We start from the raw sequence: 41,615 nt of genomic DNA, 5'->3' as shown, positions 1-41,615 counted from the left end.
AACCCTGGGTCAACATGGCAAGAATTTACAAGAACTACTTGTTTACAACTATTTTCCGGGTTATTGTTTGGGCCAGGGTTTGGATTTTTACAAAATAGACTCCATTGCTCAGCGTTGAAACATCCAGGCTTATGCGACCGCCATCGAAAGAAGGTGACCTTACTTCTTTAACGGCTCTGCCTGATTGATCGAGGATGGTGATGGTTGTAAAACCATTGGTATTACAACCATCGATAAATAACTTGCCGCTGGTTGGCACAGGATATACGTTCAATATTGCAGGGTTAATGGCTTCATTGGTAGTTTTTGTTGAGTTAGTTACTGTTCTCAATCCTGAAATAGCATTATTATAACAGTTGCCTGTATATTGGTAGGCTTCGATTATAGGACTACCACATGCAATATTATACCCATATGTATTTATAGAGGCTTCAAACTCGCTACCAGGCTGGGCATCAAATCCATTTTGAAGCTCTATTATAGACCCTGATCTGTATGCTACAGTTTGACCGGCAGGAACTATTACATCCACATCGTTTTCGGTGGTGATACTATTATCAGCTTTTTCTTCTGTTCCCTGGCTATATGTAACACCTGTTATTAATTTGTCTGAGATAAAGGTTGGGTTTTCAGTATAGTTTGAATACGGAAGCGGGTATTGCCATGAATATCTTGTATAATGCCGCTCCCTTAAATAAGGATCCATTGTTCCCTGCGACACATCTATTTCATAATCATGAATATAAACAATGGGCTTATTTTCAGGATCGTTTTTCCTTTTTAATACAGCTTTTAATCTAAACCAAACTTTAGTTTCCTTACGAGCATTAAAAGCAAGACCATTTATGCATTCAATATTAACATAGGGGGTCTGAAACGTGTGCAACTTTTTTTCCGTATCAAATGTGGTAACCTGTAGCCTTCCCGACTCCAGATCGGGGCGCATTAAATTATAATCTACATAAAGAGAGTAACCGTCGTAGTTCTCAAGTCTTACATTTTTCTTAAATAGATCATAAGAAGCAATATTATTTGCATCAGGAAGAACTTGCCCCACTATAGCACCTTGAACAGAAACCAAATCCAAGTCGGCGCTATTATATGACACTTGTAAATCGTTTTTCACTTTATAGGATAAATAATCAGACCTGTCAGTGGCGATACAACATTGCGAATAGCGGGCAGCGTGGCCCCTTGTATATAAAACCGAATCAGCCCTTGGCGTGTTTTTTAAATTCACCAATCCAAGCGGGCATTTGTAATAAGTAGCATTATCATTGTTTATTTGAATAGTACCGGGAACCCGCAAAATAAATGACTGCTGTACAGTCTTGGCAGTGAGCGTACCATTCAATTCCATATCATACGAAGTATAAGTAGGCATGGAGGCTGGTTTATTTGCAGAACCACCTGAAAACAATCCGATCATTTCTCCAACGAATTTTAAAATGGTCCCTGCGGTTCCTGTACCGGTAGCAAGACCTGTGGTTGCATCACCCAACATTGTAAGGAAGTCGACGTCGTTGTTCGAGTTATTGCTAACTTTAGTAGCCTCCTGTTTTATTTTACCTTCCACACTGTTTTCAGAAGGATTTGACTCTGACGTTTTATCTTTAACCCTTTCAGCAAAAGTTTTGGCCACATTTCGTATTTCAGTAAGCGACTTGCTGAACTTACTGAATTTTTCCCCTAAGGCTGAAAAATTATATGTTTGTCCGTTGCTTGAAGTAGGCGCATTTTTTGGCACGTATGAAAAACTATACAATGAAGGATTACTACCAGATACGCTTCTTCCTTTAATGATTGCTTTCATTTCATTGGTAAGTACTCCATAAATTGTAAATTTTAAGCCTGCCCCGGTATACGCCCCGTCCTGAATGTTTGGGTCGAAACCTGGATTGAATTCAGCTACATTCCATCTGGTAGATCCCCCTTGTTCAGTTACTGAAACCACCTTCTTTCCGTATTTTTCTGATAAATTAGCGCTACGAAAAGCTTCTGGTGTACCTGCCAATTCATCACCAAGCGATGTTGTGGCAGGGTATGGGGAAGGCATAGTAGGTTCCATGGTCACAAGCATGGAGGTGAATCCATCCGGAGTTTCCGTTTTATAAATAAACACTCTTATTAGACCAGTATACTTATTATACAAAACAAAATAAGGGTAGGCTGTAACATGGGTACATCCAAAATCTCTTTGTAACAGCTCCCAGCCTTTTGCCTTTGTATAATCTTCATTTTGTGAAATTATGTCCAATGCACTTGTAGGTGAGTTTACAAAAGGAGAGCCCATTGCAGTTAGTTTCGTACTTATACTGCTGGTGCGGGCGTACCAATGTTTACAAAAATTAGCATCCGTTGGTTTTATTTCCCAGTTCCAGTTAGAGTTACCGCTTGCATCACCATAATTTCCACATACAAACTGGTTGGCAGTGATATCTGAATAATCATCTGCGCAAGCCTGTGAATATCCTTTAAATGGAAGGATACTCAGACATATAAATATTAGCTTTAAAAAAGTTTTCATATCCTTCTGTACAAGTTTTAATGTCAATGTAATTCCTTGTCCATACAATTTGAAACCCTGATCATTTCTTTCTGATTTCCTTTATCTCCTTTTTCATTTGCTCATTCTCTTTTTTAAGCTCGATCACATATAAAGTAAGCTCTTCGATTTTCTCCAGCAGCTTTACATTCATTGTAGCCAGCTCAAAACCTCCTTCCTTTTTAACTTCTTTTGCTGAAGGAATTCCAGGCAGGTGTTTGTTCTGATTGATGTAATTTTCCAAATTTGACAGTGGTCTTAAAACGTATGTAGAATCAAAAACATAATCTGCAAAAGAAGTATTGGTAACTTTTACACCGCGGGCAGCTATTTTACCTTCTACAGCGAGCTTAAATTCGCCAGGATTGGCAGTACCAATGCCAACATTACCATCATAGGTTATACGCAAACCTTTGCTTCCATTACACCATGGGCCAATTACAAGTGCTCCTGCATTTGGATTATCTATAGTTGACGTTTTCCACATAAGCATGTGGTCACCTGCCTGTGTAAGGCCATTCCATGCCCCTTGTGAAGAATTGGTTTGAAGTGTGATGTCTTTTTGAGCAGTATTACTCAACCAAAGGCCATCGTTCTGACTGTTAATTGATACAGTTAATTTTCGTATAACATTTGGACCGGTTCCAATACCAACACTTCCACTCGCGCTGATTGTAAATCTTTCCGTTTGTGACTGACCAAATACTCCACTGTTCCAAATAGCGAGCCGGCTGTCTGCCTCTTTTGTAATAGCAACACCGCCGGCTGAATTATCACCCAATAAAATGCTTCCATAGTTTTGTGTGTTAATATGTAATTGTGTTGCTGGTGTAGTTGTACCAATGCCGACATTCCCATCTCTGTATGTATCACCGGTAGTGGTAGCGCTTCCACCCCATTGTGCAAATGAACCGGTTCCAATGAATAATAAAGCAACTGAAGTTTTTAAGGTCTTTTTCAACATAAAATATAATTTGATGGTTAAGAAAAACAAGAGGATATCCTGTTCAGCACCCAAGCCGAAGAATTAAACAAGTTGATGATATAAGAGAAATTTGTTTACGGTCAACTGCAATTGTTACAATGCAGTTCATTTGCTCTATTGGTATGCTTATATAAAAAGACGTTATGCAGGAGACTGCAGAAGTGTAAAGTTTCTACTTGCATAAATAAGGTTTAGATGTTGTTCAAATCTAGTGAAATAGCAATCACAAAATTCTTCTTTTTAATATCCGTGCAGTTTTGCCAATAAGCGTGTAAAAACGACCGATAAGTGTGTAAGATTTTTTATTGCCGGCCACTTTACTGTCCGTATATCCAATACCGGGTTACCCCGAGCTATTTATCGAGGCAAAACTATGATGCTATAGAATAGAATCCTAATATCGGGAAGTTCTTCTTTGCTCACTTATTCACCGGAGCATGAAAGTCATCACTCCATCACAATCACATACCCGCGTTGGTCCTTCGAATGGCTGCCAACAATAGTGTAGGTGCCACTGGCATGTATAAATGGTTTTAACCAGGAAGGGCATGTTTTCAACTGGTCGATTATCTGCGCAAATGAGTAAGCCGGCCCTTCACAAAAGATCCACTCTTTGGCATCTTCGGGAACGGCGGTAATTGAATAATTGGGGAAAGAACTTAACACCGAACGCACTTCATTGCCGCTTTTTTCATCGCCGGCCAGGTAAAAGCTGGGCGTGCCTTCATATTTTATAGATCGCTCGCCATGTTCCCTGCTTACAACGGTTATGGCAGCCCGCAGCCATATCACGGCTTCGAGCAGGCCCGTATAAAACCACGCCAGTTCACCATGGAAATGTTTCTGTACAAACTGTACCATTGCCTTATAAAACTGACGTACGTATTTACTGTCCTTCCGGGTGCTTTCACCTTTGAAATGTATTATAGTACAGGGAGCAAAATAGTAATTATGGTACCCTGCCTGCTGAATGCGGTAACTCAGGTCTATGTCTTCACCATACATAAAGAACTGCTCGTCGAACCCGCCGGTTTTGTCGAGCGCCGCTTTTTTTACCATCATGAACGCACCTGATAAAATATCTACCTTATTTGTTTCCTGGTTGCTAAGGTGGCCCATATAGTAACGGGCAAAGATCTTTGAATGGGGGAGCCAGCGGGTTAAACCGCTCATTTTACAGAACGATACCCACAACGAGGGGAACCCTCTTTTCGATTCTTTCAAATACTGGCCCGTACCATCTATCATTTGCACCCCAAGCGCACCGGCGTCGGCGGTAGACTCCATAAATGCAATGCATTTCGTAAAGGCATCTTCAGGTAAAATGGTATCGGGGTTCAGGAAAAGGATATATTTTCCGGCAGCCTTTTGAATTGCCTGGTTATTGGCTTTTGAAAAGCCCTGGTTCACCGGATTCTTTATGTATTGAACAAAGGGGAAACGGCCCTGCAGGTATTCTATGCTTTTGTCGGTTGAATTGTTGTCTACCACCCATACTTCCACATCAGGCCCGCCGGTTTCAGCAGTCACCGCCCCAATAGCCTTCCGTACGGAACATAAACATTGTTCCAGAAAGTATTTAACATTATAGTTCACAATAATAACAGACAGCAGCATAGTGCTGCAAAATAGGACAGAAGTTTCAGGTTACAAGGTCCAGATTACAGGGTAATTTCATTCCGGAACCCCAATTATCAGCCAATAACCCTTTTGCCTCCCCTGCCCACTGTAACCTGCAACTTGTAACCCGGGTAACCCCTTATCTTTGCGCCATGTTAAAAGAAACTTTAATAAACGCCACCGAAGCCGGCGCCAAAGTGATGCAGCATTATTTTAATTCTAAAAATCTGCTGATCAGCAATAAAGAAGGTATCAATAACCTGGTTACGGAAGCCGATCACGCTTCTGAAAAAGCCATTTTCGATACCATCAAAGAACAGTTTCCCAACCACTACATCATGAGCGAGGAAGCGGGGGAGATCATCATGGACAGCGAGTATAAATGGATCATCGACCCCATCGACGGAACGGTGAACTATGCTCACGGTATTCCCATTTGTTGCGTTTCCATTGGTTTGGAGCACAATGGCACCATGCTCATGGGCGCTGTGCTTAACCCGTTCATTAAGGAGTATTATTTCGCCGAAAAAGGCAATGGCGCTACGCTCAACGGCGAGCCCATTCACGTAAGTATCGAAAGCGACATTAAGAAATCGTGCCTGGTAACCGGTTTCCCATATACTTATATCAACCTCCCCAATGGACCGCTGGAAGCATTCTCCCGGTTCATCAGGGCCGGTATCCCGGTTCGCCGCCTCGGTTCAGCCGCTATGGACCTGTGCTGGGTTGCCGCCGGCCGGTTCGACGGTTTTTATGAGCATAAATTACAGGCCTGGGACAGCGCCGCCGGATTTTTAATTGTAGAAGAAGCGGGTGGTAAAGTAACTGATTTCGAAGGCAATCCATATTCACCCTATCAACCCCATATCGCCGCTACCAATGGAAAGATACACGACGATATGTTAAAATGGGTGAACGACAAGGCATAATTCCGCGCCTTCGGCGCGTTAAATTGGCAATAAGCAATTGGCAGGGGTTGCTGATTTTCGCACCAAGCCATAATTCGCAAATTTCCTGTTGTTCATTGCTTCCTGTCAACTGACACCCTGTTAGCTGCCGAATAATTCTATAACTTTAATATTCTTTTTCAACTCCGCCCTCGCTTCGCGAAGCGAGGGCGGAGTATTGCTATTGATTGTAAAAGATTTCATATTAGCACCATGAGTGAAAGCAGAACAGAAATTAGTTCCCTCGGCGAATTTGGTTTGATAGACCATTTAACGAAAAACATAGAGTTGCAGAACGCGTCTTCCATACTGGGCGTTGGCGACGATGCGGCGGTGATCGATCATTTTGGAAAACAAACCGTTATAACCACCGATCTGCTGATCGAAGGCATCCACTTCGACCTGATGTATACACCCCTGAAACACCTTGGGTACAAAAGCGTGATCGTGAACCTGAGCGACATCTACGCCATGAACGCCACGCCCACACAAATAACGGTAAGCATTGGCATCAGCAACCGCTTTAGCGTGGAAGCCATCAGCGAATTCTATGAAGGAATTTATGCAGCCTGCGAAAAATATGGGGTCGACCTCATTGGCGGCGATACCAGTACTTCGCAAAAAGGGTTCGTTATATCGGTTACCGCCATTGGTGAGGTAACGCCCGGCAATTTTGTAAAAAGGAATACTGCCCAAAAAGGCGACCTGCTTTGCTGCAGCGGCGACCTCGGCGCAGCTTATGTTGGACTGCTGTTCCTCGAGCGAGAAAAGCAGATCTATATGGAACACCCACAGGTTCAACCCGATCTGGAGGGAGAAAGTTATGTAATCGGCCGCCTGTTGAAACCCGAGGCCCGCAAGGATATAATAGAGTTCCTGGAGGCCCAGAACATTGTTCCCACATCTATGATGGATGTGAGCGATGGCCTGAGCTCAGAAATACTCCACATTTGCGAACAAAGTCAGCTTGGTTGTGTATTGTATGAGGAAAAATTGCCCATAGCCGATGAAATGCGCAAGGCAGCCTTTAAATTTGAAATAGACCCAACGGCCTGTGCGCTCAGCGGTGGCGAAGATTACGAATTACTGTTCACTATGAAACAATCTGATTACGAAAAGATCGTTTTAAATGAACAAATTAGCGCCATAGGTTATATGACCGATGCCGCTGAAGGAATAAAAATAAATACTAAAGGCGGGCAGGTTCACAATATTACCGCCCAGGGCTGGAACGCCTTTAAAAAATAAACGGTGATTGCATGATGCAGAAGATATCCTACGTAGCCATTATTGTTTTTGTCACTGGCCTCATTGGCTGCTCTGCATCGCGACAATCATTTGATCCTCAACATAAATACACCAAAAAGCAACTACAGCAGGATTATCGTGTGTTCCGCGGTGTTCTGGAAGAATCGCACCCCAGCCTGTATTGGTTCACCCCAAAAGACAGTATGGACCTTTTCTTCAATGAGGGCTTCAACCGTATTTCCGATTCCATGACCGAAATGCAGTTCCGCAATGTACTTTCCTACGTTATCAGCAAGGTGCATTGCGGGCATACCGCAGTAAAATATTCCAAACAATACGGCCGGTACATCGATACCGCCAAATTGAAAATGTTTCCCTTGAGCTTTAAGGTTTGGGGCGACTCTATGGCCATAACAGCCAATATCAACAGAAAAGACTCGATCTTAAAATACGGCACCCTGGTAACCGCCATCGATGGCTATAGCACCCGCCAGCTTACCGATTCTTTCATGAACTACATTTCGGGCGACGGCAACAGCATAACCGGCCGGTACCAGTCGCTCAGCAACAGCGGTTCGTTTGGAAGCCTTTACCGGAACATAATCGGGTTGAAAGATCAGATAGCGGTAACCTACATCGATAGCACCGGTGCAGAACAAACGGTAAAAGTACCTGTGTTCGACCCGGCCTGGAAGGACACTACCAAAAAAGCGCCCGAAACACCCACTATTGCCGCACCAAAGCCACCCAAAGAAAGAATGCGGAACCTGCTTCCTTTAAGCGCCCGTTACGTTCAAATAGATACCACGCTTTCTTCTGCCTACATGACGGTTCATACATTTGCAAGGGGTAACAGATTACGGTCGTTTTACCGCAAAGCTTTTCGCGAACTGAAACGCCGCAACATACAACACCTGGTTGTTGATGTAAGGACCAATGGCGGGGGCGATGCCGGTTTGTCGACCCTGCTGACCCGTTACCTGGCCGATAAGAAATTCAAACTCGCAGATTCGTTATACGCAGTTCGCAGAAGCAGTAAATACCACAAATACATTTCGTGGCAGCCCTTCTACTGGTCGCTGATGCAGTTTGTAACGCATAAGAAAAACGACGGGCTGTACCATTTCGGTTATTTTGAACGCCATTATTTCCATCCCAAAAAACGCCATCATTTCAACGGCGATATTTACCTGGTTACCGGCGGCAATTCTTTTTCTGCCACCACCCTTTTTGTAAAAGCATTACAGGGACAACAAAACGTAAAAGTAATTGGGGAAGAAACCGGCGGCGGCGCCTATGGCAATTCTGCCTGGATGATCCCCGACGTTACGTTACCCAACACCAGGGTGCGCTTCCGCCTTCCCAAGTTCAGGCTGGTTATGGATAAGGACCTCGTAAAAGAAGGCCGGGGTATTATGCCTGATATTATAGTGGCGCCTACCCGCGAAACCATTCTTCGTGGAATTGATCCCAAGGCGGCAGTTATTCGCCGTATCATTATGCAAAAAAAGAAGATCGGTATTGCTCAGCAATAAACCCGTTCCAGTTCCAGTAAATTATCAAAGACAACAAAGTCGGCGCGGTAGCCTTCTTCAATTTTACCCAGCTTTTTATCTTTAACAAGCTGTGCGGGATAAGCAGCCGCCATGCGTAATGCCTCTTCGAGCGATATACCTGCATGAGCAACCGCATTTTTTACGCATTGCAGCATGGTCAATGCAGAACCTGATAAAGTACCATCGGGCAATGCGTAGCGGTCGCCGCTGAACAGGTGTTGATATTCGCCTGAAGTGGTTTCGGCCACTGCATCGGTTATAAAGAAAAGCCGGTGTTGCAATATTTTTTTTGCGATATGTACAGCCGCATAATCCACATGCACCCCATCACAGACAATACTGCTCATTACAAAAGAATGGTTCATGATAGCGCCTACCATACCGGGTTCGCGGTGTTGCAATGGCGACATGGCATTGAATAAATGCGTGGCGGCAGGAATGCCTTTATTAAAGCCTTCCATGGCCTGCTGGTAGGTTGCATTGGTATGGCCGGCGGAAAGAATTACATTATGCGCTTGCAGTAATTTTATAACCTCATCATCGCATTGTTCCGGCGCCAGCGTCATCATTTTAAAAACACCTTCGCCTTTTTTCAACAGCATTTCCACTTCGGCCACCGTTGGCTTTTTCACACAGTTCGCCAAATGAGCGCCGCGTTTCGAAGCATTGATGTATGGCCCTTCGAGGTGCAGGCCCAGCAACCCTTTTCCACCCTGTTGCCAGTATGCGCGCACCACTTCAAAGCCCTGCACGAATTTTTCGATCGTATTGGTGGCCATTGTGATCATAAAATGGGCACATCCGCCATGCAGGCAATATTCATACGTAGCTTTTAACGATTCTACGCTGAGTTCCTGTGAGAACAATTTTCCGTTGCCGCCATAGATCTGCAAATCTACAAACGCCGGGGCCAGGGAAAAGCCTTTCAGGTCTTCGTTTCTGTATTGCGATGGAATGCTGTCTGCATTTACCAACCCTACTATTACCTCGTTATCTGTCAATACCGCCTTGTTGCTTTCAAAACTTTCGCCTGTGAATATTTTTCCGTTGGTATATGCTGTGTACATGAATGATTTATTGGTTGGCCTCCCCCGACCCCCTCCGGGGAGGGGGAGAAAATATGATTTTATTTACGCTATTATAAACCTGTCTGCATCTTTCAAAAAGGGCAATTTGTTTCTCACCTCTTCCAGTGAATCTTTTTGCAGGGTAGTGGTAAACACATCTTCATCATTGGCCTTGGTATATATAACTGTTCCCATTGCATCGACGATCATACTATCACCGCTGTGATAAATGTCATTGCCATCATTCCCTACGCGGTTCACGCCTACCACATAACACTGGTTTTCGATGGCCCTTGCCTGCAACAGCGTTTTCCAGGCATGGTTGCGCCGTTCGGGCCAGTTGGCAACATATATCAACACATCGTATTCGGGCCCCTGTTCAATTACTGAAGATCCTGTTTCCTGTGGCGGCGGTACCGGCTGGTCGTGCGCCTCCATTTCTGAAGCTACCAGGTCGGCCAGGGACGATACCGTTGGTTTTTGCCTGCTCCATACCGGAAAACGCAGGTCGTAACAAACCAGCAGGTTGATCTTCCAGCCCTTTACAGAAGCGATCAGTCGTTTATGGCCGGGTGTATAGTGCCGGTCTTCCCGGCCGTAGCCAAACAAATGCCGTTTATCGTAATAGCCGTATTGCCCGTTAGGCAACATCCATACCAGGCGATTATAGTAATTGCCTTCCTCTTCAATGATCAAACTGCCGGTAAGGATGATCCTTCTTTCGGCCGACAATTTTTTCATCCAGCTTATGGCAGGACCATCCATTTTTTCGGCCAGTTTTTCTGCCTGCATACTGAAACCGGTAGTGAACATCTCGGGAAGTATTACCACTTCCGTTCGCTGTTGCAGGCCCCTGATCTTTTCTTCGAACATTTGCAGGTTGGCGGTTTTGTCTTCCCAATGCAAATTGCTTTGTATGGTGGTAATGGTAAGTGTCGACATGTGAATAATTAGTGTACCAAAGGTAATAATTGTGCATTTCGCCTGCGTTATGCTATTTTGTAATTTTAATATTTTTAAAACTATGAGAAGCGCAAGCGTTCACGAACTAAAACAGGAATTATTACAGATGCCGGCCGCCGAATTAACCGAATTGTGCCTGCGGCTGGCAAAATATAAAAAGGAAAATAAGGAACTGCTGACCTACCTCATGTTTGAAGCGCACGATGAACAGGGTTTTATTCAAAGTATAAAGAAAGAAGTGGATGAACAATTTGAGCAGATCAACCAAAGCAATTTGTACTATGTTAAAAAAACATTGCGCAAAATACTCAGGAACGTAAACAAACACATCAGGTACAGCGGTTCTTCACAGGTAACCGTTGAGCTGCTGATCTATTTCTGCAAATCGATACGGCAAATGGGTATCCCCATTGAAAAGAATACGATCATTGCCAACCTGTACAAGGGCCAGTTGGAGAAAATAAACAAAACGGTGCTCAGCCTGCATGAAGACCTTCAACACGATTATTCAAGGGAAGTGGCATCGCTTGCTTTGTAATGCCTTGCATTAGAAAGGTATAAGTACATTCACCAGTCATTAACAAATTCTTCTGTTTTTGCATACAACTAATAATTCCCATACGTTATCTTATAGATAGAATTGTTTTTTGGCATGTAGCATCCAAAAACGGGTGTGGTGCGTAATTTGTATAATAACTCATGTAATGTTACTACAATGAACATTTCAATCAGGCCGGAAGAACCGGACGACATAGATGAGATCTATGAATTAAACAGATTGGTTTTTGGGCAAGACACTGAAGCCAGGCTGGTTGATCACATTCGCCAGGGCCCCAATTTTATTCCTCAGCTTTCACTGGTGGCTTACTCAGATGAGAAATTAATCGGATATATTTTATTTTCGAAGATCGCAATTACAAATGGCGATTTCAAATACGAAAGTTTGGGAGTGACCTCTATGGTTGTGCATCCTGAATTTCGAAAAAGAGGAGTAGGCGCTAAACTGCTTACCGTTGGTTTACAAAAAGCTACCGGGCTCGATTATGCCGATGTTTTTGTTTTAGGGCATGAATTCTACTTTCCAAAATTTGGTTTTTTACCTGCTGCCCGCTGGAATATAAGACCACCGTTCGAGGTGCCTGCCGAAGTGTTTATGGCATTGGAACTAATCCCCAACGCATTAAAAAATGTGTCGGGGATCGTTGAATTTCCTATCGAGTTCTCAGTTATATAAAAGCTTCTTCGTTTCACTCCTACAATTTATACCGAACCGCCAGGCCGTGTGATAAACCGGTGAAAGGCGTTATAGAAAGATTCGGGTTTTTGATAATTCTTGTTTTGTGCAATTTAGGTACCAGTATGCCGGTTAATGTTCCCTGTGCCAGACCTAAAACTACGTCTGAAGGGAAATGCAATCCGCCGCGGTACCGCCAGTATGCGGTTGCGCCGGTAGCTGCGCCTGCCAAACCATACCATACCCATTTCGCTTTCGAATGTGGGTGATAATCGGCCCATACCTGGGCAAAGAAGAAAGTTGAGGTGGCAACCAGTGCTACGTGCCCGGCAAAAAATGAATTCTTTCCGCCGCCCCGGGTACGATAATCCAAAGGTGTTTCTTCATGCCATACATATGGCCGGTAGCGGTTGGTGAAGTAAGTTGAACCCGTATACAACAAGCCGGTTACCGACATAGCTTCGAGGTATAAGAACGACAGCTTGGCAATGTCCTTTCTCATTTTCTTATCGAACAGGAAAAATATCGGCACTGGCATGGAACCATAGAATGGCAAATAACTGATATTATCTACCTTCTCATTATAAGGCCGTATGGCCCAGCGGTCAAAGCCGGGTATATTATTCCTGTCTAATGCAAGAATAGTTTCAGCATCTGATGGGTCCTTACTGTAAATTTTCGTAAAGGCGTATAACGACCATAATGTTCCCGTAGCGGTCACCGGTATATCGGCGCCCCAGTTCAATTTATACACCTCTTTGTCTTCGGGTTGCTCTATTTTTTCCGGCTGTTGAAAGGACAATGTATCGCGAGTCAGAATTGCAGTATCGGTTTGTGCATGTACTGATGCGAATACAAGAAGGACAGCCGGAACAACTACATATAACTTCTTCATTGCTATCCTTTTGTATGAATAATATGCTTGTATACATACAGTTTTGCAATCCCTATGCCATGGGCATAGTGGGGAATTACAGGTAAAGCAACGAGCGGGGAATAATGCAGGTGAAGACAACCAGTCAATGATCCCGGATAGTCTGTTTGGATGTGATCGCAATAGTGCAGACCATCCGGGAATCAGTGTATATAACGCCGGTTATTTTTTTTCTTCCGGCGGCGGTTCGTCAGTGAAGTATTGCTTTTCGGTTAGCGAGTATACCAGTTCAGCTACCAGTGCCGTCCAACCGGTTTGGTGGCTGGCGCCAAGCCCTGCGCCGGTTTCGCCATGAAAATATTCATAGAACAAAATGAGATCGGCATTTTCAGAGCGCTGATAGAACCAGCTATAGGCGCCATGTGCAGGCCGCTTGCCATGCTGGTTTGGCTGAAACAAAGTGATCAGTCGCCGTGTCAATTCTTCGGCTACCTGTACCAGGTTCATCTTATTTCCTGAACCTATTGGGCATTCAACTTCCAGCTCATTACCATAGAACTCACCAAAGTGGCGGATCGATTGAATGATGATATAGTTGATAGGCATCCACAACGGGCCGCGCCAGTTCGAATTGCCTCCAAACATATCTGAAGTGGAATCGCCGGGTTCATATTGGATCTTATATTCGATACCGCGAATGTTCACCGAGAAGGGGTTTTGCTCATGGTACTTCGATAAAGCGCGTATACCCCAGGTTGATAGGAACTGCGTTTCATCGAGCAGGCGCTGCAGCAGGAACACTACCCTTTCTTTTGGCACCAGCGATAACAGGATCGTTTTGCCATCGCTTCTTTCTTCGTTGGGCCAGAACTTATTATTTTTCTTCCGGTAGTTCTCGAACCAGGTAATGCGTTTTCTGAAATCATCGAGTTTATCCAACATGCGCTTTTCGATGGTCGATACCGCAAAAAGCGAGGTTAGCCCTACTATTGAGAAAATGCGTAAATGCAATGGTTCAGAACCGGCGATCGACAACGTATCATAGAAGAATTTATCTTCGTGGTTCCACATACCCTGTTCGTTCAACGCTTCCGCTATCATTACAAAGTGCTCGAAGAATTTGGTAGCCGTATCTTCGAATGAATTGTCGTGCATGGCGATTTCAAGCGCCATATCCATCATATTCAAAGCATACATCCCCATCCAGCTGGTGCCGTCGGCCTGCTCAAGTTCCATATCATTATGCACAAGATGGCTGCGGTTGAAAACCCCGATATTATCGAGACCGAGGAAGCCGCCCTGGAACATGTTGTTGCCATTGGAGTCTTTCCGGTTTATCCACCAGGTAAAATTGATGATGAGCTTCTGGAAAATGCGTTTCAGGAACGGGATATCACCCTTGCCCGTTTGTTTCTTTTCAATCCGGTACACTTCCATAGCGGCCCAGGCCTGCACGGGCGGGTTAACATCACTGAAGTTCCATTCATACGCCGGCAGCTGCCCATCGGGTTTCATATACCATTCGCGCATGATGAGTGTGAGCTGGTGCTTGGCAAATACCGGGTCTACCATTGCCATGGGAATACACTGGAATGCGAGGTCCCATGCTGCATACCAGGGATATTCCCATTTGTCGGGCATGCAAATGATGTCCTGGTTCTTCAGGTGCTTCCAGTCGTGGTTGCGTCCCGTTTGCCGGGCAGCACTAACCGGTGAGATCTGGTCGCTGGTAGTGAGCCAGCGTTCTATATCGAAATGATAATACTGTTTGCTCCATAACAGACCGGCAAGTGCTCTGCGCGAGATCTTCGCCAGCCCGGGTGTTTTTGTATTCTGCAGTACTTTTGCATAAAAGGCGTCGGCCTCTTCCCTGCGCAGTTTAAAGATATCTTCGAAGCCATGCTGAAATGGCGTTTCTATGATCTTGTTGCTTAAGCGCAGATATATATTTTCTGACCGGCCGCCCTGAATGCGGAACTTATAAACAGGCGCAAACTTTGTTCCCGATTTCTTCTGGCGCAGCGCCGCAATATTTTCTCCTTTAATAATGGCTTCGTGAAAAGCATCTTTGGTAAAAGGAGATAAATTGGGTTTACCGTTCACTTTCTCGAAATTGGTTTCGTTCTCGGTGAACAGGCAATCGCGCGGCGGTTGAAAATATAAATAATATGTGCCCAGGCGATGGTGGGTAGCTTTCACCGATGTTTTATCGCGCCAGGCAATGGCCGGCTTTTTCTTCGATGCATCATGGCTCCAGCGATTGTAAAACCATAGCGTAGGCAATACCGTTATCTCGGCCGATTTGGTATGATGGTTATGAATATTGATCCGAATGCAAATGTCGCGCGAGTTTTGTTTGGCGTAGGTAACGTTTACATCGAAATATTCATTGTTATTGAATATGCCTGTATCGAGGATTTCATATTCGGGCTCGGTTCTGGAGCGTTGTCTGTTGGCCGCCAACAGTTCGTCGTATGGAAATTTCTGTTGCGGGTATTTATACAAATACTCCATGTAGTAATGCGTAGGCAAATTGTCGAGGTAGTAATACAGTTCTTTTACATCCTCACCATGGTTGCCTTCATAATTGCCGAGGCCAAACAGTCTTTCTTTCAAAATAGCGTCCTTTCCATTCCATACAGTGACGGCGAAACACAGGTTCTGAAAAAAATCAGAAATACCTGCTATTCCATCTTCTCCCCAGCGATAGGCGCGATAGCGGGCCTGGTCGTGGGTAAAATAATTCCAGGCATCGCCGTTCGAGCTAAAGTCTTCCCTAACTGTTCCCCATTGGCGTTCGCTTAAATACGGTCCCCATTGTTCCAAAGGAATTTTCCTCGTGGAATTAACCGCAAGTCGTTGATGTTCTGCACTCATGTTCCGTTTTTCTTCTGCTTTTAAAATAATCAATGCGCTGGCAAGCGACCGGCGGTAAGCATCAATTAATAGTTATCGGATTTATCCCATGATGAAGTTACTGTATTAGATACATTTAATAAAAGATTAGCCCCCAGTTTATGGCCGGAATTAAATAAAATATAATGGCGGAAGCAGGGTTTACAGGTAAGCCACAATACAATAAATCCATTATTTGCCCTGGCCCTTATCCATATTCAAAAAGGGTTTCATCATATCTATGGGCACAGGGAATATAGTGGTTGAATTATTTTCCGTTGCAATCTCTCTTAATGTTTGCAGATATCTCAATGTTAGCGCACTGGGCTGATCGCTGAGAATACGGGCTGCATCGGCCAGGCGTTGCGATGCCTGGAATTCACCTTCTGCAGCAATTACCTTCGACCTGCGTTCGCGTTCTGCTTCAGCCTGTTTGGCCATTGCGCGCTGCATTTCCTGGGGCAGATCTATTTGTTTTACTTCTACATTCGAAACCTTTATACCCCATGGCTCTGTATGGGTATCGATGATCTGTTGCAATTTCTGATTTATCTTTTCGCGTTGCGACAACAGGTCATCCAGTTCAGACTGACCCAATACACTTCTCAATGTCGTTTGCGAAAACTGTGAAGTGGCCATTAAAAAATTCTCTACTTCAACAATGGCCCTTTGCGGTTGTATTACCCTGAAGTATACTACTGCATTCACCTTTATTGAAACGTTATCTTCTGTTATTATATCCTGCGGCGGTACATCCATTACCACAGTGCGCAAACTTACTTTTACCATTTTATCAATAACAGGTATAAGCAGGATGAGCCCGGGACCACGTACAGATACAAGTCGTCCTAACCTGAAAACAACGCCGCGTTCGTACTCCCGCAAAATGCGAATGGCGCTGCTTAGCACAAAAATGAGAAATAGCACTATGACAATAAGCGAAGCCGAAATTGGTAATGTTTCCATATAAAATGTTTAAGCTGATGGTTCGTTATACGGTTCTACCTGAAGGGTGAAATTCAGGAACCCGGTTACTACCACTTTTTTTCCTTCGGGAATTAGGCCCGACCGAGAAATGGCTTTCCATATTTCTCCATGCATTCGCACAGTGCCGCCGGGGTTCAACTCACTTAACGACAGGCCAATTTCACCGATCATTGCCTCGAGCCCAACGGCCGGTTTTGCCTTTTGTGCTTTCAAACCCATTCCTATTACATACAGGAAGAAAAGAGAACTTACTGCTACCGCTGTTATGATCACCGTCCAGGAAAGATTTGCCACTGCCCACGTGCCATCTGTTCTTATAAGCATCATGGAACCCAGCAATAATGAAATAACACCGCCAATGCCCAGCAATCCGTGACTCACAATTTTTATTTCGAGCAGGAACAGTATTACGCCAAATACTATGAGGGCCAAACCAGCATAGTTTACCGGCAATGTATGCATGGTGTACAACGCAAGTATCATACATATGCCGCCAATGATACCGGGGAAAATAGCGCCCGGACTGTACAACTCAAAAATGAGCCCGTACAAACCCAGCAGAAATAAGATGTATGCTACATTGGGATCACTGAGAATATTCAACATCTTTTCGCCCCAACCCATGTCAATCGATTTTATGGTTGCGCTCTTTGTATTCAATACAACGGTGCCGGTACTAACGGTAACCTGTTTGCCATGGATGTTCGTCAATAACTCATTTTCACTGGATGCTATCAGGTCGATGACATTATTTTCAAGCGCTTCCGATTCGGTAAGGGAAACGCTGTTGCGAACTGCCTGTGCACCCCATTCGGCATTGCGCCCGCGTTTGGCTGCAATTGATTTAATAAATGCAGTGGCATCATTGGTAGCTTTCGCGCTCATGATGGTATCCATTTGTCCCTGCGAACTAACCGGGTGCGCTGCGCCAATATTGGTGCCGGGCGCCATGGCGGCAATATGTGCGGCCATGGTGATGAATACACCTGCCGAACCGGCATGCGCTCCGCCGGGTGATACATATACAACTACCGGTACCGGCGATTCAAGTATATCACCTACAATAACACGGGTGCTTTTCAGCAAACCGCCGGGTGTATTCAAACGGATCAATAAACAGGTTGCGCGTTCGGCCTGCGCTGTTTCAATTGCACGATGAATAAAGTCGGCAGTAGCCGGATTTATGGTAGCATCTAATTTTATTGAAATTATTTTCTGCGCATGCAATGGCCGGGCAATAGCCAATAACAGAATGAAGTATAGTAGTATGCGCCTCATAACATTCAAATAGCTTTATCGCGGGTGAAGCAGCAGATGCCTGCTTAATCAGTTTTATACAAACGGGCGGGAAACAGATCAAGATCCGGTTTTCGCAGATACCTCTATCTGTAATTTACTAAAATTGGGTGGGAACAGCAAAAGAAAAGCTTAAGGCTTAACGCTGCTTTCCAAAATGGGTTCTTCCCAAATAGACCTGACGGCCTGAAAACAGGGTTTTGTATTCAGCGAATTAACGCTAACCGCCTGCCTTCTGCAATATCTTCATTTCGAAATGAACATAACAGCCCCGGCATTCGGTATTCAGCGTTCAGCGTTTTGCGTTAAGCCTTCAGGTTTATAATAACCAACCGAGCAGTAAACATAACAATACAATAAAAGGGGAGGGGATCTTCGAAAAACTAAGCAGCAGCCAGGTGCCGGCAATAACCGCTATATTGATTATACTAACGGTATGAAAACCGATAAACGAAATATCGCGCATCATATATATGGTACCGGCTACCATTATACCAACCACTACGGCATTGATGCCTTCGAGCGCCCGGTATACAATTACATAACGTTGCAGGTTATGCCAGATGGGAAAGAAGAAAAGTACAAGTAAAGCGCTTGGTAAGAAAATAGCAACTGATCCTATAAGGCAACCGAGTAATTGCCAGCCGGTTCCTTTATCTTTCATGGCCATGCCACCCATAAAAGAAGAAATAGAAAAAACGGGACCGGGTATGGCTCTTACAATACCGGCGCCGGTATAAAAATCATCGCGCTCGATATTGATAACATTTTCTTTTTTATTCAGGTTCTTGCGAATAACCACAGGCGATTTCGGGCGCTCAACATATTGCTCGTACATCATAGGAATGAGCACCTGCCCGCCGCCGAAGACCAGACTGCCAAAGCGATAGGTATTTTCGAAAAGGTTGAGCGGTCGACGGTTCGGCCAGTCATTTTTTCTGGCCAGTTCACTCACGATACCAGCGGTTAAAAATATAAAAGCGAATAACCAGATGTTTGCCCATTTTATTTTTTTAACGGGCTGCGCTTTTTCGGGAATGCGTTTATCGCTGAGGTTGGTAACAAAACCACCTACTACAAGCAAAATGGGAAAGACCCATGGCGACTTGAACAGGAAATAAGTAGTGATGGTGCTCACCATCATTATTATTCTGGTAATATTATTATGGATGGCCAGTTTGAACGACCTGGTTGCGGCAAATGCGAGAAAGCCCACGGCCATGGGTTGAATAAATTTAAATGCCCCTTCACTCATTGCCTTGCTGTCGAAGAATTCAAGCAGAAAAGAAAAGGCGCCCATTAATATACAGGCCGGGGCGATCCAGATGCCAAGGGTTAAAATGGCCAGCGGAATGCCGCCCCGTTTATAACCGATCAATGTTAATACCTGGGTAGAAGAAGCGCCGGGCAGCAGTTGGCAGAAAGCATTATACTCGAGCAATTCCTGTTCGGTAACATCGCGCCGCCGATGAACGAATGTTTTCATCACCATACCAAAATGGCCTTGCGGTCCGCCAAAGGCAGAAACGCTATGAATAAAGACCGCTTTCAAAAAAGGTATGTGGCGCAGAATTATCATTCCCAATTTTTCAAAACCCCGAAAGGCACAAGTTATACAAAGTTGCGATAGGTCAGACGACTTATAAGGATGGTTTCCAGCGCGAACGGGGTTCAAAATAATTCCAGCACAGGGCGGATAGCCGCCGGGTAAGTACCCAGGCCTCATTTGAGTTGTCCCAGCTTTGATCCTGCAGATTTTTTGTTTGAACTGAAAATATGTACGGACCACCCGGAGCCATTACCAACAGGATCTCACTACGCGATGCATTTACACAGCCATTTTTCGATGCCACAAATATGTACGGTGGAATTTCCGCGATGGCCTGTTCATCGTTAAAATTTCTTCCCAGCAGGCGGATCATTTTTTCGCCGGCCTTTTTGCTGATGATTTCGCCGCGGTATATTTTCTCCATCAGCGTTCCCATTTCGCGGGGCGTGGTTTGTCCCCACCCATACTGTTGGCGGTTCGCTTCGCGGCCCGGCGTTCTCGAATTAACCCGGGTAAATTTCATTCCCGCCGAATCGAGGAGCTCGTTTATGCGTGTTCCGGTTCCCGCCAAACTTTGCAGCCAAAGGCTGGCGGTATTGTCGCTGGTGGTAAGCATTAGCATCAGCACTTTATGCAGTCCTATTTTTTCGCCGCTTTTGAATGAACCCAGAATATCCTCACCCGCATATAATAAAGAATCTTTGTATTCGAGTTGCTGATGATATTCCAGTTGGCCACTTTCCATTTTATCCTGAATGCCTATCAATATGGGAACTTTTACCATACTGGCGGTTGGAAAAATTGAATCGGCATTCACCATGGCTACTTTTCCCGTGCGCAAATTTTTTATATATACGCCAATATCGCCATGAAGGTCTTTTACCAGCGCTTCGATTTGTTGCTGCAACCGGTGATCGGTTTTTTGGGCGGAAACAGAACAGGCAGTAAATATCAGGAATAAAATTAATGTATATATTTTCATAATATGATTAGGTTCTGACTATTTCTTCCTGTCTTCATTGGGGGCGGATATTTATTGACGCGATGGCAAAGATTGAAAACATTGGGCAACCGGTTGTTGATGTTGGTCAGCTGTAATAATGAACCACTTCGTTTCGTATGTTCGTTATAGATAGTAACGATTCTGCTGTATTTCTTCCAATACTTTGTCTGGCACCAGGTAGCGAATAGATTTTCCCTGCCTGATGCAATTACGAATATGCGTGGCAGAAATCTGCAGCAACGGCGCATCGAGTATGGTTATGGTTCCTTCCTTAAAATTATTGACGACATCATGGCCCGGGCGGCGGTAAACGAAAATAGGATAGTGGTGCAGAATGAATTCATAATTTTTCCATTTGGCCAGATTTTCAAAACTGTCGCTTCCCATAATGATTGCGAACTGGTGTGTGGGATATTTTTCCTGCAAATAGGCCAGGGTATTTACCGTATAGGAAGGCTGCGGCAGTTTGAATTCAATATCGCTGGCTTTCAATTTCGGCTCTGCTTCAACGGCAAGCTGCACCAGGTTAAAGCGATTGTAGGCACTTAGTAAACTCGCCGATTGTTTGAATGGATTTTGAGGTGATACAACCAGCCATATTTGATCCAGATCTGAGTTCTGTAACATATAATTGGCAATGATCAAATGGCCATGATGAATAGGATTGAATGACCCGAAATACAGTCCGACTTTCATTTGATAATTAATTTCCCGCTTTTAAAGTTCCTGAATAGATCACGCTGTTGGCGACATTTATTATTCTGCAAAGAAACAGAATTCAGGGGGAAGGATTCAGGTAGAAAATTGAGACTGATTTATACTGAAACCGGGTCAACAAAAATATCCCTGCCCAGTTTGCATTGTATTTCCTCAAGCTTGTAAAATGGCATGGGGTATTCAGCAGGTAAGCAGATTTACCAGGTGAGCGTAGATCCGTAATTCGCTGGAATGGCATATAGCTTTTACCTTTTGCGCCGGCTATTATTGCATCGGCTGCATTCAAAGAAGAATTGTTTCATTACTATCCTTCGCCGGTTCAAAACTCAATTGTATTTCCTGGTGAAATTGCTGCTTCTTAAAATAACTCTGCCGTACATGTTTAAAACTACACGGCAGCAGTTCGTAACCGTTCCATCAAACTTTGTGCGCTTTTTCTTTTACTTCGTGACTTGCAGTTTAAAGTTCGTGACTTTCTGTTTATTGTTCGTGATCTCCGAATATAAGTTACTTACAATGGTTCATTGCTCAGCGACAATGGTGCATTGCTCAGCAACTTTGAGTTATTGCTCCGTGACTTTGGTAAGTAAGTTGATGACTTTTGAGTAAAAGTCATGAAGTTATACCCTGTAGTTTCAGACCTATAGCAGGAAAGCACATACTTATGCCGTGAAGTCGCTTACCTGTTCAGGGAAGTCACCTACTTACGTACTGTAGTCACGAAACAACACGGTTGTGTAAGCAACTTTTTTGTTTCACAACTTATATAATTGAAAATGTAGCTTAACAGTTAATATTTCAACGATGACTTCAACCCACACTTCGAACGCATAAATAATGTATACAGGCAGGAACCCGGGATGTTGCTGTCAATTCGTATTTAACGAGAAGTTTTTCAGAAAAGGATGGCAAAAAAAGAACTGGGAGCTACTAAGCAGCTCCCAGTTCTTCTACAAATATGTTGTCGGCTTCATTCAAACGCAGGCTGAGATTATAACCAGCTACAGTTATTGAGATGGGATCGCCCAGGGGGGCAACCTGCTCTACCTTAACCAACTCTCCCGGTACGCAACCCATTTCCATTAGTTTAAGAAACAGGTCGTTGTTTTCAAAAGAAAGTATCCGGGCAACGGTTCCTGTTCCTATTTCTGATAATCGTTTCATAATTCAATAGTCAACAAATGTAGCTTTGTATTAATTAATACTTGTTACGAATTTCGAAAAATGCAAAAGAATAACACTACTGCCCCTATTTACTTCCATTTTATGTTACCCGTTTCATTTTCCCAGCGCACCCTGGTAAAAGAGGTGATCAGGGATCTTTTTAAAAAGGAGAAGACAAAACTGGAACAACTTCAATACATATTCTGTTCAGATGATTATCTGTTGGAGATAAATAAACAGCATCTGCAACATAACTATTACACCGACATCATAACCTTCGACCTTTCTGAAAAATCCAATGCTGTTATTGGAGAAATATACATAAGTGTTGACCGGGTAAAGGAAAATGCCCGCAATTATTCCGCGTCTTTTAAACAGGAACTCTTACGCGTCATCTTTCATGGAGCCTTACATCTCTGTGGGCATAAAGACAAGACCGAAAAAGATCAGGTTCTTATGAGAAAGGCTGAGGATAAATATCTACAGTACTTCTTATCAAAAGTCAAATAGGCTGGTTCCACGTGGAACAAAAAGAAGAGAAGGTGGTTTCAAGAACTGCCCAGGTTTGGACAATTATAAGGGAGTGCCTTCCTTCTTTAGGTTAATTCAAATTCGGCCGCTTATTGTGTCAACAGGAGGTAGGCCAGACTCATCATAGACAGCAGTATTATAATAGGTCCTTAGACCTATAACCATCCTGGAAAAAGCCTCTCACGAATATCCAACAATCATCTTCCAAAGTAAACTTTCAAACCCTTCCATAAGTCGCAATTAGATAAATCAACGAGTCGAACCTGTCTTAAATACTAGCGCCTCCCTGTTTAAGAACCCTTAATCACCTTCCAAGATAAACTTTCAAACCTTCCATAAGCCGCAATTAGATAAATCCACGAGTCGAACCTGTCTCAAATACTAGCGCTTCCCTGTTTAAGAACCCTCATATAGTCTCCTTTGCCTTGACCTAAACATAAGAATCTTCCTCTTTTATCAGGCTTCATGCCGCGGGATTGCACTTAAGGATACTATCCAGGTCGCGACACAGATTTCCACCGAACACCATTAAACAACAGTTACCTCCATCTACCTATACGTTTATCAATAGAATCGGAAAGTATCTACCATGCATGTGTTATGTTGCAGATAATGTTAATGAATTCCGGATAGCTGATGCCTACCCAACCAGATCATTACACCGCAACCTAACAAGAAAAGAGGGCAGGTCTGGTCAATATTATATACCCGATATACATTAATAGGTTCACTTTTCACCGTAATAATGCTTGAAAGAAAGGTACCAGGGACGCTACCTGGCAATACACCTCACACTAGAGCGAATGAAATGTAATTCCCGGCAAGCGTATTACTCTAAACAAATACAAATTGCACTCCGACTTATATACAGAAGAGAATATGGGAATACCGTAGCACCGGAAGGTCGGCTATAGCGTATGGAAACTCCATTATATACCAACCATCAAACAGAGCCTCTAGAGCATGAGCCACAACAAGTCAATAAACTGGAACCATTGGAATAAGATAGATCTTCAGGGAAAAGGATGGATAATATAGAAGGGATAAATCAATTAATAGACTCAAAGAAGAATGTATGATATACCCACCACGACTAAATAAACCAAACAGAGAAATTTAAACTATCCAATAGGCCAGCCCTCAACCCTGATTTAATTCATATGAAACTCCTAAGATTCTCTTATAAATTAAGATCGAAGAAGAAGTTCGCCTATAGTCAGCCTGAAACCATCAAAGTTCCACGTGGAACACAGAGGCAATAGTCAATAAACGAGCAAACAGGGTAAAGGGAAAATAATAAAAAGCACTAATAATTTACAAGATGAGACGCGCAGCGTATTGCGCTTCTTTCCCGCTTGAAAGAGGTTAGCCATAGGTATCGAAGCGCATTCTCAACCAGGAAGAGGCTTTAAGTTCAGGCATTTTTTGATAAACGTATATTAATGATCAATCCCAGCCACACTATTTAAGGCCTTAAGGGTGGGAACATAACAGATGCCTACCATCAGAATAAAGCCACCATAAGAACCCTTAATAATAAGCCGGATGGAAAAAATACCGGACCATAATCCACCGAAAAAGGAGAGGAGTTAGGCATAGTGAAGTATACAGGTTTACGGCATCGACCCAAACGGGCATGAAAAAGGATAACAAGCAGGTAGTCTGGAGTAAAGACATCGTTGAAAACAAGAGTTAATTGAAAGAAGAATCACTTCAGACTAAACAGATAAGAAGAACTCAACAAGCTATCTATCGGCATAGAAAAGCCTGTGGACCAGAAGCGCCTATTAATAAAAGAATGTTCCGGATCCTTACCTATCAGAAATACCTTCGAAATCACCACATTACTTCATAACACACACTAATACCATAAGTAATCCTCAAAAGGTGAGGGGAAGCCCTTAAATCCAGGAAAAAAACATCCCGAGTAACGTAAAGAACTAAAACGCCCTCAGCACCTAAATGAAGTTTAAAATAAAAGAGCGCTGTCAAAGGTGGAAGAAGCATTGTTTCAGCCCTTCATTCTATTCTCCAATTGAAACTTCAAGGAGAGAGTACCCCAGTAAATTCAACAATCAGCAGGATGAAGCATAGACAACACCGGCCTTATTATACTGAATAATGGCAAGCAGTGCAGGAAAGGGTAGAAAAAGGGGTGTTTCAGCCAGCCTACCTAATCTCAAACTGAAGCCTCGGGGAGGATCTATACCCTTTAAACATAACACTCAACAGGATAAAGCAAATACAACACCCGGAAAACATTGCCTTATACTACGGAATAAAGGAAAAGCATTCCAGGAAACGGTGGAAAAAGCGTTGTTTCAGCTATACTCTCCCTCCAAACTGAAACTTCGAGGAGTGACTAAAACTTATATCCATAACAAGATGAAGCATAGACTAAACCGAAAAACCCAGGGCTTGTTCTAAAGAAGAAAAGAACGTTTTTAAACTCTTCCAAACCTACCAGGTACTCCCTCTCAACAAAACCACCTACAGCACCCTACGAATGAGTAACATAACATGTTCCGCCAGCCAATCAGAGAAAACCTCGATAGACCCAATGAGAAGAAGCACCTCAAAGAGGAAACACTATAAGGCGCCCATCACTTCAATCTTCCCATTCAACTCAATTTCAGATAAACATGAATGTTCCCCTACATATTGAAAATCCTCCCGGGAATATAAGAACCACACATATAGACAACAGCACAAGAAAAACGAAAAACAAATGATATGATCCAGGTACTAAAGCAGTGACCTGATAAGGGAAGCAAAAAGATGAAGTCTCAAGATCCAAATGACATCCCACCAACAACATCAAAAACATAAAGAACGCAAGAGGGGGGTTGAACAGAGAATAACGGCATGCAAAAGGATTATCTGTCAAAACCTAAAGCAGTACCACAATGGAAAGGACCCAGACAGGCAAAACATACACGAGTAACGGCCGGCAAAAAAAGTCCAGGGAACTACAAGTACAAATGAAGAAGCAGCCCATCTTTTCAGTTCGAACAGGTTCGGCTGATAGAACAGAAAAGAAGTCTTCTCTGAACCAGACCTTTGAACCTGCAGCATTCAACTCTCGGTATATGTGGTTGTTCACATATACTACTTCAACCTAAAGTACACCGTAAATCAAAACCTCGGGTATAATAATTCAGGCAGGCAGGCTTATTTCCCCGTGGAAAGTAGTACCAAATAAAAATGGGCTTACAGCATAGCTGGTATATCTTATCCCTTTCGCGCTTCATAAAATTCACCCAAAACACCTGTTACTACTCCTTATTTACCCTTATCCGTTTCTTTCTCTTTTTACCCCTTGACGGCCATCATGTAATTTTGCAACATGTTTCCAGAATACGATATAATAGTAGTAGGGGCAGGTCATGCCGGTTGTGAAGCAGCCGCGGCAGCCGCCAACCTTGGTTCCAAAGTTCTATTGATAACAATGAACATGCAAACCATCGCCCAAATGAGCTGCAACCCGGCCATGGGTGGTATAGCTAAAGGACAAATAGTTCGCGAAATAGATGCCATGGGCGGATACTCCGGAATAGTCACCGATATAAGTATGATCCAGTTTCGCATGCTGAACCTGTCTAAAGGTCCGGCTATGTGGAGCCCCCGTGCCCAAAACGACCGCATGTTGTTTGCCGCCACCTGGCGCGAAATGCTGGAGAAAACACCGAACATAGATTTCTACCAGGATATGGTTCGCTCACTCGTCATAAAAGATGGCCGGGCCTGCGGGGTTGTCACTGGCCTGGGTCATGAAATAAAATCAAAAGCTGTTGTTATCACCAGCGGCACCTTCCTGAACGGTATCATTCATATTGGTGAAAAACAATTCGGCGGTGGCCGCGTAGCTGAAAAAGCTGCCACCGGTATTACCGAACAACTGGTTGAATACGGCTTTGAAAGCGATCGCCTGAAAACCGGAACGCCACCCCGTATTGATGGCCGGAGCCTCGACTATAGTAAAATGGAAGAACAAAAAGGAGACAACGAAGTAGTTGGCTTCTCATTTACCGATACAAAAAAACCTACTGAACAACGCAGCTGCTGGATCACCTATACCAGTCAGAAGGTTCACGATATTCTCAAAACGGGTTTTGACAGGAGTCCTATGTATGCCGGTAGGATAGAAGGCACCGGTCCCAGATACTGCCCGAGCATTGAAGACAAGATCAACCGTTTTGCCGAACGAGAAAGACACCAACTTTTTGTTGAACCCGAAGGCTGGAACACTGTAGAGATCTATGTAAATGGCTTCTCCACTTCTCTGCCCGAAGAAGTTCAGATCGCAGCCCTACGCCAGGTGGCCGGCTTTGAAAACGTTCGCGTTTTCCGTCCCGGTTATGCTATAGAATATGATTACTTTCCACCAACCCAGCTCAACCATTCACTGGAAACAAAACTCATCAGCAACTTATTCTTCGCCGGACAAATCAATGGAACTACCGGTTATGAAGAAGCTGCCTGCCAGGGGTTGATGGCCGGCATCAATGCCCATCAAAAAGCAAAAGAACTGGATGCCGTTATTCTGAAAAGAAGCGACGCCTATATCGGTGTGCTTATCGATGATCTCATAAGCAAAGGAACCGAAGAACCCTATCGCATGTTTACCAGTCGCGCCGAGTTTAGAACAATCCTTCGCCAGGATAATGCAGACATTCGCCTTACTGAATTAAGCTATCGGCTCGGACTTGCTTCGCAGGAACGAATGGATAAAGTGATCAGTAAAAAAGATGGCGTTGGAAAAATAAAAAATATTCTGAAAGAGCTCCCACTTGAGCCGGCTGAAGCCGATGGATTCCTTGCAGAAAATAATTCCGCACCGCTGCCTCAAAAACAGAAAGCCATCCAGCTGCTGCTGCGCCCGAACATTACACTTGAATCGATGATCGCCGGTTTGCCAAAAGTGCGGCAGGCAATAAACGGATTCACAGACGAAATAATAGAACAGGCAGATATTCAGATTAAATATAATGTATACATAGAAAAGGAAAGAGAACTGGTAAAACGAATGAATCAGCTCGAAGATCTGCTGATACCAGAAAATTTTGATTACGACAGAATTTTGTCCCTGTCAGCTGAAGCAATGCAAAAATTCAAAAAAATAAAACCGCGTACACTGGGCCAGGCAAGCAGGATCAGCGGTGTTAATCCCAGCGATGTTCAAATACTAATGGTGTATATGGGCCGATAACTTGTTACCCAAATTAGCAGAGATCTTTTGTCGCTTCCTTCTTCTAAAGATCTCTGCTAAACCGGGAATATCGCTATTCTTCAATTGTAGTCTGTGCGTGTCACCAAAAAATTCAAAGAGATAAAGAAACGGTATAAAATGAACCGTCAATAAAAAGTGAAGAAAATACCGGTTATACCTGAGAATAGGGAAGAGGTTCCAAAAATACTCTTCGGATGTTCGACACCGTATTTGCATATTTCGGATCAGAAGATACTCTCTTCCAGTCGGCATCAGCGCCAAAGGCCGCCCAGTTCTTATCGCGTTCTTCCATATTCTTAAACGTGATCATATACGTTAAACAGGGAAGATTTGCACCTGCAATCGCTTCGCCAAAAAAGACGGGAGTCAGTTTCGTCTTATAGAAAATAGGAAATTCTTCTTCATTGAACATTTTCACTTTCCTTGTTACAGCATCCTCATTATAACCCTCATATGTTCTCAATTCAAAAATGCGCGGTTCTTTGGCCGGAACTTTTACGACTGGAAATCCTTCGAACGCCAATAACAAAGAAGTAGTGATTCGGTTATACACCGGCTTGTCTGCAGGCACTTTGTTCCAGGCTTCGCTGCTTTTTAAATAAGCATCATCTTTCTTAAGATTCGTATTGATAGTGAGATATTCTTCGAACGACGGGTAAGCGATCAGTAAATAAATTTTAGGCGGCTCCGATTTCCCTATCTCTTTGAAAACACCAACCGTTTTAACCCCATGTTTATTCAATGCCGGAATAAGTGCTTTCTCAAAATATTCATGCAATGTGTCCTGACTGCCCCGAAACCGTATTTCATATTCGCGCCATTCGTACAGTTCCTTCTTCACCGCTTTATCTGCACCGGCAAATGCAGATTGACCAAGTAGCAAAGCGGTTGAAGTCATTGCTGCATTTTCAATAAATTTTCTTCTTTTCATATGACAAGGTGTTAAGTGGCTATTCGAAAATGATCAGATCGACAATCTCTTCAAGAAATCGTTTATCGGTTTCATCGAATGCAGCAAGCTCCGCACTATCCACATCGAGCACACCCATCACTTTGTTTCCGCGAATGATTGGCACAACGATCTCTGACCGCGATCTGCTGCTGCAGGCAATGTGACCTGGAAATTTTTCAACGTCGGATACGATGATCGTTTCCGCTTTCTCCCAACTGGTTCCGCAAACGCCTTTCCCTTTTTTGATACGTGTACAGGCAACCGGTCCCTGAAACGGGGCCAGCACTAACTGGTTTTCCTTCACCAGGTAAAACCCTACCCATAACCAGGTGAACTGTTCGAACAATGCCGCTACGATGTTAGCCAGGTTGGCAACCACATCGGGTTCGCCTTCAACCAATGCTTTTATTTGGGGAATAACTGACTGGTACTTTTCTTCTTTTGTGCCCTGCACAATGCTCAGATCTTCTGCCATGGAGCAAATATAGTTTTATTGATAATTCAACAAAACTCCGCTCATCTAAAACAGCTTCCCTAACAGGCATTGTGTTGAAATAGAGCCTTATTCATAGGTTATCCACAGATTTTTCCACATAACAATAACCTATTCCCTTCATAATCAACACCAACTTGCCTCAAAAGCAAGATGGCAGTCTGCAACTGAGGATTTCAACCCTTCAACTGAAAACTGCCAACCGGGCTATGTTAATCTGGAAAATGAAAGCGTTTTTTGCCTACAAACCATATTGGGCGCTGATCTCGAGCATACGATCAATTGGTTTCTTAGCGGCTTTACGCAATTCTTCGTCCATCTGAATTTCAGGTGTTTCGTATTCCATGCACAGGTACAGCTTTTCCAGGGTATTCAGCTTCATGTGTGGACAATCATTGCAGGCGCAGCTGTTATTCGGTGGCGCCGGAATAAAAGTTTTGTTGGGTGATGATTTTTGCATCTGGTGCAAAATGCCTGTTTCGGTAGCAACGATGAATTCAGTGGCTTCGTTTTGCTGGGTGTATTTCAGCAAACCAGTTGTTGACCCAATGTAATCGGCCAGGCGAAGAACCGCTTCCTCACATTCGGGGTGGGCGATGAACCGCGCGTTGGGGTGACGGGTCTTCAGCTTAGTGATCTTTTCGAGGCTAAAGATCTCGTGAACCATACACGCACCATTCCACAACACCATATCGCGGCCGGTTTTCTTCACCAGGTAGGCGCCCAGGTTTTTGTCGGGCGCAAAAATGATCTTTTGATCGCGGGGCACACTTTCAACGATCTTTTGCGCATTGCTCGAAGTAACGATGATGTCGCTCAGCGCTTTGATGTCGGCGGTACAGTTGATGTACGAGATCACGATATGATCTGGATATTTTTCCTTGAATTTTCTGAACTGGTCGGCCGGCGCACTGTCGGCCAGCGAACACCCTGCATTGAGATCGGGCAACAGCACTTTTTTGTTCGGATTCAGGATCTTGGCAGTTTCAGCCATAAAATGCACCCCGGCAAAAACAATGATGTCGGCATCGGTATTTTGGGCCTTTTGCGCCAAACCCAAACTATCCCCAATGTAATCGGCCACATCCTGAATATCGGGCTCCTGGTAGTAGTGCGCGAGCAGGATGGCGTTTTTTTCTTTTTTCAATCTTTCAATCTCATGAAACAGATCGAGCGTTGGATCAATTTCAATGTCGAGGAACCCGGCCTTCATCACATTTTTTTTTGCTGCAGCAAGGTGGATATCTTCCATAGTATTTATATTAATTCTATTTTATTATAAAATACCTATTATTATTACGGCTGTGAATTCGTGGATAAAATGAAAGCCGTGAAATTTGGTAAAGTTACAACAACCTGGTTATCCACGGTTTTCCACTTTCTTTCAACAATAAACAATCGTGCAGTGGCTTAGGTTTTAGGTAGTTTTCCACGCCGGTGGATTAAAAACGACCGGGAAAAATAGAACGATGTTAGCACATAAAAAGTCTGTTAGATGGATGTTGAATAACTAAGGGTTTGTACCCACCGGGTGGTAGGGAAAACTATTCACCAGAACTTATCGGCCAACTATCCACGGAAAGCGAAGTGCAAAAACCGGGGTTATCCACAGGTTTTCGGGGTTATACAGTATCCCCTGTTTGTAGTGTTTTCACGGTACTGTTCCACGATAGGTGTGCCACACTTAATTTTCCGCGGCCGGGTAATTGTGGCACACATGTAATTAAGGTTGTTAACATATATGTGAATTCTAAAACCTTTACTCGTTGCTGGTTTTGAGTGGTTTTCCACAGTTTGTTCATAAACTTTTTTCTCCTATTTTTGCCATCCTTACAAAAAGAGGTATACCTATAATATGTCAGTTATTCAAACCATCCGCGACAAAGCAGCGTGGATTATCATTGGTGCGATTGCATTAGCCCTTGTAGCCTTTATCGTACAGGATGCCCTTCAGGGTGGAGGCGGGGGATTGTTCAGCGGTAATTCCACCACGCTTGGAAAAGTAAATGGTACCAGTATCGATTTTCGCGATTTTGAGCAGCGCTACAAAATGGCCGAAGAAAACCAACGTGCGCAGGGTTATCCTATCAATGATCAAACGCGCAACCAGATCCGTGAAAGCCTGTGGAACGAATTCGTTGAAGACGCGTTGATGGGCAAAGTGTATGATAAACTCGGAATCACAGTTTCTGACAAAGAATTAGGCGATTTATTATATGGTGCCAACCCGCCTCAGATGTTAAGGCAACAGTTTACCGATTCAACCGGCGTATTTAACGCACAAATGGCTTACCAGGCAATTAGATCACTGAAGAAAGGTACTCCTCAATACAATAGCTTCTGGGGCGAATATATTCCTGCTCTCGAAAAAGGCCGTCAACGGGAGAAATTTACCTCACTGATCGGAAAAAGCATGTATGTTCCAAAATGGTTGCTCGAAAAAAGCAATACCGAGAACAGCCAGCGCTCTTCCATTTCATATGTGAACGTTCCATATTCTTCTATCAGCGATTCTACCGTTACAGTAACTGACGAAGATGTGCGCGAATATGTGAATAACCACAAAGAGATGTACAAACAGGAAAATGAACGCAGCCTGGTGTATGTAACTTTTGATGCTGCCCCCAGTTCTGCCGACAGCCAGGCGGTGTACAAAACGGTGTCTGATGCAAAGGATGCTTTGGCTGCAGCTAATACTGTTCCGGAAATTCAAAATGTACTTGCCAATAATTCAAGCGAAACACCATTCTTCGATGGTTATGTATTGAGCAGCCATATGCAAATGGGCAATGCCGATACACTTCGCAAACTGGCCGATGGCGCCGTGTTCGGTCCATACCTCGATGGCGGTAATTATACCCTCGCGAAAATGGTTGACCGTCGCAGCATGCCCGATAGCGTTAAGAGCCGTCATATCCTGATCAAATTCAATGATCCGCAAGGGCCTTCCAGAACCGATAGTGCTGCTAAAAAATTGATCGATAGCATTGAAGCTGCTATCAGAGGCGGCGCCAGTTTCGATAGCATGGTTGTTAAGTTCAGCGACGATGCCGGCAGCAAAGAAAAAGGCGGCGAGTATGAATTCGCTTCCATGCAGTTTTCTAACCTGAGCAAAGAATTTGCTGAAGTGATCTTCTATGGCAATACCGGTGACAAAAAAGTTGTGAAGGTTGAAAACCAGTCTTACAGCGGCTACCATTATATAGAAGTATTGAGCCAGAAGAAAATTGAAACCGCGTACAAACTGGCGTACCTGAGCCGCCCGGTTGTACCCAGCGATGAAACTGTAAATGGCGCGAGCGGAGCTGCCGCTCAATTTGCAGCTGAAAGCCGCAACCTGAAAGATTTTGAGGCAAACGTTGCAAAAAGAAAATTGAATAAATTCCCGGCTGAAGTGAAAGAATCCGATTTCATGATCATGGGCCTGGGCGAATCACGTGAAATAGTACGTTGGGCATTCAACGATGCAAAAAAAGGCGAAGTGGCCGAGCATGCCTTTATGGTAGGTGATAAATATGTGGTGCCTGCTCTTGTCAATGTTTTTGAAAAGGGAACTATGTCGGTTGAAAAGGCACGTCCATTGGTTGAGTACAAGATCCGTAATAATAAAAAGGCTGAAAACATCATTAAAAAGATCGGTAATGCTTCTACCCTGGAAGCCGTAGCACAGGCTACCGGCCAGCAGGTATTGAAGGCCGACAGCATTGCCTTCAACAGTACCTTTATTCCAAATGTGGGTAACGAAATGAAAGTGTTGGGTGCTGCTTTCAACAAAGATTACCAAACCAAGATCTCTGCTCCTATCAAAGGCGAGATCGGTGTATTTGTTATAAAAGTCGATAACATTTCCGCTGTGCCTAACCCATCTTTCGATGTTAAGACACAACAGGAAAACATTCAAAGACAAATGGGCGCTATGACCGGTTACAGAACAATTGAGGTGCTGAAAAAAGCCGCTACCATTAAAGACAACAGAATTAAGTTTTTCTAGGTAATAAGCTAAAGAGTTAACGGGGTTGACGGGGTTTATACCGGTCAACCCCGTTCTTTTTTTAGAAATGGCTAAAAATTAAGGTGTTACTTGGTTAACCCGTTAACATATTAACTCGTTAACATTTTCGCCTTACCTTTGTACCTGTTTAGTGAAAATGAATATTATGAGTGAAGAAATTGTAAATAAGGTCGCACAAAGCCAGCTGGTCACCCTCGACCTGGAAAGCTATTATCCTGCAGAAGAAATTGCGGTCTTTGACCTGAAGCCGCATTTATTCATGGAGCTGATCCTGAAAGAAAAAGAATTTCGCGTCGCACTACAAAATAACGATTGGAGCGTTTATCAGAACAAAGTGGTTGCGGTTACCTGTACTGCAGATGCCATAATTCCTATGTGGGCGTATATGCTGGTAGGTTCATATCTGCAGCCGGTGGCAAAAGATGTGATCTTTGGCGATGAACAGGCAGCCCGTCAGAAACTGTTTGTACAAAATATAGAAGCAATAGATACGGAACCGTTTGCTGATAAGAAGATCGTTGTAAAAGGTTGCGGCGATATACCGATAGGAGAGTTTGCTTACCTGGCCGTAACAAAGAAGTTAATGCCGGTAGCCAAAAGCCTTATGTATGGCGAGCCTTGCAGCACCGTTCCCATTTATAAAAAGAAATAACTAACGAAAGCCGATGCCACCGCGTCGGCTTTTTTTTGGTCGCATAAGAAGTGTGCCACATTTCCAATTGCGCGGCCAGGTTAAATGTGGCACAAATACAAGTGAAAAAACCAAAACCGGCCAATCATGGACGTTGAAATATTAGCACGGATCCAATTTGCATTTACTATCGCCTTCCACTACATCTATCCGCCTTTAAGCATTGGGCTTGGTTTATTGCTGGTGGTTTTTGAAGGACTGTACCTGAAAACCGGCAATAAAATGTACGAACAGGTAACCCGTTTCTGGATAAAGATCTTCGCGCTCATTTTTGGTATTGGTGTGGCCACCGGTATCATTATGGAATTTGAATTCGGCACCAACTGGGCAACGTATTCGAAATACGTGGGCGATATCTTTGGCAGCGCTCTGGCGGCGGAAGGCATTTTTGCTTTTGCACTTGAATCGGGCTTTTTGGGAATACTCATTTTTGGTTGGAACCGCGTAAGCTCGCGGGTGCATTTCTTTTCTACGCTCATGGTATTCCTGGGGTCTATGTTCTCTGCCATCTGGATCGTTGTGGCCAATTCCTGGCAACAAACGCCGGCTGGTTATCATATTGTAGGGAAGGGGTTGGAAGCCCGCGCCGAGATCACAGATTTCTGGGCCATGGTGTTTAATCCCTCCAGCATAGACCGGTTGATTCACGTTTGGATCGCCGCGTTCCTCGCCGGCATCTTCCTGGTATTAAGTGTGAACGCCTGGTATATCTTAAAAGGCAAACATCTTGAAATTGCAAAACGTTCTTTTAAAATAGCCCTTTTGGCTGGAACCATATTTTCATTGTTACAATTATTTGCCGGTCACAGAAGCGCAGATGTGGTTTATAAACATCAGCCGGCAAAACTCGCAGCGCTCGAAGGCCATTACGATTCCATGGCTGTGGCCGATATGTACCTGATGGGGTATGTAGATAATAAAAATCAAAAAGTTACCGGTATAAAAATTCCCGGCGGTTTATCCTTCCTTACCCAATTCGATTCTGAAAAACCGGTAAAGGGATTGAATGCATTTAAACCGGAAGAAAGGCCAACACAGGTAAATGCCATCTTCCAGTTCTATCATATTATGGTGGCCATCGGCATGTTTATGATCGGGTTAACCGTATATGCGTCGTGGCTGAGCTTTAAAAATAAACTGTTTGAAAAACGATGGCTGATGTGGATTTTTGTTTGGGCGGTTCTGGGCCCGCAGATCGCTAATCAAACCGGGTGGTTTGCTGCGGAAATGGGCCGCCAGCCCTGGGTGGTATATGGTTTGTTGAGAACTTCCGATGCCCTGTCGAAAACAGTAACGGCAAACCAGATCGTGTTTTCACTCATCCTGTTCACGGTAGTGTATATGTTGTTATTCGTGTTGTTCCTTTATTTACTGAACAAGAAAATTCAACACGGCCCGGTCGATCATGGTACCAAAGAAGATATCGATGAAGGCAGCAAAAGAGATAATCCCATTCTCGATCACTCGAACGGGCGTGCATAGATTTCGGATTTAAATCTTAAAATCAGAAATCTCAAAATTCTGCGGTGCCTATTGTAATCATTGCTATAAATTATTAAAATGGAAACATTCTTAGGTATAGACTACAATGTTTGGTGGTATCTCGTTTTTGGCGCGGTGATAAGCGGTTATGCCATCCTCGACGGATTTGATCTGGGGGCCGGCGCATTGCACCTTTTATTGAATAAAGAATTAAGCCGCCGTATTGCATTGAATGCGATCGGCCCGGTATGGGACGGAAACGAAGTATGGCTCGTAATTGGCGGCGGTGCTTTATTTGCCGGTTTTCCCGTAGCCTATGCGGCTATATTTTCTGCTTTTTATGTACCGTTCATGATCTTCCTCGTGGGCCTCATATTCAGAGGCGTTGCCATAGAATTCCGAAGTAAGGAACCGGGACTGTTATGGCGCAAAACCTGGGATGTCGTGTATTGCGTGGCTTCTATAATAATATCCCTATCGCTGGGCTTAATGCTGGGTAATGTAGCATTGGGAATTTCATTGAACGAACAAAAGGAATTCAATGGCGACTGGCTTTCGTTCTTTAATTTCTTCTCTATAATGGTAGCCATAACTACCCTCGCCCTGTTTATGATGCATGGCGCCATTTACCTGGTTATGAAAACGGAGAACCGGCTGTACACCAAGTTATATATCCTGGCCCGCCAGTTCATCATCTTCTTTGTATTGAGTTTTGTGATCACTACTTTGTATACATTATTATATGTTCCGCATTTGGGCGATTTCTTCAGGGATCATCCCTCTTCATTTATCATCCCCGTACTGATGGTACTGGCCATTGCCAATATTCCACGCCAATTGAAGATCGGGAAATACCGGTACGCATTTATCAGTTCCTCAGTAACCATTTCATTATTGTTGATAATGGTGGCGCTGGAAGTGTTTCCTTATTTATTGTATTCAAGAAATAATCCGGCCAACAGTATAACAATTCACAATGCCGCCGCCTCGGCAAAGACCATGAAGATATTATTGATCATTGCACTGATAGGTACACCACTGGTGGCCACTTATACTTCATTTGTATTCTGGACATTCAAGGGAAAAGTGAAGCTCGATGAAACCAGCTATTAAGTAATTGCTGATTTAGGGATTTCGAGATTTAATGCAGGATAATTATTTATGGATGATAAAGAACTTTGGAAGTTTCAAATACGAAAAAAACTTATGCTTTTTGGAGCACTGCTTTTGATTGGAATAATTATAATCTTTGTAGCAACCTGCAATGGATAATTTCTGATTTAGAGATTTAGGGATTTCGAGATTTGTATTCTCGAAATCCTTAAATCAGCAATCCCTAAATTATTTTATACTGGCGCCTACACGCTCAAGTAAAGCCTTCGTTTTTTTGATCCCTTCTTCTTCACTAAGTTTATCGCCTTCGTATTCAATACCCACATAACCTTTGAAACCGGCAGCTCTCACCACCTTCAACATTCTTTCATAATCTGTTTCAATGCAGTTACCCTGTTCATCAAAATCATGGGTTTTGGCGCTAACGCCTTTGGCGTAAGGCATCATTTCGGCAACACCTTTATAGCGATCGTACTCTTCAATACATTTGGTTCCCCACAATTGACCGTCTTCGCGTTTAATACAGAAATTACCGAAATCGGGCAGGGTGCCTACATTTTTCCTGTTCACGGTTTTCATTACTTTGGCCAGCCATTCGCCGTTGGAAGTAAAACTGCCATGGTTTTCAACTATTACATTGATGCCGGTTTTGGCGGCATATTCGCCCAGCTTTGAAAGCCCATCAATAGCGGATTTCTGTACCTCTTCACTACCGCCGGCGCCATAGGCATTCACGCGAATAGATGTGCAACCGAGGAATTTGGCGGCATCAACCCATTTATAATGGTTTTCCACAGCCTGTGTTCTTTTAGTTACATCGAGGTCGCCGAGATCGCCTTCACCATCGCACATGATCAGGTGATTTTTAACCCCGTTGTCTTTGCAGCGGTTCAATAACTTGGCAAGGTATTTTTCGTCTTTAGCCTTGTCTTTAAAAAATGTGTTTACATATTCCACTACGCTTATGCCGTAAGTATTTTTCGATACGGCGGGAAAATCGAGGTTGTCCATTTCTTTTGCAAACAGCTTCCTGTGTAACGACCACTGGGCAAGCGAAATGGTAAAGAACAAAGGCGCGGCTGCGTCATTGTTCCCTAACGCATTAGCATTTGTTTGAATATCGTTTGAGGCGGTAATAAAAGATAATCCGGTGGAAGCGGCGCCAAATCCGGCTGCCAGTCCACCCAGTTGTTTTAAAAAATGACGGCGATTCGAGGGCATGTTTACAATTTTTGGTTGAGTTGCTGAATTTACAACATGCCCATAATATATGGATGGGTTTCGTGTTAAAACCACCCTCTTTTTCTGAAAAAGAACAGCATCCAGATCGGGATGATCAGCATCAGACCAACGGCAATAAAAAATCCCCAATCGTTATGCAGGTAGGGGATCTTATCGAAGTTCATTCCGAAAATGCCGCCGATAACGGTAGCAGGAGCCAGTAAGCAGGTTACTATGGCCATTACCTTCATTACCTCATTCATGCGCAGGTTCACATTATTTATATACAGGTCCTGCATACTCATAATAATATCACGGTAGTTTTCGCTAAGGTCAAAGGCCTGAACAATGTGGTCGTAAACGTCTTTATAATATTTTGTATGACGGTCTTCAAGCAGTTCGCTTTCGCTGCGGATAATGCCATTCAGCAGGTCGCGTACAGGAGCGAAGTTCCTTTTCAATACGATCAGCTCCTTACGCAGTTTGTTGATGCGGGCCAGTGAACGGGTATTGCTATTGCGGATCACTTCCTCTTCTACAACCTCAATTTGCTCTCCTACTTTTTCCATTACGGTAAAGTAGTTATCGACGATCATATCGAGCAATGAATAACACAGGTAATCGGCGCCCCGTTGCCTGATCTTGGCGTTGTTTATTTTCAGCCTTGTTCTAATGGGGTTGAACACATCGCGGCTTGCATCTTCCTGAAAAGAGAGCACAAAATTTTTTCCCAGAATAATACTGATCTGTTCACTTTCCACTGAATTTTTATCGGGGTTGTAGTAAAGCATATTCAGCAAACAGAAAAGGATATTATCAACTTCGTCCATTTTCGGACGTTGGTTAATACTGAGTATATCCTCAATAACCAGCGGGTGGATGTCGTACCCGTAACAAATGGTTTCCACATCAACCTTACGCAAACCATCTATATTGATCCAACTGATATATTCGGTATCCTTGCAATGTAAACACTCCGCAACGCTTTCAACATTATACTCCTGTATTTTGGAAGCATTGTACTCATATACCGAGATCTTTACGTCTTTGGCTTCTTCCCGCTGGGGAACAATGGTAGGATTCACCTGCAGTATTTCCTTGGTTCGGGCCGTGCCGAACAATGATGGCAACATTAAATAGCGCAGGTATTTCTGAGGACTCATATAACAAAAATGGCTAAAAAATCTGAAATACAATACCCTCCGCTTTATTATGCATGGTGTGGGCATTAAAAGCAGCCCTGAATGGCGTACAATATATTATAATTAGTCCACGGCGTTAATGGTGAGGTCGGCGCCGAGGGTATTTCCTTCAATTTTCAGCATAACGGGGAAGGCGGCATTGTTCAAAACCCAGATGCGGGTAGAACCAGCGGCATTTTCCATAAAAAAAGCATCAACCGGTTTGCCGGCGATCTTTAATTGCTGTTGTTCTGCAGGCGTTTTAACGGCAAAACTTTGTTTATCGAAATCAAATTTTTTGTCGTTTTGCAGTTGGTCCCATTGGGCTTTTGAGAAAACCAGGATCGTTTGGTCATCGGCCAGTTCTTCCTCGGTGCCGGGCGATGGCTGGCTCCAGAAACCCTTCATTCCACTTTCAAGCGACTTATTTTTCATAACCCAGGTTCCGGTGCCGAAACCTTCGACATTCCAGCCCACTTTAAGATAACCGGCGCCTACCGAATCAAGGGAAAAAGTGCAGGGGAAAGTTTGGCCATTTACATACGCTGAATAAGCCAGCTTTGTGCCTTGTTTAATAACGGGCGCAAATTTGTCCTGCGCCCATGAAGAGGCTGCCGCTGCCAGCAGGCAAAGCCCCAATGTGATTTTTTTCATACAACAGGTTTTTTGTGAATTTACGAAAACGCTCAACGCAAAACGTTTAATGCTTAACGCCAGACCCAGCACGTTCGGCATTTTTTTACTGATGCCGGCACTTCCTGACAAAACAAAAACGGAGCGCAAAATGCAACTCCGTATTCGTATACCATTACCGTTGTAATTATATTATTATTAATTACAGTTTCTCATAAAGGGCCCGCAATTTATCGCGGGTCATAATTTTTTCCCAGTCTTTTCCGAGTGCGTTTTCCCATAACGGTTTCATGCCAAGCGATACATTGATCATGGTATCGAACTGTTCATCGGTCAATCCTTTGCAAATGCCAACGGGGATATCGATCTTGTTTTTCTCCACCATTTTTTTGAACTCTGCCACGCCTGCGGGGTAGTACGGCTCGAGGTGGTTCATAACAATACAATTGCCAATACCATGTTTGGTGCCCAGCAAATAACTTAAGCCGTAACTCACCGCATGGGCAACACCCACCTGTGAATAAGCGATGCTCATTCCCCCAGCATACGAAGCCATCATCAGTTTTTCATCGCATTCGGTATCCCAGCTATCTTTTTCGAGGAAGATATGCTGGCACAAATTCAATGCTTTTTCACCATATGATTTGCTGAACTCGTTCAGGTAAGTTCCCTCCAGGCTTTCAATACAATGGATATAGCAATCCATGCCGGTATAAAAGCGCTGGTTAACGGGCGCGTTGGCTATTAATTCAGGATCGAGTACGATCTGGCTGAACGGCGTGAAGTCAGAGTTCATACCCAGTTTACGGGTTGGTCCGGTAAGAACGGTGGTACGGGAAACCTCGGCGCCGGTTCCGCTCAAAGTGGGAATACCCACTTTGTAAACGCCGGCCTGTTTAACCAGGTCCCAGCCCTGGTAATCGGCAGAAGAACCGGGGTTGGTCATCATTAAGGAAACCGCTTTGGCCAGGTCGAGGGTAGAACCGCCGCCAATACCAATAACGCCGCTCACAGTGCCGAACTCATCTTTTAATTGTTTAGCCAGTTTATCAACCTGGGTGGTTTTTGGTTCGTAGGTAACATCGGCAAAAATTATTTTGTCTTTACCACGCAGGGGAACGCGGTTTACAAGCGGCTTGCCGTCGCCGGTAGCGGCGCCCTTTTCAAAATAATGATCTACGAGGAAGATCATGGGCGCATCGCCTTTTCTATGAGGAGCTAAAATTTCATCGAGCTGGTTAAAACTGCCGTGGCCGTATATTACATAATCGACCATTTTAAAGTTTCTGAACTTCATATGCTTACGCTAAATGATTTTTAAAAGATACTGTGATTTAGCCGTGCGAAGGTCGGAATCAATGGGCAATTGGCAATCGGCAACCGGCAAATAATTCCTTGCTTCTGGCGGATTATCACTGCCCATTTT

The 41,615-nt window shown here is 43.8% G+C and carries 32 protein-coding genes (1 of these 32 cut by a window edge); 11 read left to right on the top strand and 21 right to left on the bottom strand.

The features are described from left to right. Window positions 1–34 precede the first annotated feature (34 nt). From A4R26_RS12955 to A4R26_RS12945, 3 genes are all read right to left on the bottom strand, one after another. Window positions 35–2,527 (bottom strand): T9SS type A sorting domain-containing protein, encoded by a 2,493-nt coding sequence (locus tag A4R26_RS12955; protein ID WP_081164192.1) that lies wholly within the window; start codon window positions 2,525–2,527, stop codon window positions 35–37. 61 nt (window positions 2,528–2,588) lie between these two features. Next, window positions 2,589–3,509 carry a hypothetical protein gene (locus A4R26_RS12950; protein WP_081164191.1) on the bottom strand — a complete coding sequence of 307 codons (921 nt, stop codon included), beginning with the start codon at window positions 3,507–3,509 and terminating at the stop codon, window positions 2,589–2,591. Window positions 3,510–3,977: 468 nt separating this feature from the next. Further along, window positions 3,978–5,147 (bottom strand): glycosyltransferase family 2 protein, encoded by a 1,170-nt coding sequence (locus A4R26_RS12945; protein ID WP_081164190.1) that lies wholly within the window; start codon window positions 5,145–5,147, stop codon window positions 3,978–3,980. A 155-nt stretch (window positions 5,148–5,302) separates the two neighbouring features. Here A4R26_RS12945 and A4R26_RS12940 point away from each other — a divergent pair, with 155 nt between their 5' ends. From A4R26_RS12940 to A4R26_RS12930, 3 genes are all read left to right on the top strand, one after another. Beyond that, complete coding sequence (locus tag A4R26_RS12940; RefSeq protein WP_081164189.1) at window positions 5,303–6,079, top strand: inositol monophosphatase family protein; 777 nt, start codon at window positions 5,303–5,305, stop codon at window positions 6,077–6,079. A gap of 231 nt (window positions 6,080–6,310) precedes the next feature. Then, entirely contained in the window at window positions 6,311–7,345 is a 1,035-nt protein-coding gene (gene thiL / locus A4R26_RS12935; RefSeq protein ID WP_081164188.1) for a thiamine-phosphate kinase, read from the top strand. Between the two features lie 11 nt (window positions 7,346–7,356). Continuing rightward, on the top strand, window positions 7,357–8,880 hold the full coding sequence (locus A4R26_RS12930; protein WP_081164187.1) for a S41 family peptidase: 1,524 nt from the start codon (window positions 7,357–7,359) through the stop codon (window positions 8,878–8,880). Here the strand turns inward: A4R26_RS12930 and nagA are convergent. Together nagA and A4R26_RS12920 are read right to left on the bottom strand one after the other, a co-directional pair. Continuing rightward, the gene (gene nagA / locus A4R26_RS12925) at window positions 8,871–9,968 is read right to left on the bottom strand and encodes an N-acetylglucosamine-6-phosphate deacetylase (protein ID WP_081164186.1); all 1,098 of its coding nucleotides are present in this window, start codon (window positions 9,966–9,968) and stop codon (window positions 8,871–8,873) included. The two genes, A4R26_RS12930 and nagA, sit on opposite strands and share 10 nt — an antisense overlap. 63 nt (window positions 9,969–10,031) lie before the next feature. Next, window positions 10,032–10,910, bottom strand: a complete 879-nt coding sequence (locus tag A4R26_RS12920; protein WP_081164185.1) for a nitrilase family protein — start codon at window positions 10,908–10,910, stop codon at window positions 10,032–10,034. 82 nt (window positions 10,911–10,992) lie between these two features. On the opposite strand from A4R26_RS12920, the gene A4R26_RS12915 reads away from it, so the two are divergent. Together A4R26_RS12915 and A4R26_RS12910 are read left to right on the top strand one after the other, a co-directional pair. After that, entirely contained in the window at window positions 10,993–11,469 is a 477-nt protein-coding gene (locus A4R26_RS12915) for a hypothetical protein (RefSeq protein ID WP_081164184.1), read from the top strand. Window positions 11,470–11,646: 177 nt separating this feature from the next. Then, window positions 11,647–12,165: a GNAT family N-acetyltransferase gene (locus A4R26_RS12910; protein ID WP_081164183.1), complete on the top strand. Its 519-nt coding sequence runs from the start codon at window positions 11,647–11,649 to the stop codon at window positions 12,163–12,165. A gap of 19 nt (window positions 12,166–12,184) precedes the next feature. Here A4R26_RS12910 and A4R26_RS12905 read toward each other — a convergent pair whose 3' ends face one another. The 8 genes from A4R26_RS12905 to A4R26_RS12870 all read right to left on the bottom strand — a co-directional run bounded on the left by A4R26_RS12905 (window position 12,185) and on the right by A4R26_RS12870 (window position 22,650). Next, on the bottom strand, window positions 12,185–13,060 hold the full coding sequence (locus tag A4R26_RS12905; protein ID WP_081164182.1) for a phosphatase PAP2 family protein: 876 nt from the start codon (window positions 13,058–13,060) through the stop codon (window positions 12,185–12,187). 201 nt (window positions 13,061–13,261) lie between these two features. After that, entirely contained in the window at window positions 13,262–15,916 is a 2,655-nt protein-coding gene (locus A4R26_RS12900) for an MGH1-like glycoside hydrolase domain-containing protein (protein WP_081164181.1), read from the bottom strand. Between the two features lie 210 nt (window positions 15,917–16,126). Further along, window positions 16,127–16,900 (bottom strand): slipin family protein, encoded by a 774-nt coding sequence (locus tag A4R26_RS12895; protein WP_081164180.1) that lies wholly within the window; start codon window positions 16,898–16,900, stop codon window positions 16,127–16,129. Between the two features lie 9 nt (window positions 16,901–16,909). Then, window positions 16,910–18,199 (bottom strand): NfeD family protein, encoded by a 1,290-nt coding sequence (locus A4R26_RS12890; RefSeq protein WP_081164179.1) that lies wholly within the window; start codon window positions 18,197–18,199, stop codon window positions 16,910–16,912. A 337-nt stretch (window positions 18,200–18,536) separates the two neighbouring features. After that, the gene (locus tag A4R26_RS12885) at window positions 18,537–19,796 is read right to left on the bottom strand and encodes a chromate transporter (protein ID WP_081164178.1); all 1,260 of its coding nucleotides are present in this window, start codon (window positions 19,794–19,796) and stop codon (window positions 18,537–18,539) included. 61 nt (window positions 19,797–19,857) lie between these two features. After that, on the bottom strand, window positions 19,858–20,748 hold the full coding sequence (locus A4R26_RS12880) for a serine hydrolase (protein WP_081164177.1): 891 nt from the start codon (window positions 20,746–20,748) through the stop codon (window positions 19,858–19,860). 144 nt (window positions 20,749–20,892) lie between these two features. Further along, window positions 20,893–21,465, bottom strand: a complete 573-nt coding sequence (gene nadD, locus A4R26_RS12875; protein ID WP_081164176.1) for a nicotinate (nicotinamide) nucleotide adenylyltransferase — start codon at window positions 21,463–21,465, stop codon at window positions 20,893–20,895. A 951-nt stretch (window positions 21,466–22,416) separates the two neighbouring features. After that, complete coding sequence (locus A4R26_RS12870) at window positions 22,417–22,650, bottom strand: FeoA family protein (protein ID WP_081164175.1); 234 nt, start codon at window positions 22,648–22,650, stop codon at window positions 22,417–22,419. A gap of 60 nt (window positions 22,651–22,710) precedes the next feature. Here A4R26_RS12870 and ybeY point away from each other — a divergent pair, with 60 nt between their 5' ends. Continuing rightward, window positions 22,711–23,160, top strand: a complete 450-nt coding sequence (gene ybeY, locus A4R26_RS12865) for an rRNA maturation RNase YbeY (protein WP_081164174.1) — start codon at window positions 22,711–22,713, stop codon at window positions 23,158–23,160. Window positions 23,161–26,527: 3,367 nt separating this feature from the next. After that, complete coding sequence (gene mnmG / locus A4R26_RS12850; RefSeq protein WP_081164171.1) at window positions 26,528–28,390, top strand: tRNA uridine-5-carboxymethylaminomethyl(34) synthesis enzyme MnmG; 1,863 nt, start codon at window positions 26,528–26,530, stop codon at window positions 28,388–28,390. 172 nt (window positions 28,391–28,562) lie between these two features. On the opposite strand, the gene A4R26_RS12845 is transcribed toward mnmG, so the two are convergent. The 3 genes from A4R26_RS12845 to nadA form a co-directional block, all read right to left on the bottom strand. Beyond that, window positions 28,563–29,342, bottom strand: coding sequence for an NIPSNAP family protein (locus A4R26_RS12845; RefSeq protein WP_081164170.1), 780 nt, complete (start codon window positions 29,340–29,342; stop codon window positions 28,563–28,565). Window positions 29,343–29,361: 19 nt separating this feature from the next. Continuing rightward, on the bottom strand, window positions 29,362–29,838 hold the full coding sequence (locus tag A4R26_RS12840) for a free L-methionine (R)-S-oxide reductase MsrC (RefSeq protein ID WP_081164169.1): 477 nt from the start codon (window positions 29,836–29,838) through the stop codon (window positions 29,362–29,364). 259 nt (window positions 29,839–30,097) lie between these two features. Next, complete coding sequence (gene nadA, locus A4R26_RS12835; RefSeq protein ID WP_081164168.1) at window positions 30,098–31,108, bottom strand: quinolinate synthase NadA; 1,011 nt, start codon at window positions 31,106–31,108, stop codon at window positions 30,098–30,100. 603 nt (window positions 31,109–31,711) lie between these two features. Between nadA and A4R26_RS12830 the strand changes: the two genes are divergently transcribed. From A4R26_RS12830 to cydB, 4 genes are all read left to right on the top strand, one after another. Next, a complete protein-coding gene (locus A4R26_RS12830) occupies window positions 31,712–33,847 on the top strand; it encodes a peptidylprolyl isomerase (RefSeq protein ID WP_081164167.1) in 2,136 nt (711 codons plus the stop codon). 166 nt (window positions 33,848–34,013) lie between these two features. Beyond that, window positions 34,014–34,520: a DUF2480 family protein gene (locus A4R26_RS12825; protein ID WP_081164166.1), complete on the top strand. Its 507-nt coding sequence runs from the start codon at window positions 34,014–34,016 to the stop codon at window positions 34,518–34,520. A gap of 126 nt (window positions 34,521–34,646) precedes the next feature. Next, on the top strand, window positions 34,647–36,041 hold the full coding sequence (locus A4R26_RS12820; protein ID WP_081164165.1) for a cytochrome ubiquinol oxidase subunit I: 1,395 nt from the start codon (window positions 34,647–34,649) through the stop codon (window positions 36,039–36,041). Between the two features lie 78 nt (window positions 36,042–36,119). Further along, window positions 36,120–37,154 (top strand): cytochrome d ubiquinol oxidase subunit II, encoded by a 1,035-nt coding sequence (cydB, locus tag A4R26_RS12815; RefSeq protein WP_081164164.1) that lies wholly within the window; start codon window positions 36,120–36,122, stop codon window positions 37,152–37,154. Between the two features lie 228 nt (window positions 37,155–37,382). On the opposite strand, the gene A4R26_RS12810 is transcribed toward cydB, so the two are convergent. The 5 genes from A4R26_RS12810 to A4R26_RS12790 form a co-directional block, all read right to left on the bottom strand. After that, a complete protein-coding gene (locus A4R26_RS12810) occupies window positions 37,383–38,375 on the bottom strand; it encodes a sugar phosphate isomerase/epimerase family protein (RefSeq protein WP_081164163.1) in 993 nt (330 codons plus the stop codon). Window positions 38,376–38,440: 65 nt separating this feature from the next. Next, complete coding sequence (corA, locus tag A4R26_RS12805) at window positions 38,441–39,538, bottom strand: magnesium/cobalt transporter CorA (protein WP_081164162.1); 1,098 nt, start codon at window positions 39,536–39,538, stop codon at window positions 38,441–38,443. Window positions 39,539–39,640: 102 nt separating this feature from the next. After that, window positions 39,641–40,210: a hypothetical protein gene (locus A4R26_RS12800; RefSeq protein ID WP_133054653.1), complete on the bottom strand. Its 570-nt coding sequence runs from the start codon at window positions 40,208–40,210 to the stop codon at window positions 39,641–39,643. A 181-nt stretch (window positions 40,211–40,391) separates the two neighbouring features. Then, entirely contained in the window at window positions 40,392–41,486 is a 1,095-nt protein-coding gene (locus tag A4R26_RS12795; protein WP_081164160.1) for an iron-containing alcohol dehydrogenase family protein, read from the bottom strand. A gap of 9 nt (window positions 41,487–41,495) precedes the next feature. Then, a protein-coding gene (locus A4R26_RS12790; protein WP_081164159.1) for a hypothetical protein crosses the window boundary here: on the bottom strand, window positions 41,496–41,615 show its 3' portion. The gene runs 111 nt beyond the window's last position; 120 of the gene's 231 nt are visible here — the last part of the coding sequence; the start codon falls outside the window, past its right edge — the gene reads right to left on this strand; its stop codon occupies window positions 41,496–41,498.

Source organism: Niastella populi (assembly GCF_002078015.1).
Taxonomy (GTDB): Bacteria; Bacteroidota; Bacteroidia; order Chitinophagales; family Chitinophagaceae; genus Niastella; species Niastella populi.
Note: the sequence above shows the minus strand (reverse complement) of the source record. Positions and strands in the feature narration are given on the sequence as shown.

What these genes read in the sequence shown, in the direction of transcription:
- A4R26_RS12955 (WP_081164192.1), bottom strand. Translation starts at nt 2,527, where the DNA reads ATGAAAACTTTTTTAAAGCTAATATTTATATGTCTGAGTATCCTTCCA.
- A4R26_RS12950 (WP_081164191.1), bottom strand. Translation starts at nt 3,509, where the DNA reads ATGTTGAAAAAGACCTTAAAAACTTCAGTTGCTTTATTATTCATTGGA.
- A4R26_RS12945 (WP_081164190.1), bottom strand. Translation starts at nt 5,147, where the DNA reads ATGCTGCTGTCTGTTATTATTGTGAACTATAATGTTAAATACTTTCTG.
- A4R26_RS12940 (WP_081164189.1), top strand. Translation starts at nt 5,303, where the DNA reads ATGTTAAAAGAAACTTTAATAAACGCCACCGAAGCCGGCGCCAAAGTG.
- thiL (WP_081164188.1), top strand. Translation starts at nt 6,311, where the DNA reads ATGAGTGAAAGCAGAACAGAAATTAGTTCCCTCGGCGAATTTGGTTTG.
- A4R26_RS12930 (WP_081164187.1), top strand. Translation starts at nt 7,357, where the DNA reads ATGATGCAGAAGATATCCTACGTAGCCATTATTGTTTTTGTCACTGGC.
- nagA (WP_081164186.1), bottom strand. Translation starts at nt 9,968, where the DNA reads ATGTACACAGCATATACCAACGGAAAAATATTCACAGGCGAAAGTTTT.
- A4R26_RS12920 (WP_081164185.1), bottom strand. Translation starts at nt 10,910, where the DNA reads ATGTCGACACTTACCATTACCACCATACAAAGCAATTTGCATTGGGAA.
- A4R26_RS12915 (WP_081164184.1), top strand. Translation starts at nt 10,993, where the DNA reads ATGAGAAGCGCAAGCGTTCACGAACTAAAACAGGAATTATTACAGATG.
- A4R26_RS12910 (WP_081164183.1), top strand. Translation starts at nt 11,647, where the DNA reads ATGAACATTTCAATCAGGCCGGAAGAACCGGACGACATAGATGAGATC.
- A4R26_RS12905 (WP_081164182.1), bottom strand. Translation starts at nt 13,060, where the DNA reads ATGAAGAAGTTATATGTAGTTGTTCCGGCTGTCCTTCTTGTATTCGCA.
- A4R26_RS12900 (WP_081164181.1), bottom strand. Translation starts at nt 15,916, where the DNA reads ATGAGTGCAGAACATCAACGACTTGCGGTTAATTCCACGAGGAAAATT.
- A4R26_RS12895 (WP_081164180.1), bottom strand. Translation starts at nt 16,900, where the DNA reads ATGGAAACATTACCAATTTCGGCTTCGCTTATTGTCATAGTGCTATTT.
- A4R26_RS12890 (WP_081164179.1), bottom strand. Translation starts at nt 18,199, where the DNA reads ATGAGGCGCATACTACTATACTTCATTCTGTTATTGGCTATTGCCCGG.
- A4R26_RS12885 (WP_081164178.1), bottom strand. Translation starts at nt 19,796, where the DNA reads ATGATAATTCTGCGCCACATACCTTTTTTGAAAGCGGTCTTTATTCAT.
- A4R26_RS12880 (WP_081164177.1), bottom strand. Translation starts at nt 20,748, where the DNA reads ATGAAAATATATACATTAATTTTATTCCTGATATTTACTGCCTGTTCT.
- nadD (WP_081164176.1), bottom strand. Translation starts at nt 21,465, where the DNA reads ATGAAAGTCGGACTGTATTTCGGGTCATTCAATCCTATTCATCATGGC.
- A4R26_RS12870 (WP_081164175.1), bottom strand. Translation starts at nt 22,650, where the DNA reads ATGAAACGATTATCAGAAATAGGAACAGGAACCGTTGCCCGGATACTT.
- ybeY (WP_081164174.1), top strand. Translation starts at nt 22,711, where the DNA reads ATGCAAAAGAATAACACTACTGCCCCTATTTACTTCCATTTTATGTTA.
- mnmG (WP_081164171.1), top strand. Translation starts at nt 26,528, where the DNA reads ATGTTTCCAGAATACGATATAATAGTAGTAGGGGCAGGTCATGCCGGT.
- A4R26_RS12845 (WP_081164170.1), bottom strand. Translation starts at nt 29,342, where the DNA reads ATGAAAAGAAGAAAATTTATTGAAAATGCAGCAATGACTTCAACCGCT.
- A4R26_RS12840 (WP_081164169.1), bottom strand. Translation starts at nt 29,838, where the DNA reads ATGGCAGAAGATCTGAGCATTGTGCAGGGCACAAAAGAAGAAAAGTAC.
- nadA (WP_081164168.1), bottom strand. Translation starts at nt 31,108, where the DNA reads ATGGAAGATATCCACCTTGCTGCAGCAAAAAAAAATGTGATGAAGGCC.
- A4R26_RS12830 (WP_081164167.1), top strand. Translation starts at nt 31,712, where the DNA reads ATGTCAGTTATTCAAACCATCCGCGACAAAGCAGCGTGGATTATCATT.
- A4R26_RS12825 (WP_081164166.1), top strand. Translation starts at nt 34,014, where the DNA reads ATGAGTGAAGAAATTGTAAATAAGGTCGCACAAAGCCAGCTGGTCACC.
- A4R26_RS12820 (WP_081164165.1), top strand. Translation starts at nt 34,647, where the DNA reads ATGGACGTTGAAATATTAGCACGGATCCAATTTGCATTTACTATCGCC.
- cydB (WP_081164164.1), top strand. Translation starts at nt 36,120, where the DNA reads ATGGAAACATTCTTAGGTATAGACTACAATGTTTGGTGGTATCTCGTT.
- A4R26_RS12810 (WP_081164163.1), bottom strand. Translation starts at nt 38,375, where the DNA reads ATGCCCTCGAATCGCCGTCATTTTTTAAAACAACTGGGTGGACTGGCA.
- corA (WP_081164162.1), bottom strand. Translation starts at nt 39,538, where the DNA reads ATGAGTCCTCAGAAATACCTGCGCTATTTAATGTTGCCATCATTGTTC.
- A4R26_RS12800 (WP_133054653.1), bottom strand. Translation starts at nt 40,210, where the DNA reads ATGAAAAAAATCACATTGGGGCTTTGCCTGCTGGCAGCGGCAGCCTCT.
- A4R26_RS12795 (WP_081164160.1), bottom strand. Translation starts at nt 41,486, where the DNA reads ATGAAGTTCAGAAACTTTAAAATGGTCGATTATGTAATATACGGCCAC.